We start from the raw sequence: 57,671 nt of genomic DNA on the forward strand, positions 1-57,671 counted from the left end.
ATAAATCATAATTGGCACTGGCTTATCAAGCACCCTGTTGAGTTCTCAAAGAACAACCACACACCGCCCAGAAACCCCACACCGTGGAGCACCCGACCCGGGGCATTTCGTTCATCATGTCCGCCGCATCCCGCGCCGGGCACTTTTACTACGTTACCCGGTGGTTTCCGCCGCGTCAAACCGCTTCGCAGCGATCCGCACCACTTCAACCCAATTTCCGGGCATCCCGATGACGTCGACTCTCGCCGACGGTCTCCGGGAAGTTCGGCAGACCGGCCGCTCCGCGGTTTCCCGCGAGCTCGCCCGGTTTCCTACCGGCCGTGAACCTTACCCGGTCGGCTCCGCCTCGCCAAATCCGCCTCGCGACGGATCCGGGGCACCGCCCGTGTCGACCCGGTGGGAGCACCCCACCCGGACCGATGGTCCCACCGCGCTCCGGCCTGTCCAGGGCTTTCACCCTGTTCGTCCGTTCCGCGCTGGCAGAGAGAAAGTTACGCCCGCCCGACAAGATCGTCAAATCCGGGGTGGGAGGGCCGCGTCACACCGTCGCGCCGGCGGCCAACGCGGCGGCCGTCGCCTGGTCGAGCGTGCCGTCGGCGACGACCACCCGGTGCCGCCCGGCGCGACTCGTACCTGCGGTGATCACCCTGGGCCGGTCGAAGGCGAACGCCACGCAGACCCCCGGGTACATCGCGGTGCGGACGAACCAGCGGTCGCCCTCCGCGAGCCCGGCCAGCACGAGCGTGTACGCGGCCCCGTCCGGCCCGGTGCCGGCGAAGGCCAGCCACGGCGCGTCGCTGCCGTTGACGGCGTCCTCCCCCTCGGCGGTGGCGGTGCACACCCGCGCGGGTGCCGCGCTGACCGCCCGCCAGAAGAAGCCGCCGTAGCCGGCGCCGCCCGGGCGTCCGTTGGTCGCCGGGCTGCCCAGGGTGACGTCCCGGTCGGCGGGGGCGGTCAGCGTGTACCCGACGTCGAGGGCCCAGGCCCGCTCGCCGACCCGCTGCGCGGCCAGCTCCCGCCGCTCGGTGAGCAGCACCGCCCCGTTCCGGTCCCGCCACTCCAGTTGGTGCGCGAGCCGTTGCGGGTCGCGGGTCTCCCATCGGGTGTGCGCGATGCGGCCGTGGTCGTCGCGCCACGTGTAGCCGGTGTCGCGGACGTAGGTGCGCCCGCCCCAGAGGTTGGTGCCGTCGACGTCCTGCACGGCCAGGGACGCGCCGAGGTGCCAGACGTGGTCGGCGGGAAACGCGTCGGTGACCACCGTCCCGCCGAGGGTCCGCACGGGATGCAGGTACGGGCGGGGGCCGTGCCGGGGGTCGATCGCCGGGTCGACGACGTACCGGGCCACCGGCACGTCGTCGACGCTGAGCTGCCGATCGTTCTCGGTCACGCCGGCCCGCCGGTCGTCGCCGGTCACGACTGTCCCACCGGGGCGGGCACGGTCCGCCGCGCGACGGCGTGCAGGGCGGCGACCAGGTACCCGGCGAGGATGGGCACCGCGACCGGGATGATCAGGACGGCGAGCAGCGCGGCGACGGCGCTGACCCCGCCGGCGGCGGCCCAGGTGCCCGGGCGGGCGCGGCAGGCGCCGGCGGCGGCACCGGCGGCCTCCCGCCAGCCGCGGCCACTGCGACGGCCGACCTCCACCACCACCAGCGCGGCGTACCCGGCCAGGGCGGCGGCCAGCACGACGGTGACCAGGAGCAGCGGCGCCCCGCCGGGGACCCGGCCGCCGGCCAGCGCGGCGACGTTCACGGCGAGCAGCCCGAAGACGGCGAGCGTCAGCACGCTCACCCCGGCGCCGGGCAGCAGGGCGCGGCCGTAGCGGGTCAGGTTCTCCCGCGCAGAGGGCCAGGAACCGATGGTGTACCGGTCGTGCACCGCCGCGCTCGCGGCGGCGACGGCCGCCGCCGCGGTGAGCACCGGCAGCGCCGCCAGGGTCAGGACGATGCCGACCACGGCCAGGTCCGTGGCGTCGGTGAGCACGTCCCGCCAGTCGCGGCGGGCCGGGCCGTCCTCCCGGTCCGGGCCGTCCTCCCGGTCCGGCCTCATCCCTTGAGTCCGCTCGTGTTGATGCCCTCCACCAGCATCCGCTGGAAGGCCACGAAGAACAGGAACACCGGCAGCAGCGACAGCACCGACATGGCGAACATCGGGCCGACGGCGCTCTGGCTCGTCGAGTCGATGAACAGGGTCAGCGCCACCGGCACGGTGTAGTCCTCGAGGTCGGAGAGGAAGACGAGCTGGCGGAAGAAGTCGTTCCAGGTCCAGATGAACGAGAAGATCGCCGTGGTGACCAGCGCCGGCCGGCTCAGCGGCAGGATCACGTGCCGGAAGATGCCGAAGGCGTTCGCACCGTCGATCTTGGCGGCCTCGTCGAGCTCGCGCGGGATGCCCCGCATGAACTGCACCATCAGGAACACGAAGAACGCCTCGGTGGCCAGGAACTGCGGGATCAGCAGCGGCAGGTACGGCCACTCGCCGCCCACCAGGCCCAGGCTGCGGAACAGGATGTACTGCGGCACGATCAGCACGTGCCCGGGCAGCAGGAGCGTCCCGATCATCACGGCGAACCAGACGCCCCGCAGCCGGAACCGCAGCCGCGCGAAGGCGTACGCGGCGAGCAGGCAGGAGACGCCGTTGCCGACCACGGTCAGCAGGCTGACCATCGCGCTGTTGAGGAAGAACCGGCCGAAGCTGAAGTCGAAGTTGGTCCACCCGTCGGCGTAGTTGCCGGGGGTGAACTCGTTCGGCAGCAGGCCGATGTTGTTGACGATCTCCTCCTGGCTCTTCAGGGAGGTACCGATCATCCAGAAGAGCGGGTAGAGCACGACCGCGACGATCGCGATCAGGATGAGCAGGCGCACGGCCTGCCCGCCGCCGCTGGCCCGGCGCGGGCCGCGCGGGCCGGTCGTCGCCGGGGTTGCCGTCGGGGTCGCCGTCGCCGTCACCGGTCCTCCCCGTCCGAGTAGTGCACCCAGAACCGCCCGGTGCTGAAGAAGATCGCGGTGATGATCGCGATGGCGAGCAGGAAGACCCAGGCCATCGCGGAGGCGTAGCCCATCTCCAGGTTGGTGAAGCCCGTGATGTAGAGGTTCAGCGTGTACATCAGGGTGGAGTCGACCGGGCCGCCGGTGCCGTTGCTGAGCACGAACGCGGCGGTGAAGCCCTGGAAGCCGTTGATGGTCTCCAGCACCAGGTTGAAGAAGATCACCGGCGAGAGCATCGGCAGGGTGACGGCGACGAACTGCCGCCACTTGCCGGCGCCGTCGACGGAGGCCGCCTCGTAGAGCTCGGTGGGCACCTGCTTGAGGCCGGCCAGGAAGATCACCATGGGCGCGCCGAACTGCCAGATGGCGAGCACCATGAGGGTCTCCAGGGCCCAGTCGGGGTCGTTGACCCACGGCTTGCCCTCGATGCCGAAGACGCCCAGCAGCGAGTTGAACGCGCCCTCGCGGTTGAACATGTTCACCCAGACGATGGCCAGCGCGACGCTGCCGCCGAGCAGCGACGGCAGGTAGAACAGGCCGCGGAACAGCCCGACGCCGCGCCAGGCGCGGTTGAGCAGCAGGGCCACCCCGAGCGCGGCCGCCAGCTTCAGCGGCACGGCGACCAGGGCGAAGGTGAGCGTCACCCGCACCGAGTGCCAGTACGACGGGTCGGCGGTGAACATGCGCTCGTAGTTGGCGAATCCGACCCACTCCACCTCGGAGAAGGGGGTGAGGATGTCGTAGTTCGTGAAGCTCAGGTAGAGCGACAGGAGCATGGGTATCGCCGTGACGGCCATCAGGCCGAGCAGCCAGGGCGACAGGAAGACGTAGCCGGCCAGACCGTCCCCGTGCCGGGCCCGCCCGACCCCGCGCCTGCCGGCGGGGGTCGGGACGGATCCGGTACGTCGTCGGGTCGGACCGGGCGCCGTGGTCAGGGCCACGAGCCGGTTCCTCTCGGTAGCGTCAGGGTCAGGCGATGGCGGACTTGCAGGCGGCGATGAACTGCTCCGCCGCCTGGGCGGAGCTGATCCGGCCGTACTGGGCGTTCTCGGCGGCCTTGATCAGCTCGGCGCGGACCTTGCTGTGCCCCTTGAGCGGGACCTGCGGCGCCTCGCCGAACTTCTCCGCCAGGTCGGACTCGACCTGGATCGACTGCTTCATCGCCGGGTCGGTGACGTCGTCGCTGACCACCCGGCGCAGGTCCAGGTTCGACGGCAGGCCCCGGTCGGTGCCGAGGATCTTGACCGCCTCGGGGTCGTTCGCCAGGAAGTTGATCACGTCGACCGCGACGTCCTTGTGCTTGCTGCCCTTGAACACCGACCAGTACATGGAGGCGCGGGCCCACTGGGCGCTCGGGTCACCGGGGTAGGCGATGACGCCCAGCTCGTCCTTGGTGTTCTTCTTCAGCTCCGGCATCTGGTTGACCCAGACCCAGCTGGTGCCGGCCTTGCCGGTGACCACGAGCTGCTTGGTGATGTCGGTGGCGTTGCCCTCGTGGATGACGTCGGGGGTCGGGGTGGCGCCCCGGTCCCGGGCGCCCTTCCACAGGTCGAACCACTTCGTCACGTCCTCGGCGGTGAAGCCGAGTTCCTTGCCCTTGTAGAGGTCCTTGCCCTGCTGGCGCAGCCACACCCAGAACGCCTTGTAGTCGGCGCTCGGGTCCTGGGTGCCGGGCACCTTGGTCTTCTTCGCGACCTGCTCGGCCCAGGCGATGTGCTCCTCCCAGCTCATCCCCGTGGTCGGCTCGGGCAGGCCGTTCTTGGTCAGCAGCGTCTTGTTGTAGACCAGGCCCTGGGTGTTCTCCCCCGAGGCCACGCCGGCGAGCTTGCCGTCGACCACGCCGTACTGCCAGAGGCTCTTGGGGAACTTCGACACGTCGAGGTCGCCGGAGTCCTTGTACGACGTCAGGTCGAGGGTGGTACTGCGCGAGGCGTACTCGGCCAGGTAGTTGTCGTCGATCTGGAAGAGGTCCGGCGGGTTGCCGCCGGCGGTGAGGGTGGCCAGCTTGTCGAAGTAGCCCTGGTTGGCCTGCCAGGTCTTCTCGAACGTGACGTTCGGGTGCTTCTTGGTGTAGAGGGCGAGGGCCTCCTCGGTCAGTTTCGCCCGGGCCTCACCGCCCCACCAGAAGACCGAGAGCTTGACCGGGGCGTTCGGGTCGGTGCTGGCCTCGTCGTCGCCGCCGCAGCCGGCGGCACCGAGGATCAGGGGCAGGGCGACGACCGTGGCGAGCAGGCCGCGGATCAACCGCCGACGGCGGACGGGGGTACGGTGAACGGGCACGGCCTGCGTGCCAGTGGTGGGGGGCGTTGCGGGGTGCATGTGCGCTCACTCCTTGGCGTTAGGAGGCGACGACGCCACCGGTGGCCGCGGTCGGGCGACCCGGGCCCGCAAGGCGATGCGGGCCCGGGACGACCAACTCGGCGTCGGGGCGGTTCCGACCGTCTGCCGGCGCGGCGGCGGTCGAGTCGCGGATGACCAGTTCGGTCTGGAGCATTACCTGTGCGGTGGTACGACGGTCGTCGCTCGTGACACCCCGACCGCCGCGTGAGCCACGGGCGGCGACGGTGTCGTGTTGCAGGAGCATGTCGACGGCCGTCCGGCCGGCGGCCGCGTTGGGCGTGGCCACCGTCGTCAACTTGGGCCGGGTGAGCCGGCTCAGGGCGATGTCGTCGATACCGACGACGCTCACGTCCTGCGGGACGTGCATCCCGACGGCGTCGAGCCCTTCGATCAGGCCGATCGCCATCAGGTCGTTGTAGGCGAGGACCGCCGTGGCCTCGCTGCGGCGGACCTGCTCGGCGAGGGCCGCGCCGCCGGTCTCGGTGGGCTGGTTGGGCCCGAGGACGGTGAACTCGGCGCCGCCGGCCCGCGCCGCGACGCCGGCCGCCCGGCGGATCTCCCGGCTGGTCCACGAGCCGCGCGGCCCGCTGAGCAGCGCGATCCGCCGGTGGCCGAGGCCGAGCAGGTGCTCGATGGCCGACCGGGCGCCCTGCCCGACGTCCATGGTGACGCACGGCAGGCCGGCGACCTGCCGGTTTATCACCACCAGCGGCACTTCGCGGCTGAGCTGCTCGATCATGCTGTTGCTCATCCGCGGGCTGCACAGCAGCACCCCGTCCACCTGCTTCGCGAGGGCGTGGACCAGCTCCTCCTCGGCGATCGGGTCCTCGTTGGTGTCGGCCACGAACACGTGGTAGTCGCGTTGGCGGGCCTGGCTCTCCGCCGCCTTGATCAGCGGCGGGAAGAACGGGTTGGCGATGTCCGCGATGATCAGGCCGATGTTGTGCGTACGGCCGGTGATCAGGGCGCGGGCGGCGCGGTTGGGCCGGTAGCCGAGCTCCTCGGCACAGGCCAGCACCCGGCCCCGGGTCTCCGGGTTGACCAGGTGCGGGGCCGAGAACGTGCGGGAGACCGTGGAGATGTGCACGCCGGAGGCCCGGGCGACGTCTCGGATGGTGGCTGGCACGGCGGGGCCCTTCGTCCAGTGTGGCTGGGGTCACGTCAGGTGCCGCCAATTAATGCAAACGGTTGTGCCGGTGTCAACGGCCGATGGTTACAGATGCGTTTCGGCCACGCTCCCACCATGCGCTGAAATACGGATCAAATCGGATCTATGCCGCCGGTTTGGCATCGATCGTTGACGCCGCCGCGCGGCGCGTGGTTATTTCGCTGCAAACCTTTGCAGCAACACGGGAGGCGGTCGACATGTCGTCCAGCACCGGTCAACGGGTCCGACACGCCCTGGTGGGCACCGGGTCCCGGGCCGAGATGTTCGTCCGGGCGCTGGTGCGCGACCACGCGGACACCGCCGAACTCGTCGCGTTCGCCGACGTCAACCAGGCCCGGATGGACGCCCACAACCGGTGGCTCGGCGAGCTGGGCCACCCGCCGGTGCCGACGTACCGGGCCGAGGACCTGGCCGCCATGCTCGCCAAGGAGCGCGTCGACGTGCTGGTGGTGACGAGCGTGGACGACACCCACGCCGCGCACGTCGACACGGCGCTGCGGGCCGGCTGCGACGTCATCACCGAGAAGCCGATGACCGTGGACGCCGCCGGCTGCCGGCAGATCCTCGACGCGGTCGCCGACACCGGGCGGCAGGTGCGGGTGGCGTTCAACTACCGCTACAACCCGCTGCACGAGAAGCTGCGCGAGCTGCTCGCCGACGGCGCGATCGGCGAGGTGGGCTCGGTGCACTTCGAGTGGCTGCTCGACGTGCGGCACGGCGCCGACTACTTCCGCCGCTGGCACCGCGACAAGGCGCACTCCGGCGGGCTGATGGTGCACAAGGCCGGCCACCACTTCGACCTGGTCAACTGGTGGCTCGACGCCACCCCCGTCGAGGTGTACGCCACCGGCCGGCTGTTCTTCTACGGCGAGGCCGGCCACCGGCACGGCTACGCCCGCGACTACGAGCGGGCGCACGGCTCCCCCGCCGCCGACGACGACCCGTTCGCGCTACGGCTCGACGCGCACCCGAAACTGCGCGAGCTCTACCTCGACGCCGAGGCCGAGGACGGCTACCAGCGCGACCGCAACGTCTTCGCCCCGGGCGTGGACATCGAGGACGACATGGCGGTGCTCGCCCGCTACTCCACCGGCGCGACGATGACCTACCACCTCACCGCGTACGCCCCCTACGAGGGCTACCGGGTGATGGTCAACGGCAGCCGGGGCCGCCTGGAGCTGGAGGTCGTGGAGAGCGACCACGTCAGCCCGGCGTCCGCCGGCGCGCTGAAGGGCGCGGCGCTGCACGGCGACGAGGCCGCCGCCGAGGCCGGCTCCGCCACGCTGACCCTGCGGCCGTTCTGGGCGCCGCCGCAGGTCGTACCCGTGGCCGGGCACACCCGCTCCGGGCACGGCGGCGCCGACGCCCGGATGGCCCGGGTCCTGATCGCCGGCGAGCCGGACCCGATGGGGCGGGCGGCGACCGCCCGCGACGGCGCTCTCGCCCTGCTCACCGGGCTGGCCGCGAACCGCTCCTTCACCACCGGCGCCCCGGTCCGGGTCGCCGACCTGCTCGACCTCTCCTGAGCCACGAACACCCTCCGAGGAGCCCCACCCGTGCCCACGACCGACCTGCTCTTCCCCGCCGACCCCGCGCAGCGCGCGGTGGCCCGCCGGCTGTACGCGCTGGCCGCGCCCCAGCCGATCATCTCCCCGCACGGGCACGTCGACCCGGCGATCCTGGCCGAGGACCGCCCGTTCCCGGATCCGGCGCGGCTGCTCATCGTGCCCGACCACTACCTCACCCGGATGCTGCTCAGCCAGGGCGTCCCCCCGGCCGACCTGGGCGTGCCCACCGTCGACGGCAGCCCCTCGGAGCCCGACGGGCGCACCATCTGGCGACGTTTCGCCGCGCACTGGCACCTGTTCCGGGGCACCCCCTCCCGGCTCTGGCTGGAGCAGACCTTCACCGACGTGTTCGGGGTGCGCACCCCGCTCTCCCCGGCCACCGCCGACGCCGTCTACGACGAACTCGCGGCCCGGCTCGCCGAGCCGGAGTTCCGGCCCCGGGCGCTGTTCGAGCGGTTCGGCATCGAGGTGCTCGCCACCACCGAGTCGCCCCTGGACGACCTCGGGCAGCACGCCAAGCTCGCCGCCGACGGCTGGGGCGGGCCGGGCGGCCGGGTGATCACCACGTTCCGGCCGGACAACGTGGTCGACATGGAGTTCGACGACTGGGCCGGCAACGTCGCGCGGCTCGGCGAGATCACCGGCGAGGACACCGGCACGTACGCCGGCTACCTGGCGGCGCTGCGCCAGCGGCGGGCGGCCTTCATCGCGGCCGGCGCCACCTGCTCCGACCACGGCCACCCCACCGCGCGCACCCTGGCGCTGGACGCGGACGAGGCGGCCCGGCTCTACGACAAGGGGCTGCGGGGGCTGGCCGACGCGGCCGACGCGGAGACGTTCCGGGCGCACATGCTGCTGGAGTTCGCCCGGATGTCGCTGGACGACGGTCTCGTGATGCAGCTGCACCCCGGCTCGGTGCGCAACCACAACCGCTGGCTGTACGCGCGGCACGGCCGCGACGTCGGCGGCGACCTGCCGCAGGCCACTGAGTACCTGCACGCGCTGACCCCGCTGCTGGACGCGTACGGCAACGACCCGCGACTGCGGGTGGTGCTCTACACCCTCGACGAGTACACCTTCAGCCGGGAACTCGCCCCCCTGGCGGGCGGGTACGCCGCCCTGTACCTCGGTGCGCCGTGGTGGTTCCTGGACTCGCCGGAGGTGCTGCGCCGCTTCCGCGAGTCGGTCACCGAGTCCGCGGGCTTCTACAACACCGCCGGGTTCGTCGACGACACCCGCGCGTTCTGCTCCATCCCGGTACGCCACGACGTGGCCCGCCGGGTCGACGCCGCCTACCTGGCCCGGCTGGTCACCGAGCACCGCCTCGGCGAGGACGAGGCCGCCGAGACCATCGTCGACCTGGCGTACCGGCTGCCGAAGAAGGTCTTCAAGATCGGAGAGAATGTCCTGTGAGTGTCACCGTCACCGCCGTCGACGTGCACGACGTGCGGTTCCCGACCGCCGCCGCGGGCGACGGCTCGGACGCGATCAACCGGGGCGACTACTCGGCCAGCTACGTCGAGCTGCGCACCGACGCCGGCGTCACCGGGGCCGGGTTCACCTTCACCAACGGTCGCGGCAACGAGCTGACCTGCGCGGCGATCGAGGCCCTCGCCCACCACGTGCGGGGCCGGACCGTGGAGGAGATCTTCGCCGACCCGGTGGCGTTCTGGCGCTCGCTCAGCGCCGACGTGCAGCTGCGCTGGCTGGGCCCGGAGAAGGGGGTCATCCACATGGCCACCGGCGCGCTGGTCAACGCGGTCTGGGACCTGCGGGCCAAGCTGGCCGGCAAGCCGATGTGGCAGCTGCTCGCCGAGCTGCCCACCGAGGAGCTGGTGGCCAGCATCGACTTCCACCACATCACCGACGCCCTCACCCCGGACGAGGCGGCGGCCATCCTCGACAAGGGGCTGGTCGGGCTGGACGAGCGCCGGGCCGGGCTGGAGCGCGACGGGTTCCCGTCGTACACCACCTCGGTGGGCTGGCTGGGCTACCCCGACGACAAGGTCCGGGCACTGACCCGGCAGGCGTACGCGCAGGGGTGGCGGGCGATGAAGATGAAGGTCGGCGGGCTGCCGGCCGACGATCTGCGGCGGGCGCGGATCATCCGGGAGGAGATCGGGCCGGACGCGCTGCTGATGATGGACGCCAACCAGGTGTGGGACGTCGACGAGGCGATCACCAACATGACCGCCCTGGCGGAGGTGGACCCGTACTGGATCGAGGAGCCGACGCACGCCGACGACATCCTCGGGCACGCCCGGATCGCGCGGGCGGTGACCGACCTGACCGACGGCCGGTGCCGGGTCGCCACCGGTGAGGTGGCCGCCAACCGGGTCATCTTCAAGCAGCTGCTCCAGGCCGAGGCGATCGGTGTGATGCAGATCGACGCCTGCCGGGTCGGCGGCGTCAACGAGGTCCTCGCCGAGATCCTGATGGCGGCGAAGTTCGGGGTGCCGATCTGCCCGCACTCCGGCGGCGTGGGCCTGTGCGAGTACGTCCAGCACCTGGCCGTCTTCGACTACCTGCGGGTCGGCACCAGCCTCGACGGCCGGATGGTCGAGTACGTCGACCACCTGCACGAGCACTTCGTCGACCCGGTGCGCACCCGCGAGGGGCGCTACCTGCTGCCGGAGGCGCCCGGCTACAGCTCCACGATGAAGCCGGAGTCGATCGCCGAGTTCCGCTTCCCGGACGGACCGGTGTGGCGATGACCGGCACCGCCCGGCTCGGTCTCGGGACGCTACGCCGGCTGCCGACCGAGAGCCGCCCGCTGATCCGCCCGGGCAGCGTGCCGGCGGGGATCGTGCACCTCGGGCTGGGCGCGTTCCACCGCGCCCACCAGGCGGTCTACACCGAGGAGGCGATGGCGCGGGCCGGGGGCGACTGGGGCATCGTCGGCGTGGCGCCACGCAATCCCGACGTGGTGACGACGCTGGCCGCGCAGGACAACCTGTTCAGCGTCACCACCACCAGCGCCCAGGGGTGCCACACCCGGGTCATCGGCGCGCTGGCGGGCACCCGGCACGCCGCCGGTGACCCCGCCGCCGTGGTGGCGCTGCTGGCCGACCCGGCGATCCGGGTGGTCACCCTCACCGTGACGGAGAAGGCGTACCAGCTCGACCCGGTGACCGGCCGGTTGAGGCCCGACCCGGAGGTCGCCGCCGACCTGCGCACCGACCGGGCGCCGGTCACCGTCCCGGGCCTGCTGCTGCGCGGGCTGCTCGCCCGCGCCGCCGCGCAGGGCCCGCCGTTGGCCCTGGTCAGCTGCGACAACCTGCCCGCGAACGGCCGCCGGCTGCGTGGCCTGGTCGAGCAGTCGGTGGCGTACGCGGGGGTGCCGGAGCCGCTGGCCGGCTGGGTCCGGGAGCACGTCAGCTTCCCCGGCACCATGGTCGACCGGATCGTGCCGGCCAGCACGGCGCAGACCCTCGCCGACGCCGAGCGGGCCCTGGGGGTGGCCGACCTGGCGGCGGTGGTAGCCGAGCCGTACCGGCAGTGGGTGATCGAGGACGACTTCCCGGGCGGCCGGCCGGCCTGGGAACGGGCCGGCGCGGTGCTCACCGCCGACGCCGGATCCTGGGAGCGGCTGAAGCTGCGCGCCCTCAACGGCGTGCACTCGGCCGCCGCCTACCTGGGTGCGCTGGCCGGCCGGGAGACCATCGCCGACGCGCTGACCCTGCCGCACCTGACGACCGTGCTGCGGCAGCTGGTCGCCGAGGACGTGGCGGCCAGCTTCGACCCGCCCGAGGGCGTCTCGGTCGTCGCGTACGGCGAGGAGGTGCTGACCCGGTTCGCCAACCCGGCGATCCACCACCGCACCCTCCAGGTTGCCCTGGACGGCTCGCAGAAGCTGCCGCAGCGGATCCTGCACACCATCGCCGATTTGCGGGCCGCGGGCCGGTCGGCGCACTGGGCCACGCTGGTGGTGGCCGCCTGGCTGCGCTTCGCGCAGGGCCACGCCGACGACGGCAGCCCCCTGCCGCTGGCCGACCCGCTCGCCGAGGAGATCCGCGCCGCGCTCGCCGCCGGAGCGAAGACCCCGGCGGGGGCCGTCGACGCGGTGTTCGCGCTGCGCGAGGTCTTCCCCGCCGAGGTGTCCGAGGACGACGACGTACGCGCCGAGGTGACAGGGTGGCTGACCGCCCTGCAACGGCACGGGGTGGCCGCGACGTTGGCGGGCGCCCGGTGACGGCCGCCGCCGCGGGGGTGCCACCGGGACGGGCCGGCGCCGTGCCGAGGGTCGCGATCGTCGGGGCCAACGGGCACGGGCGCTGGCACCGGCGGGTCGTCGCCCCACTGCACGCCGCCGGGCGGTTGCGGCTGGTCGCCCTGGTCGACGTACGTCCGATCGAGGACGAGCCGGCGGCGCCGGTGCCCGACGGCACCCTGGTCCACGCAGACCACCGGGAGATGCTGCGGGCTGCCCGGCCGGACGTGGTGGTGGTCTGCACCCCACCGCACACCCACCTGCCGATCGCCCTGGATGTGCTCGCCGCGGGCGCCGACCTGCTGTTGGAGAAGCCGCCGGTGCTGTCCACCGCCGAGCACCGGGAGCTGGCCGACGCCCTCGCCACGACGGGCCGGGCGTGCCAGGTGGGCTTCCAGGCGCTCGGCTCGGCGGCGCTGACGGAGCTGACCGACGCGGTGCGGGCCGGGCGGCTCGGTGCCGTCACCGGCATCGCGACGGTGGCGTCCTGGCAGCGCTCCGACGCCTACTACGCGCGGGCGCCGTGGGCCGGGCGGCGGACGCTGCACGGCCGCCCGGTGCTGGACGGCGCCCTGGCCAACCCGCTGGCGCACGCGGTCATGCAGTGCCTGGCGGTCGCCGAGGCCGCCGGGGACGGGCCGGTGGTCCCCGCGCGGATCGAGGTGGAGCGCTACCGGGTCCGGCCGATCGAGGTGGACGACACGGCGACCCTGCGGGTGTCGTCCCGTTCGGGACCGCCGATCGTCGCGGCCGTGACCCTGGCCGGGGAGGACTTCGTCGCGGGAGAGGTGATCGTGACGGGCACGGCCGGCCGGGCCGTGCTGGAGTACCCGACCGACCAATTGCTGCTGCCCGGCGACGCCGGCGCACGCGAGGTGCCGGGCCGGCGCGGGCTGCTGGAGAACCTCCTCGCCCACCGCGCCGACCCGGCGGTGCCGCTGATCGCGCCCCTGGCGCGGACCGCCCCGTTCACCGCGGTGCTGGAGGCCGTCACGACCGCGCCCGAGCCGACGCTGCTCGGCGGCGACCTCGTCACCGCCACGGGCGACGGCCCGCAGCGGGTACTGACGGTGCGCGGGATCAACCGGCTGCTGCGCCGGGCGGCAGACGAGGGGGCGCTGCTGTCGGAGCTGGCGGTGCCATGGGCGGTGGCGCCGCACCGCACGGACCTGATGGGACAGGAGGAACCGCAACCCACTGCAACTGAACCGCCCGCCTGAGGCGGGTCCATATCGGATATAGGGGCGTCAACCCGACCGAGGGCGGCCGGGGCGATACCGGCCGATTTGATCGGATGCAACACTTCTGCACACGTTTGTCATTGACGCGTATAAAACGCGAAACCTACCGTTGCCTGATACCCGACCGGCAACGAACAGGTGGTCCGATAGATGTGGAAGAAGGCAGTGGGCGCGGCGATGGTCGCCGTGACGCTCGCGGCGACACCCGGGAGCGTGACGGCGGCCCCGGCCCCGGACGGCGGGGCCGCTCCGGCGCAGAACGGCGCGGTCGACACGGCCGACAGCGGGCTCTCCTGGTTCGCCCGGCACCTCGGCCGGCAGGCGCTGCCGGCCGGGGACGGCTGGGCGGCTGAGGGGACCGGCACGACCGGCGGCACGGCGGCGACCCCGGAGCAGGTGCACGTGGTCTCCAGCCGGGCCGAGCTGGTCGCGGCCCTCGGCGGCGACAACGCCACCAACCGGGGCAACGCCACCCCGAAGATCATCTACGTCAACGGCGCGGTCGACGGCTTCGAGGGGCCCGACGGGAGCATCCTCGACTGCGCCGACCTCGCCGACCCGGAGTACTCGCTGGCGGCGTACCTCGCGGCGTACGACCCGGCGGTCTGGGGCCGGGTGGCGCCGAGCGGGCCGCTGGAGGCGGCGCGGGTGCGTTCGGTGACGAACCAGACCCGGCAGACCCAGATCAACGTCGGTCCGAACACCACGATCGTCGGCCTCCGGGGCGCCCGGCTGACCGGCCTGACGCTGATGCTCGACGGCGCGCACAACACGATCGTGCGGAACCTGACCTTCGACGACGCCCGGGACTGCTTCCCCGCCTGGTCCCCCACCGACGGCGCCGCCGGCAACTGGAACTCCCAGTACGACCAGATCTCGGTGCGCCGCAGCGAGCACGTCTGGATCGACCACAACACCTTCACCGACGGTGACAACCCGGACAGCGGCCAGCCCGTGCACCTCGGCCGGCCGTACCAGGTGCACGACGGGTCGGTGGACGTCACGCACACCGCGAGCCTGGTGACCGTGTCGTACAACCGGTTCGTCGGGCGGGACAAGGTCATGCTCATCGGCTCGTCCAACACCGTCGGCCCGGACGTCGGGCGGCTGAAGGTGAGCCTGCACCACAACCTCTTCGACGGGGTGCTCCAGCGGCTGCCCCGGGTGCGCTTCGGCCAGGTCGACGTGTGGAACAACCACTACCGGCTGGCCGGCGACGGCTTCGAGTACGCGATCGGCGTCGGGGTGCAGTCCGCCGTGGTCGCCGAGAACAACTTCTTCACTCTCGGCGCCGGCGTCACGGCCGACACCCTGCTCCACGACTGGGGCGGCACCGCCGTCACCACCCGCGGCAACTGGGTCCGCGCCGCCGGGGACCGGGCCCGCCCGGTCGACCTGGTGGGCGCGTACAACGCGGCGCACGAGCCGGACCTGGCCCCGGACGCCGGCTGGACGCCGACCCTGCGCCGTGGTCCGGTGCTGCCGGCGCCCGCGGTGCCGGCGGTCGTCGGGGCGCTGGCCGGCGCGGACCGGCTGCTCCTCTAGGACGCCGGCCGCCGCGCCGGGGCGCGCGGCGGCCGGACGGCCGGTGGGCCGCCGCGTCCGGCGCTCAGCGCGGCGGCCCACCGGTGCACACCCCCCACCACCAGGAGGTGCACCATGAACCGGACATCCCGCTCCCGGACGCGCACACCGAGGCTGCTCGGCGCGGCGCTCACCGCCGGCGCCCTGGCCGTCGGCACGGTGCTCGCGACCACCTCGTCCGCGCACGCCGACACCCTGTTCAGCGACACGTTCTCCGACGGCGCGGCCGACGGGTGGTCCCGCTCCGGCGGCAGCTGGTCGGTGGTGACCGACGGCTCGTACGCCTACCGGCAGTCCGGCACCAGCAGCGACGCCCGCGCCCTCGCCGGTGCGGGCACCTGGACCGACTACGGGGTGCAGGCCCGGGTCCGGCCGACGGGCTTCGGCGGGGCGAACCGGCACGCCGGGGTGATCGCCCGGGCGCAGAGCAGCAGCAGCTACTACGCGCTGGTGGTGACCGCGAGCGGCGGCGTGCAGCTGATCCGCCGTTCCGGCGGCGACCCGGTGTCGCTGGGCTCCGCCCCCGCCGGGATCACCGTCGGCAGCTGGGCGACGCTGCGGCTGGAGGCGGTCGGCAGCTCGCTGCGCGGCTACGTCGACGGCACGCTGCGCGTGCAGGCCACCGACGGGGCGTTCGCCGCCGGCCGGATCGGCCTGGCCACCTCGTACGCGAGCGCCACCTTCGACGACGTCCAGGTGGACACGGCCACCGGCGCCCCGCCCACCGGCACGCCGAGCGGCGGGCCCACCCTGCCGCCGACCGGGCCGCCGATCGACCCGGGCGCCCCGCCGGTCGGCTTCGCCTCGGTGCACGCGCTCGGCCAGAACGGCACCACCGGCGGGGCCGGCGGCCCGACCGTCACCGTGGACACGGCCGCCGAGTTGCTCACCGCGATCGGCACGGCCGGCCCGCTGACCGTGCGGGTGGACGGGATGATCGCGCTGCCCGGCCCGATGCACGACGTCACCTCGGACAAGACGATCGTCGGCGTCGGCGCCAGCTCCGGCATCACCGGCGGCGGGCTGAACATCGGCCTGCCGGTCAGCGACGCGACGAGCCCGCCGGCGAACGCCGTGCACAACGTGATCGTGCGGAACCTGAACTTCCGCAACACCGTCGACGACGCGATCAACGTGCAGATGTTCTCGCACCACGTGTGGATCGACCACAACGACCTGGCGTACGGCTACGACGGGCTGATCGACGTCAAGCGCGGGTCCAGCTACGTCACCGTGTCGTGGAACCACACCCATCACCACACGAAGAACATGCTGCTCGGCCACGACGACCGCAACGCCGCCCAGGACGTCGGCAACCTGAAGGTCACCTACCACCACAACTGGTTCGACCGCACGCCGCAGCGCAACCCCCGGGTCCGCTACGGCGACCCCGTGCACGTGTTCAACAACTACTTCGTCTACAACACCGACGTCGGGGTGGCCTGCCAGCTCGACTCCGGCTGCGTGGTCGAGGGCAACTACTTCGAGGACGTCGAGGTGCCCTGGTCGATCAGCTACTCCGGGGACCGGGGCCGCATGATCGCCCGCGACAACGTGCTCGCCGGCACCAGTGAGCCCGGCGACGCGGGCGGCACCGTCCAGGAGCCGCGCACGTTCTACCCGTACACCCTGACCGAGCCGGCCACCGTGAAGTCCGTCGTCACGGCCGGCGCCGGCACCGGCAGGCTCCCCTACTGACCGCCCCTCCGCGGACCGCCGGGCGCGGTTCGGCGCCGGGCATCGGCCCGGCGGTCCACGGCGCACCACACCCTCAGGGATCGATGCTCATCGATCATTTGATCACCACCAGGGAGGTCCCGTGCACCACTCCGACACTCGTCGGCGGAGGCACCGCCGAGGGTTCCTCACCGCGATCGGGGCCGCGCTCCTCGCGGTCGCCCTCACCGTCGGCATGGCCGCCACCGCCCACGCCGACACGCTCTTCTCCGACGACTTCTCCGACGGCAACTCGTCCGGCTGGACGGCCTCCGGCGGCAGCTGGTCGGTGACCGGCGACAGCGCGCGTGCGCTGCGGCAGGGCGGCACCAGCAGCGACGCCCGCTCGCTGGCCGGCACGTCGAGCTGGACGGACTACTCCGTCCAGGCGACCGTCCGGCCGACCGCGTTCAACGGGTCGAACCGGTTCGTCGCGCTGCTCGCCCGGGTGCAGAGCAGCACCAGCTACTACTACCTGGCCCTGCGCAGCAACAACACCGTCGAGCTGAAGCGGCTGAGCGGCGGCTCCGCCACCACGCTGGACACCGCCGCCCTGTCGGTCGACACCGGGACGACCTACACCGTGCGGCTGGACGTGGCCGGCGGCTCGCTCAAGGGGTACGTGAACGGCGCCCTGCTCGCCGAGGCGACCGACACCTCGTATGCCAACGGCCGGATCGGCGTCGCGACGTTCTACGCCAGCGCCGACTTCGACGACGTGCGGGTCGACTCGGGCGGCGCCGGCCCCACGCCGACGCCCACCAACCCCACGCCGTCGCCGACCGGCGACCCGGGCAACCCCGGCAGCAACGTGGCCGACGGCTGGGCCTCGGTCGACGCGTGGGGCCAGAACGGCACCACCGGCGGCGCGGGCGGCCCCACCGTCACGGTCACCACCGCCAGCCAGTTCGTCACCGAGGCGGCATCGAGCGGTCCCAAGGTCATCCAGGTCAGCGGCATGATCGCGCTGCCCGGCCCGATGCACGAGGTCACCTCGGACAAGACCATCGTCGGCGTCGGCGCCAATTCCGGGTTCACCGGCGGCGGCCTGAACATCGGCCTGCCGATCGACAACGCGGTCACCGCGCCGCCCGCCAACGCCGTGCACAACGTGATTATCCGGAACCTCAACTTCCGGAACTGGGCGGACGACGCGATCAACGTGCAGATGTTCACCCACCACGTCTGGATCGACCACAACACCTGGACCACCGGGGCGGACGGCGGCGTCGACATCAAGCGCGGCTCGTCGTACGTGACGGTCTCCTACAACCACGCCGACGGCACTGACAAGAACATGCTGCTCGGCCACGACGACGGCAACGCCGCCCAGGACACTGGCCGGCTGAAGGTCACCTACCACCACAACTTCTTCGACAACACCAACCAGCGCAACCCCCGGGTCCGCTTCGGCGACCAGGTGCACGTGTTCAACAACTACTACCTGAACACCGGCAACTACGGCGTCGCGTCCACCGAGGACGCCGGGGTCATCGTCGAGGGCAACCACTTCGAGAACGTCGACGACCCGTACCACCTGGCGGAGGGCTCCTCCGGCGACGGCCGGCTGGTCGCCAGGAACAACTGCCTGGTCAACTCCGGCGCCGGGCAGACCGGCGGCAGTGTGACCAACCCGCCGTACGCGTACACCGTGGGCCCGGCCTGCGACACGAAGGCTGTGGTCACCGCGCAGGCCGGGGTCGGTCGCGTCGGGCTGCCCGGCGGGCCGACGCCCCCGCCCGCCACCACGCCGCCACCGACCGGCACGCCGACCCCGACGCCGACCACGCCGCCGGCCGGGGACCTCATCGGCTGGGCCACCCAGAACGGCGGCACGACCGGCGGCGCCGGCGGCCAGACGGTCACCGTCTCCGACGGGCAGGCGCTCGCCGACGCCCTGGAGTCCTCGGCACCGCTGGTCATCCGGGTGCAGGGCGCGCTGACCATGCCCGACAAGATGAACGACGTCCGCAGCAACAAGACCGTGCTCGGCGTGGGCAACGCGACGCTGGACAACGGGCTGAACATCAGCGGCGCGAGCAACGTCATCGTCCGCAACCTGACCTTCCGGGGCTGGGACGACGACGCGATCAACGTGCAGGGCTCGCGCAACGTCTGGATCGACCACAACACCTTCGACGGCGGCTACGACGGCGCGGTGGACGTCAAGCGGGCCTCCGACTTCGTCACCGTCTCGTGGAACCGGGTCACGAACCACACCAAGAGCATGCTGCTCGGCCACGACGACGGGCACACGGCCGACATCGGCCACCTGCGGGTCACCTACCACCACAACTGGTTCGACGGGAGCCGGGAGCGCCATCCGCGCGTCCGGTTCGGCGACCCGGTGCACGTGTTCAACAACTACTATTTCGGCGCGGACTACGGCGTGGCGTCCACGATGGGCGCCGGGGTGCTGGTCGAGGGCAACCACTTCGAGAACGTGACCCGGCCCACCGCCGTCGGCTACGCCGAGTCGGGCCCGGGTGACCTGGTCCAGCGGAACAACATCTTCACCAACTCCGGCGCGCCGGAAAGCGCCGGCGACGTCGCCGCCATCCCCTACCCGTACCGGCTCGACGACGCGAGCGGGGTCAAGGCGGCCGTGACCGCCGGGGCCGGCGCCGGTCGGATCAACCCCTGAGCCGGACCCGGGGGTGGCGGTCGGGCCGACCGTCCGCACGACCCGGATCTGCGTGAAGTACCAGGGCGTGCCCAAGGGCAGCGAGCCCAGCGAGATCGGTGAGGGCGCCGACGGCACCAACTGCCTCTACTCGCCGTCGGACATCACCTGGCGATAGCCCCCACCAGGGCGGCGGCGGCCCCGCGGACCACCCGGTCCCGCGGGGCCGTCGCTTGTGGTCACCCTTTTCGCGGGGGCGTACGACCGCGACGGTAGCGTGGCGCCTCAGCACGGCCCGTGGGGCGGCTCTCCCGCCGGCGCGGCGCTCGCGATCGTACGGAGGAGGATGCATGTCCCACGGCGACGACCCGTTCGCGGCACGCGAGGACGCGGCCTCGCGGCCGAGCTTCGACCTCGCGCTGCGCGGCTACGACAAGCGGCAGGTGGACCGTTACGTCGAGCAGGTCGACGGCGAACGGTCGGCGCGGGCCGCGGAGCGGGAACGGGCCTCGGCCCAGCTGCGTGAGCTGACCGTCGAGGTGCACCGGCTGCGGGCCGAGGCGACCGAGCTGCGGGACCGGCCGGCGCAGCCGGACCGGGCGTCCTTCCGCGACCTCGGTCCGATGGTCGACCAGATCCTGGCCCTGGCCGAGAAGCAGGCCGGGGCCATCACCGACGCCGCCGGGCAGCGGGCCGCCGAACTCGAGGCCGAGGCGGAGCGGGTGCTCGCCGAGGCCCGCGAGCAGGCCACCACGACGCTGCGGGAGCTGACGGAGGAGGCGGCCGCGCGGCGCGACGAGCACGACCGGGAACACGAGGAACGCCGCGCCAACGCCCAGGCCGAGCTGGCCAGGATCCGGGAGGCGGCGGAACGGCTGCGGGCGGCGGGCGAGGCGGCCCACGACCACGCGGTGCAGGAGGCGAAGCGGATCGACGAGCAGACCGCCCAGCAGGTCGAGCAGGCCCGCGTCGAGTCCGAGGCGTTCCTGGCCTCGGCCCGCGCCCAGATCCAGCAGGAGGTGCAGGCGGCGCGTGCGAAGACCCAGCAGGAGCTGGGCCAGTGGCAGGCCGGCGTGGAGCGGGAGATCAACGAGCGCCGGGCCGCCGCCGAGCAGGAGATCGCCGAGCAGCTCGCGTCCGCCGAGCGGGAGCTCGGCGCCCAGCGTACGGCGGCCGAGCAGGAGATCGCGACGCTGATCGCGGAGGCCCAGCAGTACGCGGCCAAGGTCCGCCAGCACGTGGACGAGCAGGCCGCGACCCACCAGCAGCAGCTCGCCGCGACGCAGCAGGGCATCCGGGACCGGCGGGAGGCGCTGGCGCGGATGCAGTCCGAGCTGGACGCCGCCCAGCAGCAGCTGGCCCAGGCGCGGCAGGAGAGCGCGGGCGTCGAGCACGAGTTCGCCGAGGTGCAGCAGCGCCTCGCCGAGACCCGGCAGGAGCTGACCGACGAGCTGCGCCGCCTCGACGAGGCGCGCCGGGCCGCGGACTCCGCCGAGCAGCACGCCAAGGAGGTCCGCGCCCGGGTCAAGCGGGAGGCGAAGCGGGTGGCCGACCTGGCCGCGGCGGCGGTGATGGCGGCCGCCACGGGCGGCGCGGAGACCGCCGAGTATCCGCAGGTCGCGGCCCGGCCGAGGCCGGACCGGCCGGTGCCGGTGGCGGTGCGACCCGCCGGCGACGCGACCCCGGAGGGCAGCGACGACGCGGCGGCGACCGCCCCCGGCGACGGCGGGCGGGCCCCGGCCGAGGCGCCGGCGCCGCAGCCGGCGAACCAGGTGGTCACGGCCGGCTGACCGGCGCCGGGTGGTGCCCGGCGGCGGCCGACCGGCCCGCGCCGGGCAGACGGCGGTCGGTCGCCGCGGGCCGCACCGGTCAGGGGCGCATCTCGTACGCGCCGCTGAGCGCCGCCACCCGCGCCCACATCCGCGCCGTGCGCCCCGGATCCGCCGCGGGCCGGCGGACGTGCGCCAGCGCCCAGTCGGCCTGCTCGCCGGTGGTCGCCGCCCGGCCGTGCAGGTCGATGGCGTACGCGGAGAAGTCGCGGACCAGGACGTCGAAGATCTCGTCGAGCACGTCGCCGTCCAGGCCGGTCAGCTCGGCCTGCTCCAGGATCAGGTGGCCGTAGACGATCAGCGCGAAGAGCTGGCCGAGGGCGAGCAGGAAGTCGAGGTCGCGCTGCTGCTCCTCGCTCGGGGCGTGGGCGGCCAGCAGCGCGCAGAAGCCGTCGGCCTGCTCGCGGAAGCGGGCGACGTTGGGCACCTCGGCGTGGGCGTCGTAGGCGGCGCGCCAGTCGTGGAACCGGATCGCGCCCAGGCCCCGGGCCGGGCCCTGCCGGAAGAGGAACTCGTCGTCGGCGGCGTCGTGCCGGGTCGGCACCGGCGGGTGCTCGGCCGGATGGAACAGGTAGTTGGCCATGAACTTCATGATCAGCGTGAGGTTGACGTGCACCGTTCCCTCTAGCTTGGGCAGCCCGCGGATGTCCTTGGCGGCCTTGTCGAAGTAGGTGTCCGCCTCGAAGCCCTTGGCGGCGATGACGTCCCAGAGCAGGTCTACGACCCGCTCGCCCTCGGTGGTGACCTTCATCTTGGTCATCGGGTTGAACAGCAGGTAGCGGCGGTCGTCCGGGCCCGCCGAGCGGAAGTAGTCGACGGCGCGGTCGCTGAACAGCTTCATCGCGACCAGGCGCGCGTACGCGTCGGTCAACTCGCGCCGCACGTGCGGGAAGTCGGTGACCCGCCGGCCGTAGAGCACCCGGTTGTGGGCGTGGGTCACGGCCTCGTACATGGCGTGCTCGCAGATGCCGATCGAGGCGGTGCAGAGGTTGAACTTGCCCACGTTGACGGTGTTGAGCGCGGCGTCGAACGCGGCCCGCCCGGTGTGCAGCACGTCCTCGGGGCGCACCGGGTAGTCCTGGAGGCGGAACTCGCTCACGTACATCTGCGCGTTCACCACGTTGCGGACCAGGTGGTAGGCGGGGTGGCGGCTGTCGGCGGCGAAGAAGACGTAGCCGTCCGGTCCCTCGACGTCGGCGCGGCGGCCGAAGACCGAGACCAGCCCGGCGACGTTGCCGTTGCCGATGTAGTACTTGGCGCCGGTGGCGCGGAACCCGCCGTCGCCGTCGGGGGTGAGGACCATGTCGGTGGAGTAGATGTCCGCGCCGTGGGCGCGCTCGGAGAGGGCGAACGCCATCACGTGGCCGTCGGCGAGCAGCCCGGCGGCGCGGGCACGCGCGGCGGCGTTGTCGCTCTGCCAGACCGGCCCGAGGCCGAGCACCGTGACCTGCCAGGTGTACCAGTAGCCGAGGCCGTAGAAGCCGAGGATCTCGCTGAGCGCGGCGTTGCGCGCGGTGTCCCAGCGCCTCGCCGGGTCCCCTCCCCCGTCGGCGGCGGGCGTGCAGAAGGCGGCGAACAGCCCCTCCTTCGCGGCGAACTCCAGGAAGTCGGCGTACCACTCGTGCCGGTTGTAGGTGTCGAGCAGCGCCTTCCTGCCCCGGCCCTCGAACCAGTCGACGGTGGCCCGCAGCAGCCGGCGGGTGGTGTCGTCGAGGTGGGCGGGGTCGTAGCGGTGCGGGTTGAGCAGGAGCGAGTCCGCCATGGCGGGACTCCCTTCGGTGGGGTCGGGTCAGTCGTCCAGGGTGCGCAGGGTGGCCAGCACGTCGTCGAGCCAGGCGAGCACCATCCGCTCGTACGCGATGCCGCCGCGCAGCACGACGTGCTGGAGCGCCGCTGCGGCGTCGGGCGCGGCGGCGTCGGGGAAGTCCCGCCGCTCGCCGGCCAGGTAGCGGGCGAGCGTCTCCTCGTGGGTGGCGCGGTAGCGCTCGACCTCGGCGACGAGCGCGGCGCGGCCGGCGGCGTCGTCGAAGGCGGCCCCGCGGATCTTGACGGCCAGTTCGTGCCGGACCGCCTCGGGTTGGACGGGCGCGCGCAGCCAGTCCACCAGCGCGGCCCGGCCGGCCGGCGCCACCGAGAAGGACCGCTTGTCGGGGCGGCCCTCCTGGCCGATCTCCTCGGCGGTGACCCAGCCGTCGGCCTCCATCCGCTTGAGCACCCGGTAGATCTGCTGGTGGGTGGCCGTCCAGAAGCGGCCGATGGAGCGCTCGAAACGCCGGGCCAGCTCGTAGCCGGAGCCCGGCCGTTCGAGCAGGGAGACCAGGATCGCGTGTTCGAGCGCCATGCCCGCCATCCTGCTATGCAACTCGTTGCATAGCAAGTGCCGCCCAGGGTGGTCCAACCAGTTGACGGGTTGATGTGCGCCGCGCCACACTCCTCGGCATGGCGTTCGCTCCCGTCCCCCGCTCCTCGGTCTCCGACCACGTCTTCGGCCAGATCCGCGACGCGATCGTCAGCGGCGTCTACCGCCCCGACGAGGCGCTGCCCGGCGAGCGGGAGCTGGCCGCCACCTTCGGGGTCAACCGGCACGCCGTGCGGGAGGCCCTGCGCCGCCTTCAGCAGCTCGGCCTGGTGCGGGTCAGCCAGGGTGGCGCCACCCGGGTGCTGGACTGGCGGGTGCACGCCGGGCTCGACCTCGCCCTGTCGCTCACCCGCTTCCACGACACCCTCCCGGTGGACACCCTGGTCCGCGACATGCTGGAGATGCGGGCCTGCATCGGCGTCGACGCGGCGCGGCTCTGCGCCGAGCGCGGCGACCCGGCGGTGCGCGCCGCGATCCTGCGGGCCGTCGAGGAGTACGCGGGCCTGGCACCGGACCTGGCCGGGATGGGTGAGGCCACCATCGTGCTCTGGCGGCACATCGTCGCCGGCTCCGGCAACACCGCCTACCTGCTGGCCTTCAACAGCCTGGTGGCCGGCGCGCTCGCCGTCGGCGAGGTGCCGCCGCAGCGGCGCGCCGCGGAGCTGCTCGACGTCGCGGGCCACCGCCGGCTCGCCGACGCCGTCGTCACCGGCCGGGCCGCCGACGCCGCCCGCGAGGCGCGGGCCCTGCTCACCGCCCCCCTCACGACCCCCGCCGCAGCTCCGAGAAGGGAAGCCCGGGCATGATCCCCGCCGTGCTCTACGCCGTACCGGCGTTCCTGCTCCTCATCGTCGTCGAGGCGCTCTCCTACCGGTTCGCCCCCGACGACGGCGAACGCGGGTACGAGGTGCGCGACACCGCCACCAGCCTGACCATGGGCGCCGGCAGCCAGGTCATCGGCGTGCCGTGGAAGCTGGCGACGATCGGCCTCTACGCCGCCGCGTACACCGTCACGCCGATCCAGCTCTCCCCCACCAGCGTCTGGACGTGGGTGCTGCTGTTCTTCGCCGACGACCTCGCCTACTACTGGTTCCACCGGTCGCACCACGAGGTGCGGCTGCTCTGGGCCGGGCACGTGGTGCACCACTCCAGCGTCTTCTTCAACCTCTCCACGGCCCTGCGGCAGAGCTGGACCCCGATGACGTCCGTGCCGTTCTGGCTGGGCCTGGCGCTGCTCGGCATCCCGCCGTGGATGATCTTCCTCCAGCAGTCGGTCAGCCTGCTGTACCAGTTCTTCCTGCACACCGAGCGGGTCGGCCGGCTGCCCCGGCCCGTCGAGTGGATCTTGAACACGCCCTCGCACCACCGGGTGCACCACGGCGCCAACGCCGAGTACCTCGACCGCAACTACGGCGGCATCCTGATCGTCTGGGACCGGCTGTTCGGCACCTTCGAGCCCGAACGGGCCGCCGTCCGCTACGGCCTGACCAAGAACATCGACACGTACAACCCGCTGCGGGTGGCGACGCACGAGTACCGGGCGATCTGGGCCGACGCCCGGGCCGCCTCGTCCTGGCGGCACCGCCTCGGCCACGTGTTGGGCCGGCCGGGCTGGCAGCCCACCCCGCAGGCGCAGCCGGCGGTGGCCCGATGAGCCTTCTCTGGCTGTTCGGCGTGGTGGCCGCCGTCGAGCTGATCGGCGTGGCGACCGACTCGACCCTCCTGCAGTGGCTGGCGAAGCCCCTGCTCGCGCCGGTGCTGCTGGCCCACCTGCTGCGGGTACGCCGGCGCGTCGACCCCGTGGCCGTCGGGCTGGTCTTCGCGACCGGCGGCGACATCGCGCTGCTGGTCTCCGGCGACACGGCGTTCCTCGTCGGCATGGGATGCTTCCTCGGCACCCAGGTGGCCTTCCTGACCGCCTTCCTGCGCCACCGGCGCCCGCCGGTCGTCGCGGTCGCCGCCTACCTCGCCTGCTGGGTGGCGGCCAACCTGGTGCTCTGGAACTCCCTCGGCCCGCTGCGGCTGCCGGTGCTCGGCTACAGCCTCGCGCTCAGCCTGATGGCCGCCGCCGCGGCCGGCGTCTCCCGGCGCGTGGCCCTGGGCGGTGGGCTGTTCCTGGTCTCCGACCTGCTGATCGGGATGGACGCCGCCGGCTCCCGGATCCCCGGCCACGGCCTGGCCGTGATGACCACCTACATCGCGGCCCTGCTGCTGATCACGACCGGCTGGCTGGCGGCCACCGCCGGGCGCGCCCGGCCCACGGCCGGCACCGGCAGCCCCGCGGGCGCCCCGGGGCCGGTGTCCGGCAACGCCCGTTGACCGGGCCGACGGCGCCCCCGCTCCATCCCGGACCGGGGGCGCCGTCGGTCGTCGCGCCGCTCAGTTGTACGGCATCGTCGGGAACCAGCCCACCCCGAAGATCGCGGGCACGCGCAGGTCCCAGTACACGACGGTGAAGACGCCCAGCGCGACCAGCAGTGCGCCGGTCACGGTCGCGGCGCGCCGCGGCGACGCCATCCAGGCGAGGAACCGACCCCGGCTGGCCAGGATGAGGACCGCGAAGAGCGCCGCGACGATCAGCACGTTGCCCAGCGACTGGAGGGCGAAGGCGAGCGCCCCGTACGCCGGGTTGCCGGTGTCGACCGCCCAGTGGAACAGCTTGTTGAACAGCGGGTACGGCCGGCCGACCAGGAACCCCCCGACCAGGGCGCCCATGACGACCACCCGCGCCACCGGCCGGCGCGCGAAGACGTCCGGCAGCAGGCCGAGGGCCGCCAGCCCGAGGTAGGTCAGCGCGAGACCGATCAGGCCGAAGACCACCGACGACTGGATCAGGCGTACGGGCATCCCGCCCACGGTGTCGGTGGACAGCTGCGGCAGCCGTTCGCCGAGCAGCACCCCGAGCGCGCCGTAGGTCGCCGACACCGCCAGCATGCCGACCGTCAACCAGGCGACGGGCCGCAGCAGCGACCGTACGCCGTGGCGCTGCCCGGCCGCGCCGGCCTGGCTCATCGGGCCGACCGAGGCCGCCATCGCGATGTTGCAGGCGGTGAAGGTCCCGGCGAAGCCGGACACGAAGGCGAACAGCAGCCCCGCCGCGGTGCCGGTGATGGCGGTGCCCTTCGCGTCGTGGCCCAGCAGGGTGTCGGCGACGGTGTCGCCGATCACCGAGTCCACCAGCTCGAACGACCAGAGCACGGCGAGCAGCACTCCCGCCGCGGCGCTGATCACCGCCGTCCGTCCGGGGCGGGCCACCGGCCGGGGTACGGATTCCGGCGGCACACCTCGCGGTGGGGCCTGCGGGCTGCGGTGCACGCTCATCGCCCAGCTCTCCTCTCTGCCATGCGGGTCGGTCGGAACGAGGTCCGTCGCCGGCGCGCCCACCCGGGGCCGCGCCGGCGACGGATTGCCCGTGCGTCAGGTGACGGCGGGCCGCACCTCAGGCGTGTTCGCACGCCGGGAGCGGTCACGCAGCCAGATGCCCCACCAGAGCAGGCCCCGGGCGAGACAGACGATCGTCACGGCGAAGAAGAGCGTGTAGACGACGTTGAAGGCGATCAGCACGCCGTAGACGCCGGCGACGCTCGCGCCGAACATGAACTGGGCCCGACCCGAGCTGGGCGTCGTGCCCGGGTCGGTGATCATGTAGTTGGTGAAGAGCACGAACGCGACGCCGGTGATCGGCAGCAGGGCCGCCCAGAGCGCGACGTCCCAGATGAAGTGCCGCACGAGCGCCTGGATGACGAAGCCGCCCACCCAGCCCACGACCAGCGGGATCTTCTTGGTCAGCACCCCGTTGAGCACCGTGCCGGCCGTCAGGATGACCAGCGGCACGAGGATCCGGATCATGTCCGGGACGTCCTCGGTGAAGTGGTACGGCGGGGCGATGTTGACCCAGGAGAAGGCCACCAGGGTCACCGTGATGCCGAAGTTGGACGGGTTCATGAAGTGCCGCATGCGGCCCTTGATCGGCGCCAGGAAGATCGCCTTCTGGCCGATGGCGACGACCACCGCGAAGGCGATCGGCCAGAAGTTGTCGTTGGCGTAGAGCAGCATGTTCGCGGCGAGCGCCGTGATGTGGGTGGGCAGCAGGAACGTGTACATGCCCCAGGCGCCGTTGCCGGTGAAGGCGGCGGGGCGCTTGTTGGCGCGGGCGGTGACCAGCTCGACCACGATCTCGGTGGCGTAACCGACCGCCAGGGCGAGCAGCGGCCAGGTCCAGGGCTGCTCGAAGCCGAGCACCGTGTAGCCGAGGATGTTGAAGATGCTCATGGAGATGGCGAAGTTGCGCAGGGCCAGGTAGCGGGGGTCCCGCCGGTCGATGCGCGGGGGCGCCCCGGGCGTGGCCGCCACCGACGCGTTGCGGTCGAAGGTGACGGTCGGCGCCGGGCCGACCGGGGCGTCGGCGACCGCGGTGCCCCCCTTCCCCCTCACGTCGGTGTCGGTGCGGGCGCTGTCTCGGACGTCGGTCATTTGGCGTTCATCTCCTGGGCTTTGTCCGTGAGCATGATCGTGTGCCAGCCCGCGGCGAGGTCGAGGGTCTGCTTGTGCACGCCACCATTCAGGTCGCGCCAGGCGATCTCCGCCGAGACCGGCTTGGCGCCGGCGTCGCCGAGACCGAAGAAGACGTCGAAGCTGCGCTTGCCCGAGTGGCCGCTGCCGCCGTCGAGCTGGGCGACGCGGGTACGACCGTCCGCGGTCTTCACCCGGACCTGGGCCCCGTACGCGGGCGTGCCGCGGCCGTCCTCACCGGGGCGGCACAGGCGCAGGCCGAGGAAGTTGCCGCTGCCGGGCTTGTCGTTGCGGTAGTAGGACGGGGCGCCCCACTGGCGGGCCACCGCGAAGTCCTGGCCCCCGTCGCCGTTGGTGTCGGCGACGGCCACGCCGCGGCTCGGGGTGCTGTCGGTCATGCCGAGCTCGGCGCTGATGTTCGCGTAGCGCCCGTTCTTCTCCCGCACCCAGAACGCGAACGGCTCGGAGCCGGCGATGTCGTCGCCCGGCTCGGCCTTGGGCCACATGGCCGGGTTGCGGAGCATGAGGTCGTTGCTCATGGCCAGTTCCTGCAACCAGGACCAACGATTGATCTTGCCCTTGACGAACCCGGCGGTCTGGACCACCGACATCTCGCCGCTGTTGTCGAAGTCCGCGATCTTGGCGTCCCAGCCCCAGCCGACCCAGGCCATGTTGAGTTCGGCGGCCTTGTTGTCGAAGACGGCCTTGCCCTCGCTCAACCGCTTGCGGGCGTCGGCCAGGCTAGACGAGTTGTTGCGCCAGACGAAGTTGCTCTCCTCCAGGCCCCAGGAGGTGGTGATGTTGCTGACGAACATGTCGAACTTGCCGGTGCCGCCGAGGTCGCCGAACTCGATGGACATGCCCTTGAAGGAGTCGTGGCCGACCACCATGGACTTCGGGGTGAGCGCGCCGCGGCGGCCCTCCGCCACCGCGAAGCGGATCTGGCCCGGCGTGGAGACGTTGTGGAAGAAGCGGTCCCGTCCGAAGTCGTTGGCCAGGTACAGCTCGGGCAGCAGGTCGCCGTCGATGTCGGCGGAACCCGCGCCGAGGGTCCAGCCGGTCGCGTACTGCGGCGGGATGGCGGACTGCTCGACGTACGTCGCGGTCGGGTTGTCGCCGCTGGTGGCGGCGGTCCAGCGCAGCACGTGCGCCCCGCCGGCGTTCTGCGCGCGGGACAGCGAGTGGTTCATCTCCACGTTCGGCTGGCCGGCCGGGTCGAGCACCTGGCTGTCGGGGAAGTAGTTGAAGACGCCGATGTCCGGCCGGCCGTCGCCGTCGAAGTCCGCGACCGCGACCGCGTTGGTGTTCCAGAACTTGCCCTGGTACTCGCCGCTGGAGGAGGACGGCTGGCCGATCAGTTCGGTGGGGTGGTAGGTCCCCAGGGCCAGCGGTCCGGCGGCGGAGGCGCGGTGCAGGAACAGCACCGGCGTGCGACCCCAGTAGTAGGCGAGCAGGTCGGTGCGGCCGTCGCCGTTGAAGTCGCCGGGCACGCAGCCCATCGGCGCCATCGACTTGTGGGTGGGCAGGGGCGCGGGGTCCAGCACGAAGGGCGCGTACCGGGCGGGCCCGTCGGGCGACGGCGTGACGATGACGCTGTCGCTGCGGGTGTCGACCAGGCAGAGGTCGTTGGCGATCATGTCGCCGTCGAGGTCGTTGGCCGCGACGGCGGCGCCGACCGACGACACCCAGGCGCGGATGTGCTCGTACTCGGGATTGACCGGTCGCACGGAACGCTCGGGAAGGCCGGGCGGCAGCGCGATCGGCAGCTCGGTGAAGCCGAACCGCGACGCCAGCGTCTGACGCTCCTCGGCCGACGCGCTGGGCAGCCGGGCCACGGCGAAGAACGCGGCCACGAGGACCAGCACGAAGACAGCGGGAATGATTCGGCGGATGGCGCCGACGGGTTGGGATGGCAAGGGGTTCCCCTCCAGATTGGGCCACCACCCGTGCCGTGCAGCGGCTGATCTCGCCGTGCGGCCGGGTCTGGCGACGGGCAGTGTCGCCGACCGAGAAATGGAGTGAATTGTCCCGGCGACAATTTTTTCGCTGTCATCCATCGGCAGTTCATTGCCGCAGGAACGGGGCATTCACTCACGCGGGGCGCTACGGCGTACGTGGCCGGCGCTGCCCATTCTCAGCCGATCGAGGCATGGCGTGCGGTCCCTTCACGATGCCTGGTGAACCGGCCGCGAAAGTCGCCGCCGGCCCACTTATGGTCGCGGGAGCACGGCTTGAGTTCTTCTCAAAAGTTGCTCAGTGGCCGAAGGAGGCGCGCACGTTACCGGCCGGTTGGATCCGGCATCTCACCCGTTCGAGGACCGCACTCAACCGCATTCAGTGGGAATCGCAGGGCGGCGTGGTGCTCGTGCGCCATGCGGCGCAGGGCGGACAGGGCGACCCCGAACAGGACGCTGCGCACGATCGCGGGACCCTTCTCGGTCCCGCCGTCGCCGGCGAGCAGGTCGAGTTCCGCGACGACGAGCTGCTCGGCGGCGCGGGCGTAGGAGAGGAAGAAGCGGGCGTCGGCCTCGCAGCCGAGGCTGCGCAGCCCGGCCAGCACCTGCGCCAGCACCTCACCGCCGGAGGCACTGGTCTCGCGGGACCAGCCGAGCGCGTCGGCGAACTCGGCCACCTCCGTGCGTGCGCAGTCCACGGCGGCCCTGCCCAGCGTCTCCGACCCGTCGAGGTAGAGGGCGCGGTCCAGCACCTGGTACGCGTCGCGCAGACCGACCTCGTCGTCGTCGATGGCCGCCAGGATCTCCCGGACCGAGGAGAGATCGAGCCCGGCGATCCCGCTCAGGGTCCGGATCAGTCGGATCCGGCGCAGGTGCCGCTCGCTGTAGTCCGCCTGGTTGCGACCGGTGGGCAGGCCCGCCGGAAGCAGTCCCTCACGCAGATAGAACTTGATCGTCGGGACCGACACGCCACTCTGTCGACTGAGCTCCGAGATACGCACGCGTCCTCCGCCCCTGGCGAACGTTTGGGCAATCTTGCCATAGAGATCGATCGCTAGCCATTGATCGATGCTCATCCACGGCGGATCGGACACGCTGGCGACGAGGGCGCCAGGCAGCTTGATCGCCACGCATCGGAACGCGCCGCCGATGTCCGAAAAATTACGCTAAGGATTGATAGAAGGCGGCACGGATACTGGCGAGTTCCACAATACGAAGCGCAATCTTAGCGATCTTCATCCGGAACGTACAGTGGCACTTGCCAATTCTGGGCAAGAATTAATAAGCCCCCCCTCGTCACTCCGCGCTACTCTCCGAACGCAGAACGTGTTGACCGGCCGTCCGGGCTCGGCTAGCATCGACTGCGGTTAGCGGGGAATAGTGGCGGTCGATGCTCCCAAATGACTCGGCCCAATTCGCCACATCCACACATTGGGATTGTCCGCAATCCGGGGGAGACAAATGCACGACAGCGCAGAGCAGGCAGTGGAACGAGCGATCGACACGATGCGCAGCAATTTATCGGAGCAGTTGACGGTGGACGACATGGCACGCGCAGCCATGTTCAGCAAGTTCCACTTCACGCGGATCTTCCAGCGGGTCACCGGCATCTCGCCCGGTCGGTTCCTGTCCGCGATCCGCCTGCAGGAGGCCAAGCGGCTGCTCACCACGACCAGGCTCAACGTCACGGACATCAGCCTCCGGGTGGGCTACAACAGCGTCGGCACGTTCAGCACCAGGTTCACCAAGAGCGTCGGCCTGCCACCCACCACGTACCGGCGGATGGGCGGTTTCACCCCGCGCATCCCCACCCAACGCCCGTCGGGCCAGACGCATGGCACCATCACCGGGCGGGTCACCGCCCCCGCCCGCGGGCCGGTGCCCGGGCTCATCTTCATGGGGCTGTTCCAGCACCGCATCCCCGAGGGCCCGCCGGCGCGCTGCGCCATCCTGGAGTCGCCGGGCGTCTACCGCTTCGTGAACGTGCCCGACGGCACCTGGTACCTGCTGTGTCACTCCGTCTCCGGCGACGTGCTCCGGCTCGAGCAGGACAGCGTGATGGTGTCCGCGGTGGGGCCGTTGGTCGTCCGCGGCCGGCAGACCCTGACCGCGGACGCCCACCTCAAGCAGGTGTCCAAGATAGATCCACCGGTGCTCCTGGCCCTGCTCGACAGCCGGAAGGCGGCGAGCGAACGCCAGGCCCTGGGGGAGAACCGGGCCGAGGTGTACGCGGCCTGACCCGCCCCCGGCGGAGCACCGCGTACCCCTCGGGCGGCGCTCCCCACCGCCGCGTCACCCGCGGTCGGCCACGAGGCACCCCGGCCGCCGGCGCCCGCAACGGCGTCGGCGGCCGGGGTACCGCCATGCCCGCCACCCGGCCGCCGCCGTGCACGCTTCGCGTCGGCGGCCGGGGTGCCGCCATGCCCGCCGCCGGACCACCCCCGTGCACGGCGCCGCTGCACGCCCCGGTCGCGGCGCTCCCCCGCGTCACGTTCCGTGCGCGCCACCGCGTCAGGCTCCCGTGCACGCCACCGCGTCAGGCTCCCCGTGCACGCCGCCCCCGCGTCACGCCCCACGTCCACGCCTCCACGTCACGCCGAAGCGGAGCCGGCGTCCGGGGCGGTGCGGACGCGCGGCGGTCCCGCGGACGCCGTGGCGCCCGCGGGACCGCTGCGCGGGGATCAGTCGACCTTGTGCACCGTCATCGGCAGCCCGCCGCGCACCCGCAGCGACAGCATCGGCTCGGGCACCACCGGACGGCCCGGCACCCCCGCCAGGCGCACGTCCCGCAGCAGCATGGCCAGGACGAGGGTGGCCTCCATCATGCCCAGGTTGTTGCCCACGCAGAACCGTGGGCCGGCGCCGAACGGGATGTACGCGTACCGGGGGCGCTCCGTGCTGCGCGACGGGTCAAAGCGGTCCGGGTCGAACCGGTCCGGCTCGTCCCAGAACCGGGGATGCCGATGCAGGGTGTACGGGGAGATGAGGATGTCCGCCCCCGCCGGCACGTGGTACCCGCCGATCTCGTCGGCCTGCTGGGCCTTGCGGGGCAGGAGCCAGACCGGCGGATACAACCGGATGGCCTCCTCCACCACCATCGCCGTGAACCGCAGCCGGTGCAGGTCCTCGTACCCGGGCAGCCGGTCGCCCAGCACCGTCACGGCCTCCTCGCGGACCCGCTGCCGGATCTCCGGATGCCGGTCGAGCAGGTGCAGGCTCCAGCCCAGCGTGCTGGCGGTCGTCTCGTGTCCGGCCAGCAGCAGCGTGACCAGCTCGTCGCGCAGCCGCTGCCGGGCCACCCGCGGGTCCTTCTCCAGCCGGGTCGAGATGATCAGGCGGGAGAGCACGTCGTCGCGACCGTCCACGTCCCGGCCCCGGCCTGCGACGAGTTCGTCGACGACCTGCTGGAGGTGGCGGCGGGCGCGCCGGAAGCGCAACTGCCGGGGCAGCGGGATCCATGGCGGCACCGCACTGAGCGTCTCCAGCTCGAACATCGCCTGGTCCTGCACGGCGGCGAACGACCCGCCGACGCCGTGGAAGCCGCTCAGCTCGGCGTCGAGCAGGGTCCGCCCGAGCACCCCGAGGGTCAGCGTGGTCATCTCCTCCAGCACGTCCACCGGAGGGCCGCCGGCCCGCGCCGCCAGCCGCTCGACCAGCAGCGCGGCCTCCTCGCCGATCACCCCCGCGTACTGGGCGAGCCGTCCCTTCTGGAACGCCGGCTGGATCACCTTGCGCTGCTTGCGCCACAGCTCACCCTCGCTGGTGAGCAGGCCGTCGCCCAGCGCCCGGCGGGCGTGCACCAGGCCGATGCCCTTCTGGTAGTTGGCGCTGTTGTCGGACAGGACGTGCTTGGCGTGGTCGGGGTGGTTGAAGAAGTAGAGCTGCTTGGGGCCGACCGGCAGCCGGGCGGCGTCGCCGTACCGCTCCGCGGCCAGGGTCATCATCCGCAGCCGGTCCCGGCCCATCAGGACCAGCATGTGCAGGCCGGCGGAGCGGGGCGGGCCCGGCGGCGTGCGCCGGGCCGCTCCCTCGATCGTCGTCATGCCGCCTCACTCCGCTCCCGCTCGACCTGACGGAACCGTCCGGAGAGGAAGAGCAGGGCCTCCCCGTCCGACCGGCGCTCCAGGGAGAGCAGCCGGCCGAGGAAGATGGTGTGGTCGCCGCCGTCGTAGGAACGCCACACCTCGCACTCGAAGTGGGCGAGGGCGCCGCTGATCAGCGGCGCCCCCGTCGTCGCGCCCGGCCGCCAGTCCACCTGGTCGAACTGCTCGCCGCCGAGCGGTCGCCGCCCGTCGGCGAAGTACCGGGCCACCTTCTCCTGGGCGTCGGTCAGCACCGAGACCGCGAACTCCCGGGTCTCGGAGAGACAGGCGTGCATCACCGCGTTCCGGTCGACGCACACCAGCACCAACGGCGGGTCGAGCGACACCGAGGTGAACGAGTTGGCGGTCATCCCGTGCGGGGTGGCACCGCCGACGGTCACCACCGTGACGCCGGTCGCGAACGCGCCGTACGCCCGCCGCAGTGCCGTCACGTCGGGCGTCCCGACGGTGAGTGTTCGCTGTACGTCCACGACGTCTCCTCCTCGCGCCGTCAGGTGCGCCGCGCCGAGGTGTACGGCGCGAGCGCCGTCACCAGTGCCTCCGGCACCCTCGCCGGCGCGGTGCGGGTGTTCGGGCCGCGCATGCAGGCGATGCGCTGCCGGCCCCGGGCCACCAGCGTCTCGCCGCCGTCCCGGTCGAGCTTGACGTAGTCGAAGCTGAACTCCAGCTGCGTCTGTGCCAGCTCCACCAGGCGCATCCGGATGGACAACTCGTCGAACGCGGTGATCTCGGCGAAGAACTCGCAGTCGACCCGGAGGGTGAACAGCTTCAGGTCGTCGCGTACGTCCGCCAGCACGTCCGGTGCCCGTTCCTTCAGGAACATCTCCCGGCAGCGCCCCTGCCAGCGCAGATAGTTGACGTAGTACACGTTGCCGACGAGGTTGGTCTCCTCGAAGCCCACCGTGTGCAGGTACTCGAAGTACTTGTCCATCGCCTAGGCCCGTCCTTCCGTGAGGATCGCGAACGCCATCGGCTGGGGCAGGTCCCGTACGGTCGTGACGAGCGTGGCGATCCGCAGGTCGCCGGAGGCGAAGACCAGCCAGCCGGCCCGCTCCGAGGGCACCGCGGCCAGCGGCGCCCGGTGCGAGAGCCCCGCCTTGCGCAGGCACTCGATCGCCGCCCACACCCGCGTGGCCGCCGCGTCCAGGGACTCCCCGCCGTCAGCGGCGCAGAGCCGGGCGAGGTCGACGTGCGCGCCGAGCAGCCCCTGCCAGACCGACTCCTCCCGGGCGCGTACCGCCTCGACGTCGCAGGCCAGCGGCCCGGTCCCCACCACGCAGAGCGTCAGGTCCTCGGCGTGCGCGGCGGAGAGGGACCGCCCGTCGGCCAGCTCGGGGCGGCCGTCCGGCCGGTACGCGACCTCGACCGGCCCACCCGCGGCCCGGCCGGCGGCCACCGCGGTCCGGGCCCGCCGCCGACGGGTCTCGTCCGGCGTGCCCTGCCCGGACGGCTCGCCGCGCCCGGTCTGCTCCGTCGGGGTCGGCTCCACCGCGACGGCGACGTCGCCGCCGACCAGGTCGCCGACCGCCCGCTCCAGGTACGAGCCGAGCAGCGGCGCCACCCACGGGCCACGGCCGTCCTTCTTGCGTACCGCCCGCAGCCGCAGGCCCTCCCACCGCTCCACGACCGCACCGTCGGCGGAGCGCAGCGCGATGTCGTAGACGTAGGTGTCGCCGTCGCGGCTGCGCTCCTCGGCGCAGTAGCGGAGCTCCTCCGCCCCGGTGAGGCGGGTCCCCGCCGGGTGCAGCCGCTCGATGCCGGCCGGCAGCAGCGTCGCGTCGGGAACGCAGACCTGGTTGCCGTGCATGAGGGCGTCCCGCACGCCGGGGTCGCCGAGGAGCAGGGTGTCCGGCAGGTAGTCGGCGAACCAGCGCGTCTGCGGAGCCGTGACCACGTCGGCGTCGACGTGCCGGGCGGCCGACCGGTGGTAGCGGCGCAGCCGCTGGAACCGTCCACCCTGGAACAGGATGTCGCCGTACAGGTCGGTGGCGGGATCCAGCGGCACCGCCGGCAGCCCGGCGGGCACCTGCTCGGGCGGGCCCGCCGGCGGTCGCGTGCCGGTGAAGTGCAGCCGCGCCCGGAAGTGCGCCGCGCTGAACTCCGTCTCCGCGCTGTAGATGACCGCGTCCACGACGTCGTCGTCAACCACGAGGGTGGCGATCCGGATGGTGGTGCTGCCCTCCGGCGGCACCACGATGGGCCGCAGGAACTCGGCCCGCTCGACCACCGGTGTGTCGTCGCGTCCGGTCACCGCGGCGGCGACCTGGGCCATCGCCTCCATGCCGAACACCGCCGGGAACAGCAGGTTGCCGTCCAGCCGGTGGTGGTCCAGGTAGAGGTCGGTGACCGGCTTGAGGTCGGCCTCGGCGACCAGCTCGACGCCGTGGTAGCGCACGAGCGGGCGGTCCACGAACCGCAGCAGCGGCAGCTCCGGACGGTCCATCCGGACCGTGTCGATGCCCTCCGTACGCCCGCTGACCACCACCACCGACGGTGCCTGCGGGTCGGCGAGCAGGCGCCGGAGCATCTGCACGCCCTGGTCGGGGGTGACCGGGGTGATGCCGTCGCGGGTCAGCGCCTCGACCACGGACAACCGCTCACCCATGCCGACGCCGGACCAGACCGACCACTCCAGGCAGAGGCTGCGGCAGTTCGGGTGGCGCCGGCCGAAGTCGACGGTCAGCTCGGCCAGCCAGTCGTTGGCCGTGGCGTAGTGCGCCTCGCCGCGCAGACCCGCCCGGCCGATGATGCTGCCGAACGTCACCAGCAGGCGCAGCCGGTCGGCGTCGACAGCGTCGAGCACGGCGCGCAGGCCGTCGACCTTCGGCGCGAACGTACGGCGGAACGCGTCCATGGTGAGCCCGGTCAACGCCGCCGGCTCGTTGCGGCCCGCGCCGTGCAGCACCGCCGTGACCGGTCCCAGCTCGGCGACGAGCCCCTCGACGGCCTGCCGCACCTGCTCCGGGTCGGAGACGTCGGCCCGGGCGTAACGCACCCGTACGCCGGCGTCCGCCATCCGCTTCAGGTTCGCGGCCAGCTCGTCGTCCTGGGCGGGATCGGAGCGGCCCAGCACGGCGAGGCCGGCGCCGCTGTCGACGGCCATCGCCAGGGCGCACTCCGCGGTGATGCCCTTGCCGCCGCCGGTGACCAGCAGCAGGTCCTCGGCGCCCAGCGGCTCCCGCGTCTCGGCGGGCCGCACCGGCAGCCCGCGCAGCGTCGGCACCCGGCGCCGCCCGGCGGCGTCGTAGCGGACCTCGGCGAACCCGTCGGTGGCGGCGACCTCCGCCGTCACCCGGGCCACGGCCTCCGGCACCGGCGGGGTGTGCACGATGGTGGTCCGCAGCTGCGGCGCCTCCAGTCGTAGCGTCTTGGCCAGCCCGGCCGCGCCCGGTCCCTGCTGGACGAGGACGAAGCGGGTGCCGGGGGCGGCGGCGGTCGCCGCCTGCGCGCCGCGCAGGGCCAGTTCGAGATCGGCCTCCGCGCACCGCTCCGGCAGGCACACCAGCACGCCCGCGCCGAGTCCGGCGGTCTGCAGGGCCGCGCGCAGCGGCTCGGCGAGCGGGTGGCCGGCGGGGGCGAACAGCTGCCAGGCTCCGTCGGCCTCGGCCCGGGCGGCGACCGGGGCCGGCGCCTCGTCGAGGTCCACCGACCAGGCCCGGCACCAGTCGGCGACGCCCTGCACGATGCTCGGGCCGGCCGCGTCGGTGTCCCGACCGGTCCGGGCGAGCTGCTCCAGGGCCTCGGCGAGCTGCCCGACGGTGGCCGTCGCGAAGTTGGTGGGGGTCTGCGCGGCCGGCACGCCGAGCTGCTGCGCCGCCTGGTTGACCAGCTGGCCGACGGTGATCGAGCTGAGGTGCAGGTCGTCGAGGAGCTGGCTGCCGTCGTGCACCATCTCCAGCGGCAGCTCGGCCCGCTCGGCGGCCAGCCGGCGCAGCAGTTGCAGGCTCGACTCGCCGGCCGGCTGCTCCGGTGCCGGCGAGGCCTCGTCCACCCGGGACGGACCGGCCGTCCGGACGCCGGTGGCCGGAGGCAGGCTCACCACCGGGGCGGACTCGCAAGGGCTGGCGAAGAAGCGGAAGTTCTGGCCCACCTCGAGCGGCCGGACCAGCCGGTCGTGGAAGAGGGTGCCCTCCACGCCGCCGGCGCCGACGACGTACGCGGCCGCCGCGACCCGCAGCAGGCCCGCCAGCGACTCGTCGTCGGTGTTGAGCGCCACCGCCGGCAGGTCGGTGCTGGCCGCCGCGAGGCCGGAGAGCACCTGCCCCGGGCCCACCTCGACGAAGAGGTCGACCTCCTTGGCGGCGAGGGCCACGGCCTGGCTGAACAGCACCGGGTCGGTGATCTGGCGGTGCAGGAGGGCGGAGACGTCGGTGTCGTGGGCGAGCGGTTCGCCGGTGACGGTGGAGACGACCCGCCGGGTGACGGATCCGAACCGCTCCCCCGCCAGCGCGTCGAGGAAGGCGTCCGCGGCCGGCTCGACCAGCGGGGAGTGGAACGCGTGCGACACGGACAGCCGCGTGGTCCGCAGGCCGGCGGAGCGGGCCCGCTCGCAGGCGTCCTCCACCGCGGCCTCCGAGCCGGCGATCACGGTCTGCTCCGGCCCGTTGTACGCGGCGATCACCACGGACATGCCGGCGATCAGCCCGGCCACCCGCTCGGGCGGGGCGCCGATGTTGGCCATCGTGCCGGAGGCGCTGTGCTCCCCCATCGTCCGGCCGCGCACGCCGGCGACCCGGAGCAGGGCCTCCTCGTCGAGCACGCCGGCCCAGTGCAGGGCGGCGATCTCGCCGAGGCTGTGCCCGACGGCGACCGTCGCGTCGAGGTTGAGCAGCGACAGCGCCCGCAGGCCGGCGAGCGAGCCGGTGACGATCCGCGGCTGGGCCACCGCGGTGGCGACCATGTCGCCGCTGCTCGGCAGCGCCGCCCGCTGGTACACCTCCTCCACGTCGGCGAAGCGGCGGCGCAGCGCGCCACCCGAGGTGCCCTTGCCGGACCCCTGCCCGGGGAAGAGGAAGCCGATGCGGCCCGGGCCGCTCACGTGGCCCAGGAAGCAGCGGCCGTCGGAGGAGAACAGGCGTACCTCGCCGGCGTCGAGGGCGTCGCAGATCCGGCGCAGCTGCCGCTCGCCGTCCTCCGGCGAGGAGATGACCACGCCCGCCCGGTACGGCAGGTCGCGCAACTCCCGGTGCAGGGTGGCGGCGAGGTCGCCCAGCTGGGCGTACGACACCGTGGGCACGAACTCGACGAGACGCTGCAACCGCTCACGCAGCTCCTGCGGGCTGCCCCCGTCGACGAGCAGCAGCTCCGCGTCCTGCATCGAGGCGGCGAGGTTGCGGAATCGGCTGTCCAGCCGGGACGAGCGACGCGGCTGCCCGTTCTCCAGCACGATGTGGGTGTTGATGCCGCCGAAGCCCATCGCCGTCACGCCCGCGCGCACCGGCAGGTCGCGCGGCCACGCCTCGGCCTTGCGCAGGGCCCGCAGCGCGGACTGCTCGGCGGTGAGGATCTCGTGCGGGTCGACGCAGCCGATGGTGGGCGGCAGCACCTCGTGGTGGACGGCCATCGCGGCCTTGATCAGGCCGGCGACGCCGGCCGCCGCCTTGGTGTGCCCGATCATGCCCTTGATCGAGCTGATCGCGGCCTGGGCGGCGTTCTCGTCGGCGGTGCGCCGGGCCAGGGACAGGGCCTGGAGCTCGGTGGCGTCACCCACCTGCGTGCCGGTGCCGTGGCCCTCGAAGAGCCCGACGGTCTCGATGCCGAACCCGGCCCGGTCGTACGCCCGGCGCAGGGCGAGCTGGTAGCCGGCGACCTCGGGCCGGGTGATGCCGCCCTTGCCGTCGGAGGAGATGCCCCAGCCCGCGATGGTGGCGTAGATGCGGTGCCCCGCCTGGCGGGCCTCGGCCTCGCGCATCAGGACCACCATGCCGCAGCCCTCGCCGGGCCAGAAGCCGTTCGAGCCGCGGTCGTAGACCCGCATCTCGCCGCGCGCCAGCGCGCCGGTCTTGGCGAAGCCGATGATCTCGAAGGGGTCGATGGAGAGGTCGACCCCGCCGGCGACCGCCACGTCGACCTCGCCGTCGGAGAGGGTCTTGCACGCGGTGGCGACGGAGAGCAGCGACGAGGAGCAGGCGCCGTCGACGGTGTAGCCGCCGCCCTTGAAGTCGAAGTGGTTGCAGATGCGCCCGGCGATGGTGTTGGACAACCCACCGGCGAGGGTGTCCTCGTCGACCTCCGGGAACGGACCCTTGAAGGTCGCCTCGAAGTCGTCGAGGAACGTGGTGAGCTGGTCGTCGTCCCAGTCCTGCTCCTTGAGCGCGGCGGCGACCATGCGGCGCACGTAGGGCCAGCGCAGCCGCAGCTGGTTGGCTCGGGAGAACTCGCCGGTCAGCGTGTTGCCGACGACCACGCCGGTGCGCTCGCGGGGCAGTCCCTCCCCCATCGGGAACCCGGCGTCGGCCAGCGCCATGGCCGCCATGTCGAGGGCGAGCCAGTGGGTGAGGTCGGTGGAGCGGTAGGTGCTGCCGGCGATCTTGTAGGCGATGCGGTCGAACTCGTAGCCCTCGATGACCGCCGCGTTGCGGGCGTAGAAACGGTCGGGCGTGGCCGGGTCCGGATCCCAGTAGTCGTCCAGACTCATCCGCACGTCGGGCAGCCGGCGGAAGGCCCGCCGCCCGGCGAGGGCGTTCTCCCACAGTTCACGGGGCGACGTGGCGTCCGGGTAGCGGCACGCCATCCCCACGACAGCGATCCTTGTCACGAGGTCTCTCCTTCGTTGCGTGCGGTGGTGGACCGCCGGGGCGCGGGACGGGCCGCGGGGTGGGGCGCCACGGTCAGCACCGCCCCTCGAACTCGGCGGCGATGGCCTGGCGCCACCGCTCGTAGGCGGGCGTGCCGCCGTCCTGCCCGCGGGGCAGGGTCACGTCGGTCACCTTCGACGCCTCGGCGGTGGACATGCCGCAGAACACCTGCGTGGCGACCTCGTTGTGCGGGACGACCAGGCCGGCACGTACCCGGGCCCCGGCCGCGAAGGCGCTGCCCTGGGCGAGGTCCACCCGGTAGTCGCCGGCCCGGTCGCGGAACCGGTGCAGGTCCGCCTCGGTGGCTCCCCCGGCGTACGTGGCGGCGAGACCCGCCCCGGCGTACAGGTCGGCCCGCCGGTGCGCGGGGAACGCGGCGAAGATCTCCGTCACCCGGTCCACGTCGGTGCCGCCGACGAACCAGGTGGCCCGCCCGATGCCCTGGTCGATGACCCGGTCGGCGTACTCGCGCGGGCCCTCGGCCGGCCACGGGAACCGCGGGTGGCGGTACTGCCCGTACACGTACCGGTCGGTGTGGAAGTACGCCTGGTGGAAGCCGTAGCCGTCGAGCACCAGCCACCGCAGCAGCGGGTCCGGGGCGTACAGCTGGCCCCAGCGGATCCGGGGCAGCCGGGCCATCGCCCAGCCCACGCCGACGTACGCCATGTAGACGTGCGCGTCGCCCCGGCCGGCGAGCAGGCCCGCCACGTGCCGGGGGCGGCCCGGCCGCAGCGCGTCCCGGACGGCGAAGCCCATCGCGGCGCCCTCGTACGCGAAACCACGAAAACGCGTCGGCACCGTTTCCAGGCGGCGTTCGGCCGCCTCGGTCGTCGGCGCCTCGGCGGCGTATCCGTAACCGGTGAGGAATGAGGCGCCGACGGTTTCGAGCAGCGCCTTCGATTCCTCGTTCTTCACGTGGAATCCGCGCACGTCCATTTTCGTCTCGGAGATATTTGGCGTCAGGATTCTGCGCCGCAGATCACGCAGGCTCTGCATGGCACGTTCCCCCAAAGGGTCGGTGTTTCCGTTTACCGGGGATGGACATCCATTTCGATGATGGCAAGCGCGGGAAGGATTGATTTCTTCAACCTTGCGCACTCGTCGCAACTATCCGGAACATTCACGTGCACCGCCGACACGCGGCGGCACGGCGACCGTCCGGGGGACGACGCGGGTGGTTCTCAGCGACCGTGGTTGACGCCGGCCGGCTCGAAGTGCGCGCGGACGTTGCGCCGCCACACCTCGTACGCGGGCACCGGCCCGGCCGGCTCCGCGCGGACCGCCACGTCGTCGGCCAGCGCCGCGGCGGCGGCCACGGACCGGCCGCCGAGCGCGTGCATCGCCGCCTCGCTGTGCACCGGCACGTGCCCGGCGTGGCTACGGGCCTTCGCGGCGAAGACCGCGCCCTGGGCCAGGTCCGGCGCGCACGGGCCGGCGTCGGCGCGCAGCGCGGCGAGCGCCTCGGCGTCGGCACCGCCGGCGAAGGTGGCGGCGAGCCCCACCCCGCTCCACAGGTCGCCGTGCCGGTCGGCGGCGAAGGCCCGCACGGCTCCGGCCACGTCGGCGGTACGGGCGCCGTGGATGAACCACAGCGCCCGGCCGAGGCCCTGGTCCGTGGCCCGGAGGAAGTAGTCCCTGTGGCCCTGCCACGGGTACGTCGCGAGCCGCTCCTGCCGGGTCACCCACCGGTCGAGGTCGAAGTAGGCGCGGTCGAACCCGTAGCCGTCCACGGCCAGCCAGGTCATCGTCGGGTGGTACGGGGAGCCGGTGAGGTCCGGCACGACGTGCCGCCAGAGGGGTCGCGGCAGGCGTGCCATCGCGAACCCGATGCCGATGTAGGCGAGGAAGAGGTGCGGCGCGCCGGGGCCCCGCAGCAGGTCCCGGGTGCGGGTGCCGCGCCGGGGCCCCATCACGTCGAGGATGGTGCAGGCCATCGTGGCGCCCTCGTAGGCGAAGCCGAGCAGTTCCCGGTCGACGAGCGCGAGCCGGCGCTCCAGCTCCCACGGGTCGCGGGTGTCGATGCCCCACTCGAATCCGCAGACGACCGACTGCGGAACCGCCTCCAGCCGGCGGGTGACCTCCGTGGCGGGGCCGGGGAAACCCCGACGCGCGAAGGTCACCTCCGCGAGCGTCGGCGCCATCAGCAGTCGACGCATGGAGCCCAGTACCGTCGGCATGGCAGATCCCCCTGTCGTTACGACGACGCCGGCCCCGGCCGGCGGGTGACTTCATCGTCACGCCGCGCCGGCCGGGGCCGCGTCTTCTGCTGTGCGCTCATCCGCCGCCACGGGCGGGCCGCCCGGCGGGCGGGTCACGGGCCGGTGACGGGCCCCCTTCCCCGCTGTGGACGAAGGAACATCAGCAGCAGGGCCACCGCGACGAGGCCCAGGTCGAGCAGGAGGAGCACGCCGTTGATGCCGTCGATCCGGGCGTGTTCGTGGCCGGCGTTCGCGGCCTCGTCCCCGATCGGCGCGGCGACGGGCCCGGCCGGGACGGCGCCGGGGGTCACCGTGAAGCCGGCCAGGCCGGCGACCTGCCGACCGTCGGGCAACAGGGCCCGGTACGCCACGCGGTAGGCGCCGGGCCCGGCGTCGCGTACCCGCACGGCCAGGCGGCCGTCGCGGACGGCCGCCTTCCCGATCGAGACGACCGCCCCGGTCGGTCCGGTGACGGCCAGGTGCACGTTCTCGGCCGACTCGGCGCCGCCGAGCGTGAGCGTCACCTCGGCGGGTGCGACCCCGACGACCGACCCGTCGCCCGGGTTCAGCATGAACCTCCGGCTCTCGGCCGGAGTGCCGAAGGCCAGCAGCGCCACGATCGACAGCACGATGCCGACCGCGACGGCGATGGCCGCCCGCTGCACCGCCCCGGCGGACGTCGGCGGTGCGGGCGGACGGGTGCCGTCCACGGTGGTCATGACGGCTGGGCCGCGACCTCGGGCTGCCGGCAGCTGCACGACATCAGCTCCGCCTCCGCCGGGGAGGGCCGCAGGTGCAGGTACATCGCGATCACCATCGGCACGAAGACGACCGTGTTGTAGAACAGGTGCAGCTCGACGCGGGGGATCACGACCTGGAGCAGGCTGGTGGGCACGGGGCTGTCGAACAGGTGCCGGCCGGTCTGCGCCTGCAACAGCAGCAGCAGGTGCTCGATGTGGTGCCAGAACTGGATCGCCAGGGCCGCGGTCCACCAGCTCCGGCTGCGCCCGACGAAGCCGGGACGCAGCATCCACAGCCCGACGAGCATCACGATGGCGTAGCCGTAGTGCAGCCACTCCGAGCTGACCAGCCACGGGAACGGCATGCCGAGCACCCCGCGGGCCTCGGGCCGCGACCAGCCCAGGCCCCAGATTTGGTACGCCTGCACCAGGTGCTCGGCCCAGTGCGCCAGCACGATCACGAGAAAGGCGTTCAGGGCCGCCCGGTGGTGCGCGCCGTTGAGTGTCGCCCAACGCCCGGACGCTCCGGGCAGGGTCGCCTGGTAGCTGGTCACGTTTCCTCCTTGGAAGGGTCACGGGCGCGAGAGACACCACGCCCATCACCCAGCGTGTCGGCTCCGACACGCCGACACGTCTCCAATGTTGCGCAGTTCAGGTCGGGAATCCGTCAGACCGGCTCGGGCGAGCCGGCGGGGGCGTACCAGGTGCCGACCCGGCGGGCCGCCGCGAAGCTGGCCCAGGCCACCGCGTCGACCAGGGCCGCGTCGCCCGGCTGGTGGCGGCGGAACTCCGTGACCACCTCCTCGTCGACCTGGTAGGAGGCGAACACGGTCAGCAGGGCCAGGCGGCCGGCGGCCCGCTGCGCCTCGGGCAGCGGCGCGATCAGCCGTTCGCACCACTGTCGACTCAGGCCGGTCTCCTCCCCCCGCCAGGCGTCGAGGCGTTCCGCGACCAGCTCCCGGACCGCCGGCGGGACGGCGCGCTCGCCGGCCGCCTCGAACGCCGCGTAGGCGCGGGCCATCGCCCCGGCCACGTGCGGGCTGCCCGCCGCCCAGGCCGCCTCCGCCGGCAGCGGCGCCGGCGGCAGCAGCTCCACCGAGCGGCCCGGCTCGCGGGCGTCGCGCAGCGTCCCCTGCAACACCCAGCCGATGCCCCGCTTCAGGCGCCGGCGCGCCCGCGGCGTCAGCCCCGGCGGGAGCAGGAAGTTGGAGAGGAACACGTTGACCACGCGGGCGATGTAGTGGAAGCCCACCACCACGCCGACCAGCTCCGGGCGGTCCCGCTCCGGAAACGGCAGGACCGGCCGTGAGGTCTGCGGCTGGTGTGCCGTACGGCCCCACTCCGCCGCCACGCGGATGCGCCGGTCGGCGATCTCGGTGAGCCGGTCGGCCACGATCGCCTCCGCGTCGTGCTCCGTGGAGAGCTCGTAGAGCCCGACGCTGTGCATGTCCACGCAGTACGGGCAGATGTTCGCCACGGACACCGCGGCGGCCACCGCCTCCTTGGTCGCCCGGTCCACGTTCTCCGTCGGCAGCAGCGGCTCCCGCATCACCATCCAGTACGCCGCCAGCACCTCCGGCGACGGGGAGTGCAGCTGCGCCGGCGGCACCACCAGTTGCATCTCCTGCGCGACCTGCCGGTAGACGGCGTCCACCAGGCCCTGTGCGGACCCCTGGGGCACCGGCGTGACGTAGTTGACCTGGCGCTGGACCACCGACGAGGCCACCCGACGAGCGATCATGATCTGCCTCCTGCTCTGCGCCGCCCCGCCGGACGGTCACGACGACGGCTCCCACGACTGCGGCAATGCCAGTATTGGGAGTCCGGGGGCGCAGGCAACGCCATCGACGCCGGTTGAGCACCCTAGGAGAAGGAGGGCCCGGCGGCGCCCGCCCATGATGGGCGACGACCCAGTCCCCCACCCGCGGGAGTCGCGATGCTGGTCCTGGTAACCGGTGGCACCGGATTCATCGGCTCCCACTCGACGGCGGCCGTCCTCGACGCCGGGCACCGGGTCCGGCTGCTCGTGCGCGACCCCGCCCGCGCCCGGCGGGTGCTGGCGGCGCTGGGCGCCGACGCCGGGCGCGTGGAGCTGGTCACCGGCGACGTCACCGACCCCGCCGACGTGGCCCGGGCCGCCGACGGCTGCGCCGCCGCGCTGCACGCCGCCGGCGTCTACAGCTTCGACTCGCGGGACCGGGCGCGGATGCGGGCGGTCAACCTCCGCGGCACCGAGGTGGTGCTCGGGGCGGCGCGGGCGGCAGGCCTCGACCCGATCGTGCACGTCTCCACCTTCGGCGCGCTGCTGCCGGCCACGGGGTCGCCGCTGACCGTCGACTCCCCGGTGGGCGCGCCCCGGGAGGCGTACCTGAGCAGCAAGGCCGCCGCCGAGCACGTGGCGCGCCGGCACCAGGACGACGGGGCGCCGGTGGTCATCACCTATCCGCTGGCCTCGCTCGGGCCCGACGACCCGCACCTGGGCGACCAGACGACCCGGGTACGCAACGTGCTGCGCGGGTTGATGCCGCTGTGGCCGACCGGCGGCTTCCCCGTCGGCGACGTGCGGGACGTGGCCCGGCTGCACGCGGCGGTGCTCGAACCGGGGCGCGGCCCCCGCCGCTTCCCGGCCCCCGGCCGGTACGTCACGACCCGGGAGTTCGTCGACGCGCTGCGCCGGGTCACCGGGCGGGCCCTGCCCACCCTCCGGCTGCCGGCCCCGGCCCTGCTGCCGATGGGCCACCTGGTCAGCGCGGCGCAGCGGCTCTCGCCCGTGCACCTGCCCGCCGAGCACGGCGCCATCTACCTGTGCGCCACGGCCCGCCCGATGGACGGCACGCCCACCGAGGAGCTGCTCGGGCCGGCCAGCCGGTCGCTGGACGAGACCCTGGCCGACACCGTGCGCTGGCTGCACCGGACCGGGCGGCTGAGCCGCCGGCAGGCCGGGCGCGCCGCGCTCCCGGCGACCGCCGCACCGCGCCGCGCCACCGAACCGGCCTGACCCCCGCCCCGACCCGGCCCCCGCCCCGTCCGGACTGCGCCCCGCGCGGGCCGCCCGCCCGCGCGGACCACGCCGCCGGGACGCGCCGCGCCGCGGGGCACCGGGCCCGCCCGCTCGTGGGCCCGGCCCCACCGTTCGCCGCGGCCCGGCCGCGGTGTCCGCCGCCCGGGACGGTCCGCCGTGTCCGCCGCGCGGAGCGGCCAGCGCCGCCCGCGTGGAACGTGGCGCGGAAATTGCACGCCCGCCGCCGTTCGCAATTTCCGCGCCAATCGTCCCGGCCGTCGGGACATCGGCCTCAGCAAAACAGAAGATGCGTCCCACCTGCGCCGGTAGCCACGATGATGCAGAACTTCGCGCACCGTCCACGCCGCACGGAAAGCATTCCGCGCGACCACCATTTCATCCCTTGCATCCGTCGCCCTAGCGGGCGGTGGTCAAGGCTGCCCGAAAAACGTCCCGGCGGGACCGGTAACCGACGCGCCCGCCCCAGAAGGAGGTAGCCGCCGTGCAACCGGAAACACCCGAGGAGCAGCAGGCACGCGTGCTGACGCTGGAAGCGTTCGCCGACACCATCATCCCCGGGGCGAAGCGGTCCGCCGACGACCGGGCGATCGCCGGCGTCTCGACCGACGGCGGCGCCGTCGAGTGCGGGGCACTGGCCCTGATGGAGGACCCGGCCGGCGGGTTGTCGCTGATGCTGGGGACGCTCAGTGAGGCCCTCAACGCGCACGCGACCGGGTACGCCGAGGCGAACGGCCTGACCCTCGACTCGGCGGTGCCGCCCTTCGTCGCGCTCGCGTTCGACCACCGCACCGCGCTGCTGAGCCACCTGCTCGCCCCGGACAACCCGGAGAAGGAGATGTGGGTGGGGCTGGCCCTGTTCAGCAACATGGCCTACGACAGCGCCGCACACATGAACACGCTCGACGCGCTCGCCGCCGGGCACCCGGGGCTGCTGGCGATCGGCATCACCAAGCCCGACGACGACGGGCTGTGGCGGTTCCCCGAGTACTCGTACGGACGCCCGCTGTCGCGACTGCACCCACACACCACCCCCACAGGGAGCCCGGCATGACCAGTAGCGCAAGCACCGACGTCGTGGTGATCGGCAGCGGCTTCGGCGGCGCGATCCCGGCGTACCACCTGGCCGCGGGCGGGGCGCGGGTGGTGGTCCTGGAGCGCGGACCGTGGCTGTCCAGCGAGGAGTTCGACCACGACTTCAAGCTCGGCTCGTCGTACACCCGGATCTTCGACTTCACCGTCGGCGACGGGATGAGCGTGCTCGGCGGCAACTGCGTCGGCGGCGGCAGCGTCGTCTACTTCGCCACCATGCCGCGCGCGCCGCAGTTCGTCTTCGAGCGGCAGGGCAGCATCGGCCGCCGGATGTGGCCGGCGGCCATCACCCGCGCCACGCTCGACCCGTGGTACGACCGGGTCTGCGAGTCGCTGCCGGTGACGATGCAGAGCTGGGATAAGGTGCCGTACGCTGGCGGCCTCTTCGCAGCGGCCTGCGCGCACGCGGGGCGCACGGCCAATCCGGTGCCGTCGGCCGTGGACGTCGACAAGTGCACCAACTGCAACTGGATGATGGCCGGATGCCGCTTCGACGCGAAGCGCTCCCTGCTGCTCAACTACCTGCCGGCGGCCCTGGCGCACGGCGCCGAGATCCGGCCGTTGCACGAGGTGCAGCACCTCTCCCGCACCGACGACGGCGGCTACCGGGTGCACTACCGCATCGTCGACGCGGAGGACTACCGGATCCTGCACGACAGCGGGACGATCGACGCCAAGATCGTGATCGTCGCGGCCGGGGCCGGCGCGACCCCGGTGATCCTGCAACGCTCGGAGCCCACCCTCGGCACGATGCCCACCGCCGTCGGCCGGTACTTCTCCGGCAACGGCGAGCGGCTCAACACGGCCGTCTTCGACGACGACCGGGTCCGCGAGGTGCTCGGCCTCAGCCGGCCCAACGGAAAGGGCTACGACGCCAACCAGATCGGCCGGGGACCGACGGTGGCGACCTGGGACCGGCTCGACCCCGACCTGCCCGAGTACGAGCGGTACTCGCTGGAGCAGCTCTTCTTCCCGCTGGGGCTGGGCACGATCCTCGCCCAGGTGCCCGACGCGCAGGGCCCGAGCTGGTTCGGACTGGAGAAGAAGGAGATGCTGCGCCGCTGGCAGTCGTGGCTGACGCTCTTCACGATGTCCGAGGACGACAACGAGGGCGTCTTCGGGCCGCCGCCGGCGACCGGCAACGCCGACCGCATCTCCCAGCAGATGCTCGGCCGGGGCCCGTTGCGCTACCGGCCCACCGCCAACACGCTGCGGGGCTGGGCCGCCGCCGACGCGGACGCCCGGGACATCCTGGAGCGCGACGGGCTGGCCCGGGTGATGCCGTGGACCAACGACGTGGTCGGCGCGTACACGGTGCACCCGCTGTCGTCCTGCCGGATCGGCGACGACCCGGCGACGTCGGCCCTCGACGACCGGCACGAGCTGCGGCAGCACCCCGGCATCTTCGTCACCGACGGCTCGGCGGTGCCGGGCGCGCTCACCGTCAACCCGGCCCTCACCATCGCCGCGCTGGCCGAACGCGCCGTGCCCGGCATCGTCCGCGCGGCGCAGCAGCGGGGCATCGACGTCACCTACCACGGCTCGCTGCCCGACGGCACGGTCACCGCGGTGCCCCAGGTCGTGCCCAGCTAGGACGTGTGTCGAAGTCCTCGGTCGAGCCGAGGCGGAGTCCAGGCGGCGTCCGGCAAGGCGGAGATCGGTCCGGATACCGGTGGCGTATCCGGACCGATCTCCAACGCCGCCGGGCGCTGCCTGGGCCCGCCGCAGGCCGGCCAGGGACTTCGACACACGCCCTATGACCACGACGGGCCGGGGGCGCGCCCCGCCCCCGGCCCCGGCCCGCCCGACCAGGAAGGAAACCGATGGGCAGGCGACTGGCTCGGGTGACGAGCCGCACCATGCTGACCCACGTCCGGCACGTGACGCCGGTCGCCCCGGAGGCCGCCGACGGGCCCGTCGCGCGGGTCTACCGGCAGATGGCCGACGACTTCGGCGTCCTCGCGCCCCCGGTGCTGCTGCACTCCCCCGCCCCCGACGTGCTGCGGGCCTGCTGGCTGATGCTGCGCGAGACGCTGCTCGCCGAAGGGCTGGTGGGCCGCGAGGCGAAGGAGGTGGTCGCCGCCGCCGTCTCCGAGAGCAACCGGTGCCCGTACTGCGTGGAAGTGCACGGCGCCACGGCCGCCGGGCTGCTGGGCGACCCGGGCGGGTGGCCGGGCGCCGGGGTCGGCGGGATCGGCGACCCCCGGCTGCGGGCCCTGGCCGAGTGGGCCCGGCACAGCGGGGACGCCAGCGCGGCGCGCCGCCGTCCCCCGCCGTTCCCCGCCGCGCACGGGCCGGAACTGATCGGCGTGGCGGTGGCCTTCCACTACCTGAACCGGATGGTGAGCGTCTTCCTCCAGGACTCCCCGTTGCCGCCGGCGCCGGCCGGGATCCGCGCCGGGGTCCGGCGGACCGCCGCCCGCATCATGGGGGCGCTGGCGCGCGCCGGACGGCCACCCGGCCGCTCCCTGGAGCTGCTGCCGCCCGCGCCGCCGGAGGCCGACCTGACCTGGGCCGTCGGCCAGCCGCACGTGGCCGCCGCCTTCGCCCGGGCCGGCCAGGCGGTCCAGCACGCCGGGCAGGCCGCCCTGCCGGAGCACGTCCGGCAGCGGATCCTGACCTACCTGGCCGGCCCGCCGCCCCCGGAGCCGGGCGGCGGCCGGTGGTTCGACGCCGCCGTCGCCGAACTGGCGCCGGCCGAGCGACCCGTCGCCCGGCTGGCGCTGCTGACCGCGCTCGCGCCGTACCGGGTGACCGACGCCGACGTTGCCGCCTGCCGCGCCGGCGGCGCCGACGACGCCGCGCTGGTCACGGTCACGGCCTGGGCGAGCCTCACCACGGCCCGCCGGATCGGCGCGACCCTGTACGGGGACGGCCTGCGGCCCGCCCCGCTCGGCGTGACCGACGCCGACGCCGAGCAGGAGGCGTCGCGTGCGGAGCAACCGTGACCCGCAGCGGGGCGCCGAGACGGTGACGACGCCGCGACCGGTCAACCCGTGGGCGGCCCTGCTGGTGCTGTGCCTCGGCAACTTCCTCATCCTGCTCGACACGAGCATCGTCAACACCGCCGTGCCGGACATGATGCGGTCCCTGGACACCGGGATCGACAGCATGCTCTGGGTGCTGAACGGTTACCTGCTGGCGCTGGCGTCGCTGCTGATCGTCGCCGGGCGCCTCGGCGACCTGTTCGGCCCGCGTACCGTCTTCATGGCCGGCATGGCGGTGTTCGCGGTGGCCTCGGTGCTCTGCGGGGCGGCCCAGTCCCCGGGGCAGCTCATCGCCGCGCGGGTGGTGCAGGGCGTGGGCGCCGCGGCGCTGCTGCCGCAGGCGCTGGTCCTCATCTCCGGCATCTTCCCGGCGGCGCGGCGGGGCGCCGCCTTCGGGATCTTCACCGCCGTCGCGGGCGTGGCCGCCGTCAGCGGCCCCACCCTCGGCGGTCTCGTGATCACCCGGCTCGGCTGGGAGTGGATCTTCTACCTGAACGTGCCGCTCAGCGTGGCGGGCGTCGCCCTCGCCTGGTGGCTCGTCCCCGACCTGCGCACCCGCCGGCCGCGCCACCTCGACGTGGTCGGCGTGCTTTTGGCCACCGCCGCGCTGGTGGGCCTCATGTACGCCCTCATCGAGGGCGAACGGCACGACTGGGGCACGGTACGCGGGCCCGTCAGCATCCCGGCGATCCTGGCCGTCGCGGCGCTGTGCGCAGTGGTCTTCGCGCTGCGCCAGCGCCGGCAGCGGGAGCCACTCGTCCCGCCCGGGCTGTTCCGCCTCGGCAACTTCGGCCCGGCGACCCTGATCACGCTCGTCAGCTCCTTCGGGCTGTACGGCTTCCTGCTGGTCTTCGTGATCGAGACGCAGGCGCTGCTCGGCATGAGCCCGCTGGAGTCGGGCCTCGCCGCGCTGCCCTGGACGGTGGTGCTCAGCGCCGTCGCGCCGGTCGCCGGGCGGCTCACCGACCGGCTCGGCGGCCGGCGCCTGCTCGCGGGCGGGCTCACCGTGTACGCGCTCGGCGTGCTGGGCATGGCGCTGCTGGTCACGCCGCACTCCACGGCCGGCACCTTCGTCCTGCCGCTGGTCGCCGTCGGCATCGGCATGGGGGCGTCCATCGCGCCGACCACCACCGAGGCGATGCGCCACGTCCCCGCTCAACTCGCCGGCGCCGCCGCGGGCGTGCTCAACACCGCACGGCAGGTCGGCGGCGCGCTCGGCGCGGCCGTCGTCGGCGCCGTCCTGCAACACCGGCTCGCCGACACCCTGCCCGAGGCCGCCCGCGCGGGGGCGGCGCAGCTGCCTCCCGAGGCCCGGGCGGACTTCCTGCACGGCTTCGGCGCGGCCGCCGGGGAGGGCGTCAAGCTGGGTGCCGGCCAGGCCGGCGGGTTCGTCGTGCCGCCCGGGACCCCGCCGGAGCTCGCCGACCGGTACCGCGACGTGGCCGCCGGCGCGTTCGCCGACGCGTTCCTGCCCGCCGTCCGGCCGGCCCTGGGGGTGGTGGTGGGCGTCCTGCTGCTCGGCGGGCTGTTCGCGCTGCGGCTGCGCGGGCGCCCGCCGGTCGCGCTCCGCACAGTGGGAGAAGACACCCGCCACGCCACCCGCCCATGATTGATGCGCCGGCACCGACCCGATCGGCCGGCTCCCCCGTCAACCGCCGGCCGTACGGCGCCGGCGACGTGCGCCACCGCACCGGTCGAGGTCACCCCCCGCGACGAAGCCCGGGGCCCGCATCGTCCGTCCGGGTGGGGCGGCACCGCATCGAGAGGATGAGCGCGTGGCAGAACAGGACGTGTTCGCCGCCCTGGAGGCCGAGGGCGACGACGTCGACCGCATGGTCGCCGAGCTGGACGACGCCGGGTGGCGGACCCCCACCCCCGCCGAGGGCTGGACGGTCGCGCACCAGATCGCCCACCTGACCGCCACCTTCCGGATGGCCGGCCTGGCCGCCGCCGACCCGGACGGTTTCCAGGCCCTCATGTCGCGCATGAGCGGCGACTTCGACGCGAACGTGCACGCGGCGATGGCTCCGTACCTGGCCGAGGCGCCGGCGGCGCTGCTGGCCCGGTGGCGCGAGGAGCGGACCCTCGCCGAGAAGGCCCTCGCCGCCGTCCCGGCGGGACAGCCGGTGCCCTGGCTCGTCCGGCCGCTGCCGGCGCCGGTGCTCGCCGCGGCGGGGATGATGGAGCTGTTCGGGCACGGCCAGGACATCGCCGACGCCCTCGGCGTACACCGCCGCCGCACCGACCGGCTCCGGCCGCTCGTCGAGTTCGCGGTCCGCACCTGGGACTTCGGCTACCTGGCACGAGGGCTGGAAGTGCCGACCAGCACGTTCCGCTTCGTCATCACCGCACCGTCGGGCGCGGTCTGGCAGTTCGGGCCGCCGGACGCCGAGCAGATCGTCAGCGGCACCGCCGAGGACTTCTGCCTGCTGGTGACCCGGCGTCGGCACCGCGACGACCTGTCGCTGAAGGCCATCGGGGCCGAGGCCCACCACTGGCTGGACATCGCCCAGGCGTACCGGGGCCCGGCCGGCCCGGGGCGGCGGCCGGGACAGTTCGCCACCTCCTGACGTCCCGTGCGCCCCGGCCGGGCCGCCGGGGCGCACGGGACACCCCGCGACCACGGCCGAGCGCCGTGGTCGCTTCCGTGTGCCCGGCCCCACCATCGCGTACCGCCTGCGGCCGACCGGGTCGGCACCAGGGCACGGCGCGGCGCGGCGGCGGACCAAGGCCAGGGCCGGGACCGGGGCCGCGGCCAGGGCCAAGGCCGGGGCGCCGCGAGCACGCCAACCACCGGGCCCGGCGGGCCTCGTCCGGGGAGGCGACGGAGGGCGGCCGGGCCGCGGGACGTACGACGAACCGCCGCCGGCAGGCCGGCGGCGGACGCGGGGGTACGACGCGACCCGGGCCCGGTAGCGGGACGCGGCCGGCCGGAGCCGGTCGTCGCCTCCCGCGCCCGGGCCCGGGTCGACGGGGTGGGCCGGGTCAGCCCTTGACCGGGCTCGACTGGTAGGACAGGACCCGCCAGTCGTCGTCGACGCGGACGGTGACGAAGACGATGCGGCTGCTCCGCTCGGGAGCGACCTCGGTCTCGCCGGCCAGCAGGATGCCGCCCTCGGCGACGATCAGGGCGGAGTCCCGGTGCAGCATGCTGATCTCGACGGGCTCGAAGGTCATCCGGGCCCCCTTGTACGGGCCAGCGAAGGCGTCGGTCAGCCAGGCGCGGATCTCGTCCCGGCTCTGCAGCTGGTCGTCGCCCATCAGCATGCTGCCGTTGTCGGTGAACATCTCGGCGATGGCGTCGGCGTCGTTGGCGTCCCAGTTGGCCCGCACCCGCAGCGGCGCGGTGAAGGCGTGGCCCTCCTCGCCGTTGCTGTACGCCCCGTAGTGCTTCGCCCACTGCTTGGACTGCTCGACCAGCGACGCTGCCTTGTTGGTCATGGTGTGCTCCTCTGCCGGGTGTCGGATGTGAGTGGTCGCCGGCGCTCCGGTCGCGTCGGCGCGGGTACCGCTGGTGGTCGCCGCCTCGGGCCACGGCCGGTCGCGTCGCCGGCCGCGGCTCCGCCCGACGCGCTACCGCGCCGGGCCGGCCGCACCGGCGGCCAGCGCGGGCTCGGTGGCCGCGGCCACCCCCTTGATCAGGTCCGCGGCCTTCTCGCCGATGGCGATGGTCGCGGCGTTCGGGTTGCCGCTGACCAGGCGGGGCATCACGGACGCGTCCGCGACCCGCAGCCCGTCGACGCCGACGACGCGCAGCTCCGCGTCGACCACGGCGCCCATCGCGCACGTGCCGGCCGGGTGGTAGATGGAGTGCGCGTACTGGCGGACGTAGTCGCGCAGGTCGGCGTCGGACTCCGACGCCGGCGGCCGGTACGGCCGCTCCACGTACGGCGTCAGGGCCGGCTGCCGGGCGATGTCCAGCCCGATCCGCAGGGCCGCCACCGCGTCGTCCAGGTCGGACTCCTCGGCGAGGTAGTTGTGCACGATCTTCGGCTTGGCGGTGGGGTCGGCCAGGGCGAGCTGCACCGAACCCCGGCTGCGGGGCGCCAACATGGACGGGCCGTAGGACAGCGCGTGGTCGGTGGGCGTCCCGAGGCCGTTGTCGGCGAACATCACCGGCGCGGCCAGGAACTCCACGTCGGGCGCGGCCAGTGCGTCACTGGTCCGGACGAACCCGCCGGCCTCCGGGCCGTTCGCGGTCATCGGTCCGCGCCCCTCGGACATGAACAGTTCCAGGTTCTCCGGCGTGCCGGCGGCGAGCAGGCTGATCGGGTGCGAGTGGGCATAGATCAGCGGCACCAGGAGGTGGTCCTGGAGGTTCTGCCCGACCTGCGGCTGGTCCAGCACGACCGGCACCCCGAGCGCGCCGAGCAGGGGCGCCGGCCCGATGCCGGAGAGCATGAGCAGCTGCGGGCTGTTGTACGCCCCGCCGGAGAGCACCACCTCCCGCTCGGCGCGGATCTCGATGTCCTCGCCGAGCCGCTGGCCCACCACGCCCACCGCCCGGCCGTTCTCGATGAGCACCCGGTGCACCTGGAGGTTCACCTCGACGGTCAGGTTGGGCCGGTCGGCCACGGGGTGCAGGAAGGCGGTGGCGGTGCTGGCCCGCCGGCCGTCGCGCTGGGTCAGCTGGAACAGCCCGAAGCCGTCCTGCTCGGCGCCGTTGAAGTCGTCGTTGGCGCCGTAACCGGCCTGTCGTCCGGCCTCGACGAACGCGGCGGCCATCGGGTTGCGGGCCCGCCCGTCGGAGACCCGCAGCGGGCCGCCGACGCCGTGGTAGGTCGACTCGCCCCGCTCGTTGTCCTCCGAGCGCCGGAAGTACGGCAGCAGCTCGTCGAAGCTCCAGCCGGGCTGGTTCCACCCGTCGAAGTCCGACCGGTGGCCACGGACGTAGATCATCGTGTTGATCGAGCTGGTGCCGCCCAGCACCCGGCCGCGGGGCAGGTAGATCCGGCGGCGGTCCAGGTGCGGCTCGTCGTGCGTGTCGTAGTCCCAGTCGAGCTGGGTGCGGAACAGCTGGCCGAACGCCACCGGTACGTGCACGTTCTGCGCCGTGTCCGCCGGGCCGGCCTCGACGAGGCAGACCCGGACGTCGGGATCCTCGCTCAGTCGCGCGGCCAGCACGCAGCCCGCCGATCCCGCCCCGACGATTACATAGTCGTACATCCACCCCTCCTCGTCGCGTGCCCGCCCGCAGGCGTGACATCAGCGCAGCTGGTACGGATCCGGGGCGGCACCCGGCGTCGCCGGGTGCCGCCGCCCGGGCCCGGTGTCAGATGTAGAAGCTGTTCGGCTCCAGGCCGCAGAGCACCCGGCCGTAGAGCTCGAAGTTGGTCTGCGGGGTCATCAGGGCGTGCAGGTTGACCGTGTGCACGTCCCGGGCGATCCGCTGGATCGGCACCGAGCTGTAGACCGAGGAACCGCCGCTGGCCAGGGCCAGCACCTCCACCGCCTCGCGGCCCAGCTGGCAGACCGCGCCCACGTCGGCGCGGGAGCGGACCCGCTCCTCGAGCGTCCACGGCTCGCCCGAGCGGCCCTTGCTGTCGGTCAGGTCCGCGACCCGGTAGCCGTGGAACTCGGCCTGGTCGGCCTTCAGCGTCGCCTCGGCCACCTGGAGGTGGGTCACCGGCGCCTCGGCCTGGCTGCCGTAGTCGGTGTAGGTGATCTTCCGGCCGGGCAGCCGCTCGAAGAACACCTCCCGGGCGGCCCGGGCCAGCCCGATCACGGTGCCGACCGAGGACGCGGCGGCGACGCCGAGCAGGGGCGCCCGGTACATCGGCGACTCGGCGTTGAGCTTCGAGGCGTACTGGCCCTGGAGCACGGCCGGCAGCGGCAGCACCCGCTCCTGCGGCACGAAGACGTCCCGGGCGACGGTGGTGACGCTGCCCGAGCCCCGCATCCCCGCGGTGTGCCAGTCGTCGACGACCTCCAGGTCCGACATGGGCACCAGCATCATGAGGGGCATCGGGGTGCCGTCCGGCGCCGCCCCCATCGCGATGATCTCCTGCCACTGGCTGTGCAGGGCACCGCTGATGAAGCCCCACTGGCCGTTGAGCAGCACACCCCCCGGCCGGGGCTGCGCGTTGCCGGTCGGGCTCAGCGTGCCGCAGACCCGCACGTCGGGCGTGCCGAAGACCTCGTCCTGCACCTCGTCGGGGAACATCCCGACCATCCAGCCCGGGATGCACCACACCGAGGCGGTCCAGGCGACGGAGCCGTCACCCCGGGCCAGCTGGGCCGTCACGTCGGTCAGCGTCCGGGTGTCCGACTCGTACCCCCCGTACCGCTTCGGGATCCGCATCCGGAACAGGCCGGCGTCGGCCATCGCCTCGACCACCTCGTCGTGCATGCGGCGGTTCTCCTCGGACCAGCTCGCGTGCTTCTGCAACAGGGGCACCAGCTCCGTCGCGCGACGCACCAGTTCCGTGCCGGGCACCGTCTGGGTGACGTCCACCCTGACCTCCTCGAAAATCGTCGGTTCGGCGGTTACACCACCGCCGCGTGACCGCCGGACGCACGGCACGGGACCGGGCCAGCGGGGGCATCCGCCCCGGTCGCGTCCGGTCCGGCCAGCCGTCACCGGCGGCGGGCGGCGCGGTCGCTCGGGGCGCGCCCCGCCTGGGGTGGCCCTGGCATCGTCTGC

Annotated in this window: 44 protein-coding genes; 20 read left to right on the top strand and 24 right to left on the bottom strand. The window is 73.3% G+C overall.

The features are described from left to right. Positions 1-538: 538 nt before the first annotated feature. The 6 genes from RM555_RS20985 to RM555_RS21010 all read right to left on the bottom strand — a co-directional run bounded on the left by RM555_RS20985 (position 539) and on the right by RM555_RS21010 (position 6,453). On the bottom strand, positions 539-1,414 hold the full coding sequence (locus tag RM555_RS20985; RefSeq protein ID WP_311413339.1) for a DUF6807 domain-containing protein: 876 nt from the start codon (positions 1,412-1,414) through the stop codon (positions 539-541). Beyond that, positions 1,411-2,049, bottom strand: a complete 639-nt coding sequence (locus tag RM555_RS20990) for a hypothetical protein (protein ID WP_311413340.1) — start codon at positions 2,047-2,049, stop codon at positions 1,411-1,413. The genes RM555_RS20985 and RM555_RS20990 overlap by 4 nt, the downstream gene beginning before the upstream one ends. Further along, positions 2,046-2,807, bottom strand: a complete 762-nt coding sequence (locus RM555_RS20995; protein WP_132238380.1) for a carbohydrate ABC transporter permease — start codon at positions 2,805-2,807, stop codon at positions 2,046-2,048. The genes RM555_RS20990 and RM555_RS20995 overlap by 4 nt, the downstream gene beginning before the upstream one ends. 137 nt (positions 2,808-2,944) lie before the next feature. After that, positions 2,945-3,928 (bottom strand): carbohydrate ABC transporter permease, encoded by a 984-nt coding sequence (locus RM555_RS21000; RefSeq protein ID WP_311413341.1) that lies wholly within the window; start codon positions 3,926-3,928, stop codon positions 2,945-2,947. 28 nt (positions 3,929-3,956) lie between these two features. Continuing rightward, complete coding sequence (locus RM555_RS21005; RefSeq protein WP_311413342.1) at positions 3,957-5,306, bottom strand: ABC transporter substrate-binding protein; 1,350 nt, start codon at positions 5,304-5,306, stop codon at positions 3,957-3,959. Between the two features lie 19 nt (positions 5,307-5,325). Continuing rightward, a complete protein-coding gene (locus RM555_RS21010; RefSeq protein WP_311413343.1) occupies positions 5,326-6,453 on the bottom strand; it encodes a LacI family DNA-binding transcriptional regulator in 1,128 nt (375 codons plus the stop codon). A gap of 239 nt (positions 6,454-6,692) precedes the next feature. Here RM555_RS21010 and RM555_RS21015 point away from each other — a divergent pair, with 239 nt between their 5' ends. The 10 genes from RM555_RS21015 (at position 6,693) to RM555_RS21060 (ending at position 21,227) form a co-directional block, all read left to right on the top strand. Continuing rightward, positions 6,693-8,021, top strand: a complete 1,329-nt coding sequence (locus RM555_RS21015; RefSeq protein WP_311413344.1) for a Gfo/Idh/MocA family protein — start codon at positions 6,693-6,695, stop codon at positions 8,019-8,021. A gap of 30 nt (positions 8,022-8,051) precedes the next feature. After that, positions 8,052-9,476, top strand: a complete 1,425-nt coding sequence (gene uxaC, locus RM555_RS21020; protein ID WP_311413345.1) for a glucuronate isomerase — start codon at positions 8,052-8,054, stop codon at positions 9,474-9,476. Continuing rightward, positions 9,473-10,777, top strand: a complete 1,305-nt coding sequence (locus RM555_RS21025) for an enolase C-terminal domain-like protein (protein ID WP_311413346.1) — start codon at positions 9,473-9,475, stop codon at positions 10,775-10,777. The genes uxaC and RM555_RS21025 overlap by 4 nt, the downstream gene beginning before the upstream one ends. Further along, a complete protein-coding gene (locus tag RM555_RS21030; protein WP_396888820.1) occupies positions 10,774-12,255 on the top strand; it encodes a mannitol dehydrogenase family protein in 1,482 nt (493 codons plus the stop codon). Before RM555_RS21025 ends, RM555_RS21030 begins: the two co-directional genes overlap by 4 nt. A 41-nt stretch (positions 12,256-12,296) precedes the next feature. Then, a complete protein-coding gene (locus RM555_RS21035; RefSeq protein ID WP_311413348.1) occupies positions 12,297-13,493 on the top strand; it encodes a Gfo/Idh/MocA family protein in 1,197 nt (398 codons plus the stop codon). 171 nt (positions 13,494-13,664) lie between these two features. Beyond that, positions 13,665-15,059 (top strand): pectate lyase family protein, encoded by a 1,395-nt coding sequence (locus RM555_RS21040; RefSeq protein ID WP_311413349.1) that lies wholly within the window; start codon positions 13,665-13,667, stop codon positions 15,057-15,059. 114 nt (positions 15,060-15,173) lie between these two features. Next, positions 15,174-16,796 carry a pectate lyase family protein gene (locus RM555_RS21045; protein WP_311413350.1) on the top strand — a complete coding sequence of 541 codons (1,623 nt, stop codon included), beginning with the start codon at positions 15,174-15,176 and terminating at the stop codon, positions 16,794-16,796. Between the two features lie 121 nt (positions 16,797-16,917). Then, positions 16,918-19,458, top strand: a complete 2,541-nt coding sequence (locus RM555_RS21050) for a pectate lyase family protein (RefSeq protein WP_311413351.1) — start codon at positions 16,918-16,920, stop codon at positions 19,456-19,458. Positions 19,459-19,471: 13 nt separating this feature from the next. Then, positions 19,472-19,615 carry a hypothetical protein gene (locus tag RM555_RS21055; RefSeq protein ID WP_311413352.1) on the top strand — a complete coding sequence of 48 codons (144 nt, stop codon included), beginning with the start codon at positions 19,472-19,474 and terminating at the stop codon, positions 19,613-19,615. 172 nt (positions 19,616-19,787) lie between these two features. Beyond that, the gene (locus RM555_RS21060; protein WP_311413353.1) at positions 19,788-21,227 is read left to right on the top strand and encodes a coiled-coil domain-containing protein; all 1,440 of its coding nucleotides are present in this window, start codon (positions 19,788-19,790) and stop codon (positions 21,225-21,227) included. Positions 21,228-21,306: 79 nt separating this feature from the next. On the opposite strand, the gene RM555_RS21065 is transcribed toward RM555_RS21060, so the two are convergent. Both RM555_RS21065 and RM555_RS21070 read right to left on the bottom strand, forming a co-directional pair. After that, a complete protein-coding gene (locus tag RM555_RS21065; RefSeq protein ID WP_311413354.1) occupies positions 21,307-23,028 on the bottom strand; it encodes an acyl-CoA dehydrogenase family protein in 1,722 nt (573 codons plus the stop codon). 27 nt (positions 23,029-23,055) lie between these two features. Next, positions 23,056-23,607: a PadR family transcriptional regulator gene (locus RM555_RS21070; protein WP_311413355.1), complete on the bottom strand. Its 552-nt coding sequence runs from the start codon at positions 23,605-23,607 to the stop codon at positions 23,056-23,058. 98 nt (positions 23,608-23,705) lie between these two features. Here RM555_RS21070 and RM555_RS21075 point away from each other — a divergent pair, with 98 nt between their 5' ends. From RM555_RS21075 to RM555_RS21085, 3 genes are read left to right on the top strand one after another with little or no spacing between them, the layout of a single operon-like run. Beyond that, entirely contained in the window at positions 23,706-24,431 is a 726-nt protein-coding gene (locus tag RM555_RS21075; protein ID WP_311413356.1) for a FadR/GntR family transcriptional regulator, read from the top strand. Then, positions 24,428-25,279 (top strand): sterol desaturase family protein, encoded by an 852-nt coding sequence (locus RM555_RS21080; protein WP_311413357.1) that lies wholly within the window; start codon positions 24,428-24,430, stop codon positions 25,277-25,279. The genes RM555_RS21075 and RM555_RS21080 overlap by 4 nt, the downstream gene beginning before the upstream one ends. Next, positions 25,276-25,944: a lysoplasmalogenase gene (locus RM555_RS21085; protein ID WP_311413358.1), complete on the top strand. Its 669-nt coding sequence runs from the start codon at positions 25,276-25,278 to the stop codon at positions 25,942-25,944. Before RM555_RS21080 ends, RM555_RS21085 begins: the two co-directional genes overlap by 4 nt. Before the next feature lie 60 nt (positions 25,945-26,004). On the opposite strand, the gene RM555_RS21090 is transcribed toward RM555_RS21085, so the two are convergent. From RM555_RS21090 to RM555_RS21105, 4 genes are all read right to left on the bottom strand, one after another. Continuing rightward, positions 26,005-26,946 (bottom strand): hypothetical protein, encoded by a 942-nt coding sequence (locus RM555_RS21090; RefSeq protein WP_311413359.1) that lies wholly within the window; start codon positions 26,944-26,946, stop codon positions 26,005-26,007. Between the two features lie 96 nt (positions 26,947-27,042). After that, on the bottom strand, positions 27,043-28,098 hold the full coding sequence (locus RM555_RS21095) for an enediyne biosynthesis protein (protein WP_311413360.1): 1,056 nt from the start codon (positions 28,096-28,098) through the stop codon (positions 27,043-27,045). Further along, entirely contained in the window at positions 28,095-30,002 is a 1,908-nt protein-coding gene (locus tag RM555_RS21100; protein ID WP_311413405.1) for a CRTAC1 family protein, read from the bottom strand. Before RM555_RS21100 ends, RM555_RS21095 begins: the two co-directional genes overlap by 4 nt. Positions 30,003-30,415: 413 nt before the next feature. Next, positions 30,416-31,222, bottom strand: coding sequence for a MerR family transcriptional regulator (locus RM555_RS21105; protein ID WP_311413361.1), 807 nt, complete (start codon positions 31,220-31,222; stop codon positions 30,416-30,418). A gap of 331 nt (positions 31,223-31,553) precedes the next feature. Between RM555_RS21105 and RM555_RS21110 the strand changes: the two genes are divergently transcribed. After that, positions 31,554-32,330 carry an AraC family transcriptional regulator gene (locus RM555_RS21110; protein ID WP_311413362.1) on the top strand — a complete coding sequence of 259 codons (777 nt, stop codon included), beginning with the start codon at positions 31,554-31,556 and terminating at the stop codon, positions 32,328-32,330. A 443-nt stretch (positions 32,331-32,773) separates the two neighbouring features. On the opposite strand, the gene RM555_RS21115 is transcribed toward RM555_RS21110, so the two are convergent. The 9 genes from RM555_RS21115 to RM555_RS21155 form a co-directional block, all read right to left on the bottom strand. Further along, a complete protein-coding gene (locus RM555_RS21115; protein ID WP_311413363.1) occupies positions 32,774-34,135 on the bottom strand; it encodes a cytochrome P450 in 1,362 nt (453 codons plus the stop codon). After that, complete coding sequence (locus RM555_RS21120; protein ID WP_132238185.1) at positions 34,132-34,665, bottom strand: flavin reductase family protein; 534 nt, start codon at positions 34,663-34,665, stop codon at positions 34,132-34,134. The genes RM555_RS21115 and RM555_RS21120 overlap by 4 nt, the downstream gene beginning before the upstream one ends. Before the next feature lie 20 nt (positions 34,666-34,685). Next, positions 34,686-35,126 (bottom strand): acyl-CoA thioesterase, encoded by a 441-nt coding sequence (locus RM555_RS21125; RefSeq protein WP_132238187.1) that lies wholly within the window; start codon positions 35,124-35,126, stop codon positions 34,686-34,688. A 3-nt stretch (positions 35,127-35,129) separates the two neighbouring features. Next, a complete protein-coding gene (locus RM555_RS21130; RefSeq protein WP_311413364.1) occupies positions 35,130-40,952 on the bottom strand; it encodes a type I polyketide synthase in 5,823 nt (1,940 codons plus the stop codon). A gap of 73 nt (positions 40,953-41,025) precedes the next feature. After that, on the bottom strand, positions 41,026-41,988 hold the full coding sequence (locus RM555_RS21135; protein WP_311413365.1) for a DUF1702 family protein: 963 nt from the start codon (positions 41,986-41,988) through the stop codon (positions 41,026-41,028). A gap of 185 nt (positions 41,989-42,173) precedes the next feature. Then, positions 42,174-43,169 (bottom strand): DUF1702 family protein, encoded by a 996-nt coding sequence (locus tag RM555_RS21140; RefSeq protein ID WP_311413366.1) that lies wholly within the window; start codon positions 43,167-43,169, stop codon positions 42,174-42,176. Between the two features lie 134 nt (positions 43,170-43,303). Next, the gene (locus RM555_RS21145) at positions 43,304-43,909 is read right to left on the bottom strand and encodes a copper resistance CopC family protein (RefSeq protein WP_311413367.1); all 606 of its coding nucleotides are present in this window, start codon (positions 43,907-43,909) and stop codon (positions 43,304-43,306) included. Beyond that, positions 43,906-44,484 carry a hypothetical protein gene (locus tag RM555_RS21150; RefSeq protein ID WP_225852009.1) on the bottom strand — a complete coding sequence of 193 codons (579 nt, stop codon included), beginning with the start codon at positions 44,482-44,484 and terminating at the stop codon, positions 43,906-43,908. Before RM555_RS21150 ends, RM555_RS21145 begins: the two co-directional genes overlap by 4 nt. Positions 44,485-44,597: 113 nt before the next feature. After that, on the bottom strand, positions 44,598-45,671 hold the full coding sequence (locus tag RM555_RS21155; protein ID WP_311413368.1) for a carboxymuconolactone decarboxylase family protein: 1,074 nt from the start codon (positions 45,669-45,671) through the stop codon (positions 44,598-44,600). A gap of 195 nt (positions 45,672-45,866) precedes the next feature. Between RM555_RS21155 and RM555_RS21160 the strand changes: the two genes are divergently transcribed. The 6 genes from RM555_RS21160 to RM555_RS21185 all read left to right on the top strand — a co-directional run bounded on the left by RM555_RS21160 (position 45,867) and on the right by RM555_RS21185 (position 53,598). Beyond that, the gene (locus tag RM555_RS21160) at positions 45,867-46,928 is read left to right on the top strand and encodes an SDR family NAD(P)-dependent oxidoreductase (protein WP_311413369.1); all 1,062 of its coding nucleotides are present in this window, start codon (positions 45,867-45,869) and stop codon (positions 46,926-46,928) included. Between the two features lie 505 nt (positions 46,929-47,433). Beyond that, positions 47,434-48,003 (top strand): DUF5987 family protein, encoded by a 570-nt coding sequence (locus RM555_RS21165; RefSeq protein ID WP_311413370.1) that lies wholly within the window; start codon positions 47,434-47,436, stop codon positions 48,001-48,003. Continuing rightward, positions 48,000-49,634 carry a GMC family oxidoreductase gene (locus RM555_RS21170; RefSeq protein WP_311413371.1) on the top strand — a complete coding sequence of 545 codons (1,635 nt, stop codon included), beginning with the start codon at positions 48,000-48,002 and terminating at the stop codon, positions 49,632-49,634. Before RM555_RS21165 ends, RM555_RS21170 begins: the two co-directional genes overlap by 4 nt. Before the next feature lie 266 nt (positions 49,635-49,900). After that, entirely contained in the window at positions 49,901-50,989 is a 1,089-nt protein-coding gene (locus RM555_RS21175; RefSeq protein ID WP_311413407.1) for a carboxymuconolactone decarboxylase family protein, read from the top strand. After that, positions 50,973-52,637 (top strand): DHA2 family efflux MFS transporter permease subunit, encoded by a 1,665-nt coding sequence (locus tag RM555_RS21180; protein ID WP_311413372.1) that lies wholly within the window; start codon positions 50,973-50,975, stop codon positions 52,635-52,637. The genes RM555_RS21175 and RM555_RS21180 overlap by 17 nt, the downstream gene beginning before the upstream one ends. Positions 52,638-52,803: 166 nt before the next feature. Beyond that, the gene (locus tag RM555_RS21185) at positions 52,804-53,598 is read left to right on the top strand and encodes a TIGR03084 family metal-binding protein (RefSeq protein ID WP_311413373.1); all 795 of its coding nucleotides are present in this window, start codon (positions 52,804-52,806) and stop codon (positions 53,596-53,598) included. 415 nt (positions 53,599-54,013) lie between these two features. Here the strand turns inward: RM555_RS21185 and RM555_RS21190 are convergent, their stop codons facing one another. From RM555_RS21190 to RM555_RS21200, 3 genes are all read right to left on the bottom strand, one after another. Beyond that, on the bottom strand, positions 54,014-54,469 hold the full coding sequence (locus tag RM555_RS21190; RefSeq protein WP_311413374.1) for an SgcJ/EcaC family oxidoreductase: 456 nt from the start codon (positions 54,467-54,469) through the stop codon (positions 54,014-54,016). Positions 54,470-54,601: 132 nt separating this feature from the next. Then, positions 54,602-56,194 (bottom strand): GMC family oxidoreductase, encoded by a 1,593-nt coding sequence (locus RM555_RS21195; protein ID WP_311413375.1) that lies wholly within the window; start codon positions 56,192-56,194, stop codon positions 54,602-54,604. Between the two features lie 106 nt (positions 56,195-56,300). Further along, on the bottom strand, positions 56,301-57,482 hold the full coding sequence (locus tag RM555_RS21200; protein WP_132238214.1) for an acyl-CoA dehydrogenase family protein: 1,182 nt from the start codon (positions 57,480-57,482) through the stop codon (positions 56,301-56,303). Positions 57,483-57,671 lie beyond the last annotated feature (189 nt).

The sequence above is a fragment of the Micromonospora reichwaldensis genome (assembly GCF_031845925.1).
In the GTDB taxonomy this organism is placed as follows: domain Bacteria; phylum Actinomycetota; class Actinomycetes; order Mycobacteriales; family Micromonosporaceae; genus Micromonospora; species Micromonospora reichwaldensis.

What these genes read in the sequence shown, in the direction of transcription:
- RM555_RS21080 (WP_311413357.1), top strand. Translation starts at nt 24,428, where the DNA reads ATGATCCCCGCCGTGCTCTACGCCGTACCGGCGTTCCTGCTCCTCATC.
- RM555_RS21030 (WP_396888820.1), top strand. Translation starts at nt 10,774, where the DNA reads ATGACCGGCACCGCCCGGCTCGGTCTCGGGACGCTACGCCGGCTGCCG.
- RM555_RS21160 (WP_311413369.1), top strand. Translation starts at nt 45,867, where the DNA reads ATGCTGGTCCTGGTAACCGGTGGCACCGGATTCATCGGCTCCCACTCG.
- RM555_RS20995 (WP_132238380.1), bottom strand. Translation starts at nt 2,807, where the DNA reads ATGATCGGTACCTCCCTGAAGAGCCAGGAGGAGATCGTCAACAACATC.
- RM555_RS21190 (WP_311413374.1), bottom strand. Translation starts at nt 54,469, where the DNA reads ATGACCAACAAGGCAGCGTCGCTGGTCGAGCAGTCCAAGCAGTGGGCG.
- RM555_RS21145 (WP_311413367.1), bottom strand. Translation starts at nt 43,909, where the DNA reads ATGACCACCGTGGACGGCACCCGTCCGCCCGCACCGCCGACGTCCGCC.
- RM555_RS21125 (WP_132238187.1), bottom strand. Translation starts at nt 35,126, where the DNA reads ATGGACAAGTACTTCGAGTACCTGCACACGGTGGGCTTCGAGGAGACC.
- RM555_RS21170 (WP_311413371.1), top strand. Translation starts at nt 48,000, where the DNA reads ATGACCAGTAGCGCAAGCACCGACGTCGTGGTGATCGGCAGCGGCTTC.
- RM555_RS21095 (WP_311413360.1), bottom strand. Translation starts at nt 28,098, where the DNA reads ATGACCGACGTCCGAGACAGCGCCCGCACCGACACCGACGTGAGGGGG.
- RM555_RS21115 (WP_311413363.1), bottom strand. Translation starts at nt 34,135, where the DNA reads ATGACGACGATCGAGGGAGCGGCCCGGCGCACGCCGCCGGGCCCGCCC.
- RM555_RS20990 (WP_311413340.1), bottom strand. Translation starts at nt 2,049, where the DNA reads ATGAGGCCGGACCGGGAGGACGGCCCGGACCGGGAGGACGGCCCGGCC.
- RM555_RS21175 (WP_311413407.1), top strand. Translation starts at nt 49,901, where the DNA reads ATGCTGACCCACGTCCGGCACGTGACGCCGGTCGCCCCGGAGGCCGCC.
- RM555_RS21140 (WP_311413366.1), bottom strand. Translation starts at nt 43,169, where the DNA reads ATGCCGACGGTACTGGGCTCCATGCGTCGACTGCTGATGGCGCCGACG.
- RM555_RS21015 (WP_311413344.1), top strand. Translation starts at nt 6,693, where the DNA reads ATGTCGTCCAGCACCGGTCAACGGGTCCGACACGCCCTGGTGGGCACC.
- RM555_RS21040 (WP_311413349.1), top strand. Translation starts at nt 13,665, where the DNA reads ATGTGGAAGAAGGCAGTGGGCGCGGCGATGGTCGCCGTGACGCTCGCG.
- RM555_RS21075 (WP_311413356.1), top strand. Translation starts at nt 23,706, where the DNA reads ATGGCGTTCGCTCCCGTCCCCCGCTCCTCGGTCTCCGACCACGTCTTC.
- RM555_RS21005 (WP_311413342.1), bottom strand. Translation starts at nt 5,306, where the DNA reads ATGCACCCCGCAACGCCCCCCACCACTGGCACGCAGGCCGTGCCCGTT.
- RM555_RS21195 (WP_311413375.1), bottom strand. Translation starts at nt 56,194, where the DNA reads ATGTACGACTATGTAATCGTCGGGGCGGGATCGGCGGGCTGCGTGCTG.
- RM555_RS21045 (WP_311413350.1), top strand. Translation starts at nt 15,174, where the DNA reads ATGAACCGGACATCCCGCTCCCGGACGCGCACACCGAGGCTGCTCGGC.
- RM555_RS21060 (WP_311413353.1), top strand. Translation starts at nt 19,788, where the DNA reads ATGTCCCACGGCGACGACCCGTTCGCGGCACGCGAGGACGCGGCCTCG.
- RM555_RS21110 (WP_311413362.1), top strand. Translation starts at nt 31,554, where the DNA reads ATGCACGACAGCGCAGAGCAGGCAGTGGAACGAGCGATCGACACGATG.
- RM555_RS21090 (WP_311413359.1), bottom strand. Translation starts at nt 26,946, where the DNA reads ATGAGCGTGCACCGCAGCCCGCAGGCCCCACCGCGAGGTGTGCCGCCG.
- RM555_RS21135 (WP_311413365.1), bottom strand. Translation starts at nt 41,988, where the DNA reads ATGCAGAGCCTGCGTGATCTGCGGCGCAGAATCCTGACGCCAAATATC.
- RM555_RS21155 (WP_311413368.1), bottom strand. Translation starts at nt 45,671, where the DNA reads ATGATCGCTCGTCGGGTGGCCTCGTCGGTGGTCCAGCGCCAGGTCAAC.
- RM555_RS21065 (WP_311413354.1), bottom strand. Translation starts at nt 23,028, where the DNA reads ATGGCGGACTCGCTCCTGCTCAACCCGCACCGCTACGACCCCGCCCAC.
- RM555_RS21085 (WP_311413358.1), top strand. Translation starts at nt 25,276, where the DNA reads ATGAGCCTTCTCTGGCTGTTCGGCGTGGTGGCCGCCGTCGAGCTGATC.
- RM555_RS21070 (WP_311413355.1), bottom strand. Translation starts at nt 23,607, where the DNA reads ATGGCGCTCGAACACGCGATCCTGGTCTCCCTGCTCGAACGGCCGGGC.